Source organism: Desulfatiglans sp. (genome assembly GCA_012513605.1).
Taxonomy (GTDB): Bacteria; Desulfobacterota; DSM-4660; order Desulfatiglandales; family HGW-15; genus JAAZBV01.
Map to the genome: position 1 here is coordinate 1 of JAAZBV010000101.1, position 57,671 is coordinate 57,671.

Genomic DNA, 57,671 nt, shown 5'->3' on the forward strand with positions numbered 1-57,671 from the left:
CATAAATCTTATAGGAGGTTCCATTTTTATAAAAAACTTCAAAAATAGGTTGCTCGCTCATGTTTATACCTCGATTAAAAGTTTAACCATTCAGTTTGAGTTGACTTCGCAACTCAACTTCTCGTTAGGCCAGTACTTAAATATGATTCAAAATATTTTGAAATTAAGAAAATGTCCCATTGAATATGCCCTCTACCTTGGAGACGATCATTATTACCCCATATCTGGTGTGGTTCCATATATTACTATTGGTAACATGATGCATCTTTCAAATGGCGAAAATTTACCAGATGAGGCTCTTACACCCCTTAATGAAAGGTTCTCATCATATTTCGGTAAAAACATACTTTTTGGTGGAGGTACAGGTTGGGAGGGCGATGGATTCTTGGCTTTTGCAAACAAAGTTAAAACTGAGTTACTTTGGCTATTTCATTTTCCTCAGAGTGAAGCCTTTGTAAGTGCTAAAATTGAAAATGATAAAGTAATTGCAATTTCTGAGGAATATCCAAACCGTTTTATTTTTTATATTGCAATAGAAGATCCAAAAATAATTGATATCAAGGTGCAGGAGGCCTAACCCGCCCTTCAACTATGACCGGGCGATAAAACGCCGCCCGTCATGTTAAGGGCAACGTTAAATGGTAAAAATGAAATTAATAAACATATTACTTATAACACTATTAATTGTGATCAATGGAGTATCTATGGCTGAATCTCTGAAAGAAATCAATTATCGCGGTGGTGTAGTAAAGTTTAATATTCCTTCAAATTGGGTTGAGGAATATGAAGAAACGGGTGGAGGTACATTTTATGAAGATGCCCCGAACACAGGTACACTTCGCTTAAATATTATCACAATGCAAGCACCATCAGGTGCCAAAGGTAATTTACCCTTTTCAGCTTTGTCATCAATACCCGTTATAGAGAATAAAAATATTGAAATGTTGGCTAATGGCAATGCATTTGCTTACAGTGTTAGTAGATCGGAAGAAGATGGCGAAAAAATTACATTATATTGGTGGTATCTCGCAAATCAAGTAGGCTCAAGTCATATAAGACTAGCAAACTTTTCTTATACAATATTAACTTCAAAAGAAGATGATCAAAAAACAAAGGAAGAAATTAAGTTACTCGAAGTACAAATTAGAAAGACAATATTTCATCCAGGGTTGGGCAAATAAAAAACATTTAACCAGACGCTAAAGCCGATCGCCGCGCCAGGGGCGCGGCTCCGGCTTAGCTTTTCGTTAAGGGTGAATAAAATGGAAAACAATAAAGAACTAAAATCCAGATACGTTAATTTTTTAAATACCATAGATGAAAAACAGGCTGCATTTCTTATACAGAGTTGTTCTGATGAATTTTGCATGACTACATCCAACACGCTATACCTTTCTATATCATCTACCGGTGGTTTCATTGATCCCGCTATTACTATTTATAATTTTTTACGTTCCTTGCCTTGTAATATTGTCACGCATAACATCGGTACAGTTGATTCAACTGCTATTATTCCATTTTTAGCGGGTAGCATAAGGAATGCATCCCCTTTTTCTAAATTCCTCATTCATGGTATTTTCTGGTGTCCCCCTGGTGGGCAGTTTTATCCTCTCGCCCAAGTAGATGAGTTCCACACCAGGCTTAATCATGATGCTGCTAGGCTTAGGAGTATTTTGCACGAGCGCACTAGCTTGCCTGACGAGGCTATCGACCGGATGTTTCTGTCTGGCGAGACCATGAATCCCGGTACAGCTAAAAAGTTCGACATTATTTCTGATATCGCCGAGTTTGTTATTGAGCCCGGTAGCACCGTTTTCACAAGTGGGCTTAGGGGACGTTGTTGACTAACGTGACAAAAAGTGATATTGGCTCGCATAGTGTTAAATTCATCTGATCAGAGGATAAGAATATGCCCAGACAAGCGAGATTGGACTCTCCCGGAACCCTGCATCATGTTATTATTCGTGGAATAGAGAAGAAGGATATAGTCCAGGATAAATATGATCGAAAAAATATGGTTACGCGACTTGGAGATCTTGCTGTAGAAACAAAGACAAATATTTATGCATGGGCCTTGATGTCTAATCACATGCATATCCTTCTTAAGAGCGGCCCGGAGGGATTATCCCTGTTCATGAGAAGGCTTCTAACCGGATATGCAATAACCTACAATATCCGCTATAAGCGGAATGGGCATGTTTTCCAGAATAGATATAAGTCTATTGTCTGTGATGAAGATGCCTACTTTCAAGAACTGGTCAGATACATACACTTGAATCCATTAAGAGCAAAAATGGTAAAAAATCTATCTGCCCTTGATCAATACCCATGGTGCGGTCACAGTGCTGTAATGGGAAAGAGAAAGTTGGCATGGCAGGATGTTGATTATGTTTTATCCTGGTTTGGTCAGGGTAAATCTGCCGCAAGGAAATTTTATCGTCGCTATATACAGGATGGGGTTGATAAAGGGCGAAGGGATGATCTGGTAGGGGGTGGACTTGTCCGTACCCTGGGCGGGTGGTCTCAGGTTTTATCCCTGCGTAAAGGCAAAGAGAAAGTACTTTGCGATGAACGCATTTTAGGGCAGGATGAATTTGTTGAAGGAATACTTGCAGAAGCCGAGGGGAAGGTCTCTGGACAGATATCAATAAACAAGAGGATAATAGATACCGAGAAAAGAATCCTCGCAGCATGCGAGAAAGAAGGAGTTTCTGTTGAAGCGTTAAAAGGAGGAAGTCGGAGAGGTCTGCTTCCCGCATTGAGGTCGAAATTATCCAAAGAACTTGTTGAGAAATATGGCCTTACCATGGCCGAAGCGGCACGACAGTTAGGCGTAACGACTTCAGCAATATCGAGAATATTTGAAAGAAATAAATGACTTTCAGGTGTTTTGTCACGTTAGTCAACAACGTCCCTTAATGCATGAAGAGTGTCCGATTTTTCATTCCTTTTCAACAACGGTTTCAGGTTTAATAATAGGTTAAAGTATGGTCGATTTATTTTAATTATGTATTATTTTTACTGGCCTGATCTTTGCAGTTATTTTAGTGACATCCATACTTAAATAATTGCAGAATATTAATAACGTAATATTAACTAAATCTTGTACGAGTTATCTATTACGGTTTGATGCTCCATGTATTTAAAGCGTACAACAATTTTTACATCACATCACTATTATTAGAAAGGATTATAAAATGAAAAAATTATTCGTGCTGGTTTTGACAATTGTATTTCTGTCTATTTCAAGTTTTGCTACAGCAGGCAATGAAAGCGGCCCATATATCGGTGGGTCTCTGGGTTATTCATCTCTGGATGTCGCTATTAACGCGATTGAGGAAGAAGATGTGAATTTTGATGATGATGACATGGGTTTCAAGGTGTTTGCCGGTTATAATTTCGGGCAGATTCCAATGTTTGATTTTGCCATTGAAGGCTCGTATGTTGATTTTGGTGGCGCTGCTACAGATGATATTCCCGATTTGGATGTAGATATTACAGCATATGATATATTCGGGGTAGCCTGCTACAATATCGGGCCTGTTGGAATATTTGGCAAGGTTGGTCATGTCTGGTGGAAAATGGATTCCAGCCTTTCGGATGTATTGAATGAATCCGCCGGTGACATGGCATATGGCTTGGGTCTTAAGTTTCAGTTCAGCTCTGTGGCAGTCCGAGCTGAATATGAGAGGTTTAAATTTGATATAGATAATGTTGGTTCAGATATTAACCTTGATTTTATTTCCGTAGGGTTATCCTGGACCTTTTAAATGGTGCTGCAGGTTTTTTAATAAATTCTGGTTAAAAGTTTTTTAACCTTAAAATTGACCATGTTATGCTCAGGTGCTATATTGGCCCATCCTATTAACAATAAAGCACATGAGCTGACAGCGGTTTATATAAATGATACCTGTTACAGAATTACTGAATCAGAACAATTTTTTAAAGAATCTTTTTGATTCCATGCCCTGCGGTGTCATGGTCCTCGATAAAGAAAGAAGGGTTCAGGCAATCAATAACATTATGGAGCGCACATTCGGGATATCTCTATCTGATGTTATAAAACAGAGAGGTGGAGAGGCGCTCAAATGCATACATGCCCTTGAAAGCATCAGGGGATGCGGCTTCTCTGATGAATGCAGCCAGTGCATGATCAGGAGGACAGCCATTGATGCCCTGGGCGGAAGCAGGATAGAAAAAAACAGGGCAACAGCACAATTTTACATTAATGGCATTGAGAGGGACATTGACCTGCTCATAAGCGCTGCACCACTCGACCATGAGGGTGAAAGGCTCGCCATAATCATACTTGAAGACATAACAGAGCTGAATGAATTAAAGAGGCGTCTAAAGGCAGAAACAAGTTTTGCGGGCATCATTGGCAGCAGCGCTGTTATGAATGAGCTTTTCCGTACTGTAAGGGATTTAGCGGACATAAATGTTCCTGTACTCATACAGGGTGAAAGCGGCACGGGCAAGGAGCTTGTTGCCTCTGCCATACATAATGAAGGAAACAGGGCGGATAAGCCCTTTGTGCCGGTCAACTGTGCGGCTCTTCCTGAGGGTATCCTTGAAAGCGAACTCTTCGGACATGAAAAGGGGGCATTCACAGGGGCAATAAGGGATAAAAAGGGTCGTTTTGAGCTGGCAGACAGCGGCACTCTCTTTCTGGATGAGGTAGGGGAGCTGCCAAAGACCGTTCAGGCAAAGCTATTAAGGGTACTGCAGGAGGGCTGTTTTGAAAGGGTCGGGTCTGAAAAATCAAAAAGGGTGGATGTCAGGATAATAAGTGCTACAAACCGAGACCTTAGGTCAGAGGTGAAAAAAGGTACATTCAGGCAGGATCTCTTCTACCGCCTTGCTGTTGTCCCGGTCATAATCCCTCCCTTAAAAAACCGAAGGGATGATATTCCTGCTTTGGTGGAACACTTTCTTGAGGAGTTCACTGACCATGGAAGTGACAAACGGGGCGGAGGCATTTCTAAAAGCGCCCTGAATATGATGATGGATTATCCCTGGCCAGGCAACATACGGGAGCTTCAAAGCGCCATAAGATTTGCTCTTGTAAAATCAGGTGGAAAAACAATAGGCATCCACCATCTCCCCCTTGAGATCCTTGAATGGCAGGGCAGCCGCCCATCAAGGGGACCTGTAAAAAAACTGGAAACAGCTTCTGTGGATGATGCCTTAAAAAGATCAGGGGGCAACAAGGCAAAGGCAGCCAGACTGTTGGGCGTGGGGAGGGCAACTCTATACAGATTCCTTGTGGATTTCAATAATGTTTCATGATACAATCCTGTCTCAAAAAAAGGCATGAGACATAATCTTTTTAAAAGGTAAACCATTTTAGAATTATTTTTTTATTAAAAGGTTGTAAGCTTACTCAGGCCAGCAGGTAACATGCTGTAATTTAAGCAGATTAATAATTACCTGATTTTTTATGACATCTCAGGCAAGGTCATTCAAATTCACGCAGCATCCGGGCATGCTAAGGTTTTAAACCCCGGATATAAAAAGTGTCTCATGTTTATTGTCTTTAAAAAAACCCTTATTTTTTTATCAGGCTTAAGGGTCTGTAATTATTTATAAATTAAACTTGGTTCATTATCGCAATGCCTGGCACAGATATTGATATAAGTATATTCAAATAAAAGCAGAGGGTGCAGTATATGAAACCATGTGATGAAAATCTTATAAAGGTAATTGCCTTAACAGAAGAGATGATTCTGCTTTCGGATGAAGGTGATGCCCTGAGAGATGATTCAGGATGCGGCGTGCTGTACGGTGTGTTAAGGGATTCTGCATACAGGATCAAAAAGATGGCAGAAATGGAGCGGGATTCCCATATAAACAAGGGGTTGTTTTAAAGACAGTGTTATTTGACACTGATTATTATATGACTATTATTATCGTCTAAAACACAGCTTGACAATATACTTACAATTACCAATTAAATTAATAAAAACAGGAGGATAATATGGGAAGTTTAAAGGGAACCAGGACAGAAAAAAATCTACTTACAGCATTTGCAGGGGAGTCACAGGCCAGAAACCGTTATAATTTTTTTGCCAGCCAGGCCAAGAAAGATGGTTATGAACAGATGGCCTTTATCTTTGAAGAGACAGCCAATCAGGAAAAGGAGCACGCAAAAAGGCTGTTTAAGTTTCTTGAGGGAGGAGATGTTGAAATAACCGCTGCCTTTCCCGCTGGTATTATAGGGAGCACCCTTGAGAACCTGATTGCCTCAGCAGCAGGAGAACATCATGAGCATACAGAGATGTATCCATCCTTTGCAAAGATAGCTGACGAGGAGGGGTTTACTGATATAGCCAAGGTATTCAGGAATATTGCTGTTGCTGAAAAGCAGCATGAGAAGAGATATAATGCCCTTGCAGCAAATATCAAAAACAAGAAGGTCTTTGAAAAAGATAAAGACACTGTATGGCGTTGCAGGAATTGCGGTTTTATCTGGTCAGGGGCACAGGCGCCGGAAGAATGCCCGGCATGCGCACACCCAAGGGCCCATTTTGAGATCCTGGGAGAAAATTATTAATTTCATACCTCCTGCTGCCTCCTGAACCCTGTTTAGAGGCAGCAGTAAAAAAGAGAAAATTAAGCTCTTTTGAAAGGGATATAAAATGGCAGAAAGATCAGGGATTATTACAATGCATGGAAACCCGCTGACCCTTTTAGGAAGCGAGGTTAAGGTTGGTGACAAGGCCCCGGAGGCAACCCTTATTGATAACAGCCTTACCCCGGTAAAGCTCTCATCTTACATGGGAAAGGTTCTGGTAATTTCCGCCGTTCCCTCCATTGACACATCTGTATGCGATATAGAGACAAGGAGGTTCAATAAAGAGGCAGAGGGGCTTGGTAAAGATGTTGTTATCCTCACGATAAGCATGGATCTACCATTTGCCCAGAAGAGATGGTGCGGGGCAGCGGGTATAGAGAGTGTTATCACACTCTCCGACCACAGGGATGCATCCTTTGGGATCGCTTACGGGATGCTGATCAAGGAGCTTCGCCTCCTGGCAAGAACTGTATTTGTCATAGACAGGCAGGGTGTGGTGAGATACATCCAGGCAGTAAAAGAGCTGTCAAAAGAGCCTGACTATGAAGAGATCATTAAAGAGGTAAAAAACCTGGTTTAGTTTGTAAACATTATAGAAGGAGGAAAGATGATGGTAAAAAAACTGGAGATATACAAGTGTGAGGTGTGCGGAAATATTGTTGAGGTTGTTACTGCCGGCGGCGGTGAGCTGGTATGCTGCGGAAAACCCATGAAGCTTATTACAGAAAATACGGTTGATGCCGCAAAGGAGAAACATGTACCTGTGATAGAAAAGATCAGTGGCGGTTATAAGGTTAGCGTAGGGAGTGTAGCTCATCCCATGGAAGAAAAGCATTACATCGAGTGGATAGAGATCATAGCTGGCGGCAAGGCATACAGGCAGTTCCTCAACCCTGGAGATACACCGGAGGCAACATTTATGACAGAAGCCAAAGAGATTACTGCCAGGGAATACTGTAACCTGCACGGCCTGTGGAAGGCATGATTGAAAAATATTGAACTTAAACCGGTTTAAACATAATATGTTTTAAACACTTAATACAAGGAGGAACAATTAAATGGATAAATATGAATGTACTGTATGCGGCTATGTGTATGATCCCAAAGAGGGTGACCCTGATAACGGCATTAAAGCAGGGACATCGTTCGATGACCTGCCTGATGATTGGACCTGCCCTGTATGCGGTGCGTCAAAAGATCAGTTTGAAAAGCTCTAAAAGCCTTTTGTTGTAATCATCCACAGCCATAGAGGATTAAAGGCTGTGGATGATATCCCCATAAAAAGGATTTTCCATGAAGCCTGTCGAAGTAGCAAAGGATATAGACCGGGCAGGGGCCTCTGGTTCCTATGGGTGGAGAGGAGAGGCGGTAAAAAAGAGATGCCCTGATTGCAATTTTTGTCAGATGTGCAGCGAGACAAAGTGCAGGCTGTGCAGAAACGCAAATATCGCCGGCTTAAACACCTTACCCCGGGCAGGGTTTACCTTATTCGAGTATGAGGAGTGGCAGAAAAAAAGGGGACTGAAAAATCTACCGGTTATTGATATCAAAGGTGAGGATGACTGATTCAGTACCTGCGGCTATAAATACAAACCCAATATCAAGAAGTCACAACTCAAGGAGTTAAACTATGAAAAATTGGAAGAGACTGTCATCATCTGTTTTTCTTTTCATTCCTTTTTTATGCTGTACCTGCATTTTTTCACAGGAGATAAAGATCAGCGATGAGACCCAGACCTGCCTTGACTGTCATACGGGTCTTCACCCCGGCATCGTTGAGGAGTGGGGAAAAAGCAGTCATGCCCTCACATCCCCCTCTGCTGCCCTTAAAAAACAGGGTGTGGATAAGCTTGTTTCATCAGAGAAAATTCCTGAAACACTCCTTAACAATACAGTAGGATGCGCTGAGTGTCACACGATAAACCCCGAAACACATAAAGACAGTTTTGACCATGCGGATTTCAGCGTACACCCGGTTGTTACCCCAAAGGACTGTTCTGTATGCCACAGCACCGAGGCAATGCAGTATGAGAAAAATATTATGTCCCATGCCTATGGAAACCTCATGAATAACCCGGTATACAGAGACCTGGCAAGCTCCATAAACGGGATTCAGACCTTTGACAAGATGTCATTATCAATAGAGCCTCCTGATGACCTGACAAATGCCGATTCATGTCTTTCATGTCACGGCACCATGCTCAAGGTATCAGGAACAAAAACGAGGGAGACAGATCTTGGGGAAATGGATTTTCCAGCTATTGAGGGGTGGCCTAACCAGGGTGTAGGGAGGATAAACCCTGACGGTTCAAAGGGTTCATGCGCATCATGCCATGGAAGACACGCCTTCAGCATAGAGACCGCCAGAAAGCCGGATACCTGCTCCCGCTGCCATAAAGGGCCTGACGTGCCGGCCTATCCTGTGTACAAGGTAAGCAAGCACGGCAATATCTATAGCTCAAAAGAAAAGAGCTGGGACTTCAAGGCTGTGCCCTGGACAATAGGAAAGGACTTCTCTGCCCCGACATGCGCAACCTGCCATGCAAGTCTTCTGACCGACACTGAGGGTAATGTGGTTGCAGAAAGGAGCCATCAGATGAATGACAGGCTCTATAAAAGGATTTTCGGGCTCATATATGCCCACCCTCACCCCGTTTCACCTGATACAACCCTTATCAAAAACAAAGCGGGCCTGCCATTACCAACAGAACTGACAGGTGAACCTGCAGAAGGTTTTCTTATAGATCAGGCTGAACAGGATAAAAGAAAAAGGACAATGCAGAAGATATGCCTTTCATGTCACTCAACAGGTTGGGTAGATGGGCATTTTGACAGGCTTGAAAACACCATACAAACCACTAACCGTATGACCCTCACTGCAACAGAGGTGCTTTTAGAGGCGTGGGCAAAAGGTGCTGCAAATGGCCTTGATAAAAAAGACAGCATATTTAATGAGGGTATAGAGAAGAAATGGATAGAGCAGTGGCTTTTTTATGCCAACTCGACAAGGTTTGCATCGGCCATGTCAGGGGCTGATTATGGGGCGTTTGATAATGGCAGATATTATCTATCAAAAAATATTCAGGATATGATAGAGTGGTTCAAATTAAGGGTTAAAGACAAAGATAAAAAATAAATACTTACAACGCGTGGAGGAATAAGATGGCGGATCAGAAGGATGTGAAAATCTACACACTCAGCACATGCAGTCACTGCAGGGCAACCAAAGAGTTTTTAAATGAATGCAAGATCAGATATGATTTTACCGATGTGGACATATTGCAGGGCGAAGAGAGAAAGGCTGTTCTTGATGATATCAGGAAGATTAACCCTAAATGTTCTTTTCCGACAATTATCATAGGAGAAAAGGTTATTATCGGTTTCAAAGAGGATGAGATAAAGGAGGCACTTGGCTTATGACAAAAGAAGAGCTTTATGAGATGCTGAAAAAGTCACAGGGGTCAAAGGGCTATTTTTTCAGCAGCAATAAAGAGAGGGTCATGGATCTTATGGAGGCACTGCTCGTTAACAAAGAGCGGTATGGCTACATGTGCTGCCCTTGCAGGCTCTCATCCGGTGACCGGAAACAGGATTCAGATATAATCTGTCCCTGCGTATACAGGGAAGAAGACCTCACGGAGTTCGGAAGCTGCTACTGCAACCTCTATGTGACAAAAGATTGGGATGAAGGTAAGGTGCCCCATATATATGTCCCGGAAAGAAGGCCGCCCGAAAAGATGGGGTTCTAGTTTTTTTAAAAGGGGCATTCGCTTTGTTCAGCTTTATGAAAGGTATTGATCATTTCTACTTTTTATATCTGAAACAGCGATAAAAGGGTTATATTGGTTAGTCATAAATATAAAAAAATCTGGTTTTTCTCCCTTTGCCTATTTTTGAACGCATGCGGGGCCACACACCAGAAAAGGGAGTATTTTGAAAATGTCACACTCCTCGGCAGGCAGCACCTTGAAACCGCGCTCCTTGGGGATAATGAGATACAGATAAGGTACAGACAAGGGGAGGTGAACAGCTATCTTTATGCCTCATGGCAAGATCTGAAATTTGACATGGCTACCCATAATCATGGCCTCTCTGAAATCCTTTTTTCAAAAAAACCTGTAAAGATACTGAAAAACCCCAGGCAGATACATGTTAGAAAAGGAGATGAATGGCAGGCCCTGCTTAAAAGGGCCATATCGGTTATTGCGCCTTCGGGGCAGGGCATGGGTGTTTCTGCGGTATTGAATTATCAGGAGATGGTCCTTTACCGTGATACAGACAGCACGATCCATCTCGCAAAATTCAGCGATACACCGCACCATATCAGGGTTACAGGGCTGTTAAGGGAGAATGAGATTGCCGCAGAGATAGCAAGGCAACTTGACATTGCAGGTAACAATGAAGAGAACAGGAAATTCCTTTTTCGTACAGAGAGCATTGACCACGGCGGTATTGCCTTTGTGTTTATTGATCCCAGCCTTAGGCAGACAGTTTTTTTAACAACGCCCTATAACCCTGAATATTCCCACAGTTCAGGTTCAAACCCGGCCATGTATATGGCTCGATGGTTCTACAGGTCCGGGCTTTTAACTATACTGAAAAATCCTGCAACTACCATGTACAGGCTCTATTGCAGGCTAAGACACACTACAGCAGTGTTGCTTACCGGGAGTAACAGTTCTGGAAAGAATCGAAATCTCCCTTACAGTGAAACAGAAGGAATGGATATTGCCGGGTTTGAAGCCATGCTTGACAGCATGTTTCCGCAGAATAAACCCTTTAAGGGAAATGTAAAATTCCTGATAGACGGGGAGAGTTTTTTCACGAGGCTCACACAATCCCTGAATGATGCAAAAAAATCCATCTGGCTCAGGACATATATATTTGATAATGACGATTATGCTGTAAAGATAGCCGATTTCCTGAAAAGAAAATCTCATGAAATTAAAGTTAAGGTGCTGGCTGACCATATGGGGTGCATGAGCGCGGCAACATCACTGCCCTCTTCGCCTGTACCTGCTGATTTTAAGTTCCCTGATGACATCTTTGATTACCTCAGGAATGATTCTGAAGTTATGGTACGGGCCACAACCAATCCATGGTTTACAGCGGATCACACAAAGACGATTATTATAGACAGCAATACTGCCTTTATAGGGGGGATGAATATCGGGAGGGAGTACAGGTATGAGTGGCATGACCTCATGATGGAGGTGAAGGGGCCGGTTGTGGGCAGGCTTAAAAAGGATTTCAGAAAGGCATGGTCACATGCAGGCCCTTTTGGCGATATAGCGTATCTTTTTTCAGGTGCATCCACATCAAATTATGACCCTGAAAACGAGCCCTCTGAGCTGTATGATATAAGAACCCTGTACACAAAGGCGGGCGCCACGCAGATATTTGATGCACAGCTTGCTGCAATAAAAAACGCTAAAAGATATATATACATACAGAACCCCTACTTTACCGAAAACAGGATACTTAACGAACTTATCCTTGCCAGGGCAAGGGGTGTGGATGTGCGGGTTATTCTGCCCTCAACAAGCGATTATGGCTTTATGGACAGCAGTAATATAGTAAAGACAAATATCATGCTTAAAAACGGCATAAGGGTTTATCAATACCCGCGTATATCACACATCAAGGCCGCCATTTACGATGGCTGGGCATGCCTTGGAAGCGCAAACTTTGATGCCCTGAGCTTGAGGATCAACCTTGAAACTAATCTTGCGTTTTCAGACCCGGGTGCAGTTCAAAGATTAAAGGAAGATCTGTTTGAAAGTGATTTTGCGGTATCAAGGGAAGTAACAGTCCCGATCAAGGTTACCTTTATGGATTACATGGGCGAGATGATCTCAAACCAGCTTTGATCATTTATATTATAAAATTGCCTTAATAGCCTTTACCGCCTCTGAATCCAGAACACCATTTACCCTGTCACCCCGGCACACTGCGCCTCTGAAGCCTATTATATCAGGATTAAGCTTTTTAAGCAGGGGGAGATGCTCGGTTTTCAGAGACCCAGCAAGGGCGGAAAGAAGATTATTTCTTCTGCATTCTTTTAAAAAATTATTTATATTGCCTACTGAAAGACTGGAAAAGAGGTCTCCCTCTTCCTTGATAATTGTATCCATCATGCATCCATCTATGCCTGTCTCTGCGGCAGTTTGCAGGGCGTCTAAAGGTGAAAGGGCATTTATTTTGTAGGCATCACCATATGCTACAGCAATGATCTTGATATCCCTGTCATATCCCCTTACTGCCTTTTTTATCTCCATTAGCATTTTTGTTGCGCTTTCTGATGTCCTCACCCCATATAGACCAACCTTGATATACTGTACATTGCATGAAGCAGCACCAAGGGCAGCAAGTGACATTAATCCGGGCAGATCAGGTGCATCCCCAATCGCTGCGCTTACAGGTATATTCACGAGTGTAACATCTCTGATGCCCTTTATTATTCCAGGGAAGTTTGCACCGAGCGCACCCTCAAGGGGATTTTTTACATCAATAATATCTGCCCCGCCCTTTATTGCGGCCATTGCCTCCTGTTCGTTTACCACACTGATTAAAAGCTGCATGGGAATTCCTTAATTATTTTATTATTACATCGATTACTGTAACTTAGAGCTTATCCTTCTTACCCGAATCGGCACACGGCGCAAGGCACAAGATTATATCATATAGTAAAAATTTTGTTTACCATGCCCGTTGGGTTTGGTATTAGTGTATAGCTTATGGGTTACGTGGATGGAAGTTAATAATTCAGTTACAGGAGAAATAATGGCAACACTACCAGACTTCGGATTTAAAAAAGGCTGGACATATGAGGCTATTATTTCATGTTTTAATATTGATACACCCCATGCCGCTCCCTTTGGGATAAAACTTATAGACATAAATAGAGTTCAACTGGAAATCTACAAGGGTTCAAATACACTGGGTGGTTTATTGAGTACAGGCGAATTTATAATAAACTTCATTAATAGCCCGATATATTTTTATGAATCCATATATGAAGGGGAAAAACTCTCATTTACCCGGGCCAAAAATGTTAAGGCTCCTGTAATCAAGGATTGCACTGCATATATAGAAGCCAGAGTTTCTGGTAATGAAGAAAAAAAAGAGAGCTATATTATCGATGCTGAAATCATCAGCACCACTATGAAGAATGCCCCTGTGCTATTTAATCGAGCAGAGGGTCTTGTTATTGAGAGCCTTATTACCGCTACACGGGTAAAATATCTGCCCGAGGGTGAGGCAGAAAAAATATTAAAGGAAAATTACAGGGTAATAAAAAAGGTGGCCCCTGATTCAGCCTGTGTTAAAACAATGGAGAAGCTGTTAAGCAAATGCGGAACATTTTAATACCCTGTTTACCCGTCATGGTTTTTGACCGTAGACCGCAAACCTTAGACCTTATACCGCGAATTTATGTCATACCCGGATTATAACAAATGCATCCTGCTCCTTGAATCTGAAGGGGTAACCTCACGTGTAATTAACCATGTGAAGGCCGTTCATGGTTTTTGCTTGATCATTGGAAAGAGGTTGATTGAAAAGGGTTACATGATAAACATGCCCCTTATCGAGGCCGGCGCTCTTTTGCATGATATAGGCAGATCAAAAACCCACGGGCTTGAACACGCCCTTGCCGGATGTAAAACAGCAAAAAGGCTGGGTCTCCCCGATGATCTCATCGCCATAATAAGAAACCATATCGGGGCCGGTATTACAAAGGAAGAGGCACTGAAAAACGGTCTGCCGGGCGAGGATTATTTCCCTGTTACACTGGAGGAAAAGATAGTTGCGGCAGCAGATAACCTTGCAGCAGGAGAGAGGCTCCAGACCATAAGGCAGCATGAAGAAAATCTACTCAAGAAGTGTATAGCCGAAGGGGCTAAAAGGTGTGTTGACCTTCACAGGGAGCTTTCCAGAATGTGTGGCATGGATCTGGATAAGCTTTTAGCCGAGTAGATTTTTAACCGATCAGGTGCTTTTTTTATGTTAACCCTGACTATTTTTCAGCAATATCTTACTGGTTTTACTATCAAAACAACCAATTTACCCTTGTTATTTCAAGAGGTTAAAATATTCTTCCATTTACTTGACATGAAAAAACCATGAGGCTACAATGCAAACTCTTTTCGGTTAAGGGGGATATCCCTTTAACTATTTATGCCTCATATAAAAAGGTTTGCGGGTTAAACAGACAGATATTTCTGTTTAGGTATTAGGGTTTTACTGTGTTTTAAAAACAGGTCACATCAACAATTTTAAGGAGGATTTAACATGGCAAGCGCAAAGAAAATTAATAAAGTAATGGTTGGCGAATCTCTGGTTGGCGAAGGAAACGAGGTAGCTCATATCGACCTTATATTAGGGCCACGCGGCAGCGCGGCTGAAACCGCATTCTGTAACTGTCTGACCAACAACAAAGATGGTTTCACATCCCTTCTCGCTGTTGTAGCACCTAACCTTGCTACAAAACCCAGCACAGTAATGTTCAACAAGGTTACCATAAAGGGCGCCACCCAGGCAGTTCAGATGTTCGGGCCAGCCCAGCGTGCAGTTGCTATGGCTGTTGAGGATTGCGTAGCAGATGGTACAATCCCTGTTGCCGAAGCTGACAATGTCTTTATATGCGTTGGCGTATTTATTCACTGGCAAGCAAAGGATGATAAAAAGATCCAGGATTACAATTATCAGGCAACAAAAGAGGCTATAAAACGCGCTGTTGCCGGCGAACCAAAGGCCAAAGAGGTTGTAAAACAGAAAGATAAGGTAAATCATCCGTTCCAGGCAAAATAATTTTCAATTGTAGGGACGGGGTCAAAACCCGTCTCTACAACCTATATGATTCAATAACCGGTCAAAAATATAATCTAACCCCAAAAAATAAATCAAATCTATAATTTTCTCGCCTATCTTGAAAACATCATCTATTGTTCTTATCTTCAACCAAAAATATACGGAGACCATATGTCTGATAAAATATTAAAAATAATCGGTGTCTCAGGCAGCCCGCGTATTGCTTCAACAGATTATGCTGTGAAACTTGCCCTTCAGTATGCAGAGGAAAGGCATGGCGCTGAAACAGCATATTTTTCTGTTCATAAAAAACAGATCAATTTCTGTATACACTGTGATTACTGTGTAAGAAAAAAAGAGGGGTGCATACACAAAGACGATATGATGGAACTCTACCCCAAGCTTGAATGGGCAGATGCCTGGATACTGGGGAGCCCTGTGTATCAGGGGGCCATATCCGGCCAGCTCAAGACCGTGCTTGACCGGCTGCGCGCATCTGTTGCAAAAAAAAAGAGCATCTTTGTGGGTAAGCTCGGGGCAGGGCTTGCGTCAGGCGGAGACAGGGTTGGGGGCCAGGAGCCTGTTATAAAAACCATTCACGACTTTTTTATAATAAACGGGATGATACCGGTGGGCGGGGGTGCCTTTGGCGCAAACCTGGGTATGACCTTCTGGTCAAAGGATAAAAAGGCAGAGGGTGCAGCAGAGGATGAAGAGGGTATAAAGTCCATCCACAGGACAATAGATCACATGACAAAGCTTGCTGCCAGATTAAAGGACTAGATACAGGTAACATATGACAGTCAATATAGCATGGGGTATAACCGGCGCGGGTGATCTGCTTAATGAGGTTTTTGACGTCATGGAGGGGTTATCAGGGCATGATGATATAAAGATTACCGCTATTGTATCAAAGGCCGGAGAGTCAGTATTAAAATGGTATAAGCTGACTGAAAGGCTTAACTCCATTACAGAAAAGGTGTTGATAGAAAAGGATGCCAACACGCCCTTTATAGCTGGGCCGTTGCAGACAGGAAAATACCAGTGCCTTGTTGTAGCCCCTGCTACCGCAAACACAGTAGCAAAGCTTGTTCACGGGATAGCAGATACCCTGCTTACAAACTGTGTATCCATGACAAACAAGGCAGGGAGAGAGGTTTTTATATTACCTGTTGATAAAGAAAGAGGAACAATAACAACAACCCTGCCAGACGGAAAACCCTTTCAGCTTACAATGCGCGATATTGATGTTGATAATACAGAAAAACTAAGGCATATGAAGGGGATAACCGTGGTTGACAGGCCTGAGGAGATAAAAAGGGTTGTAAAAGGTTAGGGGTAATGGGTAATAGGTAATAGGTTAGAGAAGAGAAGGAAATTCTAAATTTATTTTAAAAAGGAAAAGATCATCATGAAAAAGTTTTTTGTTCTTATACTGATGTTTATCTCTGCTGTTGCCTGCGGACAAAATGCCCAGGCAGATAAAAATGCGGTGTTTAACCCTGATAATGTAGTTATTGATGTAAGGTCTCCTGAAGAATACAAGGCCGGTCATATTAAAAATGCCAAAAATATACCTGTTGATAAAATTATAAAGGATATCAAAACTGCTGTTCCGGATAAGGAAGAAACCATTGTGCTTTACTGCCGAAGCGGCAGGCGATCTGAGATCGCTGAAAAGACCTTGAAAGAGATGGGTTATAAAAATGTTATCAATGCAGGAAGATATGAGGCCCTGAAGGCGCAGGAGGATAAGGGTAACTGAGCCCTGACCCGATTCGTAGTAGAGACAAGGCATGCCCTGTCTCTACGAATATTTTTATGCCAGGTTGATATATTTATTTCCTCTTTAATTTTCCTGTCTCCTCTTTCAACTGCCCTACCCTCTTTTTAAAATGTTCTATCGCCTTTTTGACTGGTTCAGGAGACCTCATATCCACACCCGCATCCTTGAGCTCATCAAGGGGAAACTTGCTTCCGCCAAGTTTCAGAAAATCCAGGTATGATGCCCTTGCCTTTTCATCCCCATTTAACACCAAATCCGCAAGGGCGGTTGCTGCTGATATACCGGTCGCATACTTGTACACATAAAATGCGGAATAAAAATGGGGTATGCGCAGGCACTCAAGCTCAAGCTCCGGGTCAATTACAAGTGTATCACCAAAATATAAATCGAGCAGCTTCCTGTACTCCCCTTTTATATTCTCAAGGGTAAGGGGCTGGTTCTGCTCAAGGATAGAGTGGCATATCTTTTCAAACTCCGCAAACATGGTCTGCCTGTAGAGTGTTGCTCTGAAGTTGTCTATCTCGCGGTTGAGTATATAGGCCTTCATGGCCGGGTCACCGCTGTAATAATCAAGGAGGTAATTACTTAAAAGCGCCTCATTAAGTGTGGAGGCCACCTCTGCCACAAATATGGTATACTGATGATCCACATAGGGCTGGTTCTTGATGGACAGATACGAATGCATGGAATGGCCTGCCTCATGGGCGAGGGTGTAGAGGCTGTTTATATTTTTGTCCTGAAAATTCATGAGTATGTATGGTGGAGAATCATAACAGCCTGATGAGTATGCCCCGCTCCTCTTCCCCCTGTTTTCGTACCTGTCTACCCATCCACCTGTGAGCCCCTTTTTCAGGATGGAGACATACTCCTCACCAAGGGGCTTAAGTGCTTTTATACATACCTCCACCGCCTCATCATAGCTCATGGTGAATTTTATATCAGGCACTATGGGCACATAGGTGTCATAGAAATGGAGCGCATCAAGACCAAGGCTCTTTTTGCGGAACCTGAAATAGTCAAACAGGGGGCTCAGGTTTTCTCTCACTGTTGAAACCAGGTTATCATAGACCGCCTCCGGTACATCATCACTGAACAGGGCAGATGACCTTGCAGACTCAAAATTCCTTACCCGTGAATAGAAGATATTCTTCTTGTTGCTGTATGAAAGGGTTGTTGCAATGGTGTTTTCATGGTCTTTATACTCACGATAATACTGGTGAAATGCCCTTTTCCTGATCTCACGGTCAGGGTTGATTAGAAAGGTCGAAAAATTACCATGACTGAGCTCAATGGCGGTACCTGTTTCATCTGTAACATCACCAAACTTAAGGTCAACATTATCGAGCTGGCCAAACACCTGGGATGAGGCAAGGGAAAAATCCTGGCTCATGGCAAGTATCCTCTCTATCTTTTCATCATGGGTATGGGGTTTGTACCTCAGTATCTTTTCAAGATAAAACCTGTACTCCTTTAAAATATCCTCCTTTAAAAACTGGTTCATTTGGTCTTCATCTATTGCCTGTATCTCCGGTGTAATAAAACTGGCCAATTCAGATGCATGCGTGTACAGGGTAATTGCCCTCTGATACATAGCCAGATACTGCTGGTTTGATTTATCCTCATCACTTTTGAGGTGGGCATATGTATAGAGTTTTTCTATGTTTCGATCTGTATTGAGCGAAAAGGTGACTGCCTCTTTAAGGGTCTGCGCCGACTCTCCTAGCCTTCCGCGGTATTTCTCATAGCCCGGAAGCTCTTTTTCAAGCTCAGTATACAGGTTTTCCCACTCCTCAGTTGAACCGAACAGGGGGGAAAGGTCCCACCTGTATATTTCAGGGATATCTTTTCTTTCAGGTATGGCATTCTGGGTCATAAACAAGGTTCCTCTCTTTTAGTATTTATTTTTTAGTTGGATAATATACATTCATTAAAGCATAATGCAACATTGATGAAGGCGGATGATCTTCTTTACAAAAGCAAGGAGTCGGGCAGAAACTGTCTTACATTCGGGTAATTTTTAAAAAGTTCTACAGATAAAAAAATGCATTATATTTTTTTTAACAAATGTACATAATTAATTAAAGGTGTATCATATGCAGAACTAATTATATGTAAACCTAATACAAGGAGAATACCTATGGTTGATTCTGAAAAACCCAGAGAAAACGAAAAAAAAATAGACCGCCGTGAGTTTCTGGTGGGAAGCGGTGCCGCTATTGCTGCCGGAGCTTTGGTTGCAGGCATTCCGGGTGTTGCGGGCGCTGCTGCCAGTAACCAGACCTATCCAAAATCAGAGGGATACATCGTGTATGACAGCAGGCTCTGCCTCGGTTGCCAGAGCTGCATGTTTGCATGCTCACTGACGCATGAAGGTGTTGTTAACCCTTCATTGTCCAGGATACAGATCATCCGTGACGCACCGTCATTTGCCAAATACCCGTATGATATAGTAATGTCTGTTTGCAGGCAGTGTGTTTCACCCCTGTGTGTTCAGGTCTGTCCGACCGGGGCCTGCCATGTGGATGAGGCAAACGGAAACATCAGGAGGATCGATCAGAAAAAATGCATAGGATGTAAAAAATGCATCCAGGCATGTCCACAGGACCCTCACAAGACCATCTGGAACCCTGTAATAAAAAAAACCGCCAAATGTGACCTTTGTGAGAGCGCTCCATACTGGAATGAAAAGGGCGGGCCAAAGGGGAAACAGGCATGTATTGAAACATGCCCGGTCAAGGCCCTCAAGCTTGTAACAGATGCCCCGTCACAGAAAGACATCAACGGGTATGATATTAACCTTGCGCCACCACCGCCCAAGGCAAAACCGCAGGGTTTTGTATTACCGAAACAAGAGCCCGGTAAAGCGGCTGAGAAGGGAGGTAATTAAAAATGGCAAACGGATACGCAGGAAAAATACTTAAAATCAATCTCACAAAAAAAGAAATAAGCATAATTGACACCGCAAAATATGCGGAATACGCAGGTGGAGCGGGCATAGGCGCTGCGATATTCTGGGACACTGCCGTTGTTCCGGGAGACTGGGATATGCAGGACGCGTTTGATCCGCGCAATGTGATATCATTAATGAGCGGCCCACTTGCAGCCACAGGTGTGCCGGGTGCAGGCAGAACCAGCGTTAGCGGTATTGCCTCAGAGACCTATCCAACCCCCCTGTTTCACAGGACAAATTTTGGAGGCAGGTTTGGCACTATGCTAAAACTTGCCGGGTGGGACGGGGTAGTTGTGCATGGAAAGGCAGATGCCCCTGTATGGATTAATATTATTAATGACAAGGTAGTTATAGAAGATGGCTCAAAATTATGGGGCATGGACACCTATGAAACACAGGATCAGATAACCTCTGCGGTATCAGGCAGAACCAGATTCGGGCAGCAGTGGCAGGAGATAGGGAATGAATACACAACCCTGTTACCTCAGATCGTGTGCATAGGCCCTGTTGGTGAATCCATGACCAAGGTTGCAGCGCTTATACACGGAAGCGGGGTAAGCGCCCGCACCGGCGGCTTTGGCGGCGTTTTCGGGTCAAAAAACCTCAAGGCCATCAGCGTAATAGGGACAGGGAGCATCCAGGTGGCAGACCCTGCCGGTCTTGTTGATACAAGGCTCTGGCACACAAGAAATTTCCCGAAAATTACCCTGGCACAGCCAGGGGCGTCAGCATGCATGACCTGCCTCAATAATGACCGCAGGCGTAACTCCTATTATGGCGGCGAGGCCATGTGCGCCGATGAATACTGGTACATGGGAAAACAGGATCCCGGCTCATTTTCGAGCCGTGATCCCGAGGCACTTATGCGCGGGGCAAGCATTGCCATGAAATGGGGCATATGCTCATGGGCAACAAAGTTCGGAGGGGCAATAACACTGCCAGTTCCTGATGCCCCTCCTGCATACAAGGGCATGGTGCCTATGGAGCCGGGAATAGGCTGGTACATAAAGTATCTTTATGAGATCGGCGAGCTTGGCCCCGGTAAAAAGATAGAATCATATCCCCTGCCCATGGATCAGTGGGACACGCTTAAATTCCGTGAAATCTTCTGCGATGCCATAGCGCGGCGCATTGGTATCGGCGCTGATCTTGCCAATGGGTACCTTGAGGCGGCGGAAAGATGGGGAAGGCTTGAGGAGGACATGAATAATGGCACAATCAGGCTTCCTGCATGGGGCGCAAGCTGGCATCATACACTCCCCGGTGTTGACTGGGCCTACAGCTATATTTTCATGTCAGGTGACCCGGTATGGCACGGTTTCTTTGGCCTGAGCGGGGGCGGCGGATTTGGCGGACCGGCAACATACACAGCCGAAGAGCTTGTTGACATGATGACGAAAAAGGCTGTCCCCTTTGACAATGACCCTATAATGTTCAGCAATTCATGGAAGGGTGATGAGGCATTTAAGACCGGTATCTATTCACCCCACAAGGCAAAGATGGTTGCATGGGCAAGGCGCTTTGCCGGTTTCTATAATGAATCCATGTCTATCTGTGAAATGCTTCTTCCGGTGTTTATGGGCAGTGGTCCGGGAAACCTGGCTGGCCCCAGCCCTGAACTGGAATACAGGTATTACAAGGCGGTAACAGGGAGTAAAGAGACCTTTGCAGATACCATGGAGACAGGCCGGAAGATATGGAACATGGAGAGGGCCATCCGCGTTATGGCAGGCAGGCACCGTGACCAGGAGAAGTTTGCACCCTTTATGCATATGCCTGGCGCAACCTTCCCCATTAGCGGGCCCAAGCCTGTTTACCTTAATGGAAAATGGAGCTTCGAAAGCCATAATGACCTTTACCTGGATAAAAAAGGTGTGGAACAGTTCAAGACTCACTTTTATAAACTTGAAGGCTGGGACACCAAAACCGGTTGGCCTACCAAAAAGACACTGGAAAAACTGGGCATGAAAAATGTTGCAGATGTGATGAAAAGCAAAGGCAAACTGGGAGCCTGATAAGACAATTTGCCATAGAAGGTTGGGTTAAAACCCAACCTTCTATGGCTTCTTTCGTACTCTTTTATAATAATGGTCATAAAGATACATGGTGATCAGGCGAGTTTTATTATCCTTTCAAGCTCATCCTGTCTGTTTACATTCAGAAATGTCTTAAGCTCAGGGTCAAATTGTTTTATCTCTTCTTCCCCTACAAATCTAACACTGATACTGTTAAAGGCCTTGATTGTCTGGAATTCCTTTTTAATTATCAGATCCTTCATGGCCTGGAGACATCTTTTACTGTACAGGGCATGAAGGGGCTCTATTTTCCAGTCCACCTTTGGCACAACCGCATCATACCCCTCTTTTAAACCTGCAATATATCTCACAAGGTCTTCGTTGATAAATGGCATGTCGCAGGCGCAGAAAAAGGCCCAGTCATCATCAAGGGCATCAAGCCCTGTATAAAGCCCTCCGACAGGGCCCATACCCTTTATTATATCCTGGTAAAGCGGTATCTTCAGATATGAATATTCAAGGGGAGTGTTTGTAATGATCATGAGGTTTTTAAAGACCCTGCCAAGGGCAAAGGTCGCCCGCTCAATAAGGGGCATACCGTTGAACAGGGCAAGGGCCTTGTTGCTGCCAAAGCGGCTGCTCTTTCCTCCGGCAAGGACTATTCCGGTGATACCCTCTAAAAAATTTCCTTTAATGCTGTTTTCTGTCATTGTTATATGATTATTTTACTTTCAGTTAAAAAGATACCCTTGCCATATGAATGCTGAGATATTATATTTATTATGTTTTTTAACTCAATTAACATATTGATCATTTGAAATCCAGAGGTTTTAAACATGCAGCAGAATCCTTATACCTACACGAAACAGAGGAGACCCAGGGCAGGAGCACCCCGGCAGGAGGCGGATTTCAATGAACTTGAGGCACTGGAACTCTATTGCGGCCAATGCCGCAAGGCAGTGCCTGTAAGGAAGCATCTCCTCCTGGTTCTACCCGAGGGGGATAAATATGAATACAGGTGCCAGTACTGCGGCTCAAAGGTAGGGGATAAAATTGACAAGGGCCCCAGGATAAAGGGGTTTTATTAAAAATAATTTATTAAAGGAGCACACATTGGAAGAAAAAGAGATAGTCATTATAGGTTCCGGTCCTGCCGGCCTGACAGCAGCTATATATGCCTCAAGGGCTGGTTATTCTCCCCTTGTTATTGAAGGGGTTCCAAGTGGAGGACAGCTCCTTGTTACTACAGATGTGGAAAACTTCCCCGGTTTTCCTGATGGCATTTCAGGGCCTGAGCTGATAGAAAACATGCGAAAACAGGCTGAAAGATTTGGAACACAGTTTGTTATGAAGGATGCAACAGCAGTGGATCTTGGTGTATACCCCTTCAAGGTAACAGCAGAGGATACTGAATACATGGCCAAAAGCCTTATTATAGCAACAGGCGCAAAGGCAAAATGGCTTGATCTTCCATCTGTCGAGGAATTTAAGGGAAGGGGTATTTCCGGTTGCGCTACATGCGATGGATTCTTTTTCAGGGATCGCAAGGTCTTTGTAATAGGAGGGGGTGACACTGCCGCTGAAGAGGCGCTTTTTCTTGCCAGGTTTGCAAAGGAGGTTATCATTGTCCATAGAAGGGATAAACTCCGGACTGAGAAATATGTGCAGGAAAAGCTCTTTAATAATCCAAAGATCAGTATTGTATGGGACTCAACTGTAGAGGAAATCAAGGGATCAAAGGAGGCCGGTGTTGAAAAGATCATATTAAAAAATATCAAGACCGGCGCAGTTACAGAACAGAGCGCAGATGGAATATTTATGGGTATAGGCTATTCTCCTGCAACAGAACTGTTCCGTGGTCAGCTCACGCTTGATGAAGGGGGTTATATTGTCTGCCATGACGGCGCAAAGACCAGCGTAAAGGGGGTATTTGCTGCAGGGGATGTAAGGGACCCCATGTTCAGGCAGGCAGTAGCAGCTGCCGGAACCGGCTGTAAGGCCTCATTAGAAGCCGAACATTTTCTGGAAAACATGGTGGCATAACCTGACATACCCTGTTATTTCAATATGTTACACTGATTAATGCAGGATGTAAACACAGTTCTTTATGTTGACAAAATATAAGGCGCGTGCTAATTCAACTTTAATAATTATAAAGAAAGGAGATAGAGATGGGTAATATTCTTGAGGTTACTGATGCCAATTTCGATGCGGAGATTGTAAATGCTGAGACACCTTCGATGATTGACTTCTGGGCAGAGTGGTGCGGTCCGTGCAAAAAGGTGGGGCCTGTTGTTGAGGAGCTGGCAGCAGAATACAAGGGTAAAATAAAGATTGCCAAGATGGATGTAGACAACAATAGAGAGACCCCTGCAAAATATGGCATCCGAAATATCCCGACACTTATCTTTTTCAAGGGTGGAAATGTGGTTCAGACCATCGTAGGCGCCCAGTCAAAGAGTTCAATAGACGGAGAGCTTAAAAAACTTTTATAATTTTATTTATATAATAACAACGGGCGTGGCCCGTGACATATGTGAGCCATGCCGATTTTTAAAAGAGTAAAAAAATGATGCCCAGATCCATTCCCTTTTTGAAATACTGTATTTTAATATTATCCCTGTTTTTGATCTCCTCCGGGTGCGCAACCAAAAAGGCCCGGAAAATTGATGAAATGGGTCATGCTGAACTGCTTGAAAAGGGGTTAAATCATCTGAAAAAAAGTGATTATGTCAATGCCCTTACAACCCTTCAGATGGTAAAAAACAGGTACCCATATACAGACTCAGCCATTGTTGCATCGCTTAAACTGGCTGACACCTATTATGAGCTTGGCGAGTATGAATCAGCATATGCTCTGTATTACGAATTCGACAGGTATCACCCAAAGGATGAGAATGTCCCCTATGTAAAATACCGCAAGGGTATGTGCTACTTTATCAAAATAAAAGGCTTTGACCGCGAACAGAACCATGCACAGATGGCAAGGATAGAATTTGAAAGACTCATTGCCCAGCACCCTGACAATGAATACTCAAAAAAGGCAAGAAGGCATCTAAGGGAGTGCATGATAAATCTTGCTAATTTTGAGATTTATACAGGGGACTTTTATTACAGGCAGAAAAACTACAGGTCAGCCCTCCTGAGGTACACATATGCCCTGAAAAACTTCCCTGATGTGGGCCACTACTATGATGCCATTAACAAGATCAGCCTCTGCAACATGAAGATTGCTGAACTGGAAAAAGAATCGGCTGATTAGAAAAACCCAATCAACCGGTAATCATTTTATCGATTGATCCCAGGGCCTGGGCAAGTTTTTGAGGGTCGCTGCCCCCGCCCTGGGCCATATCAGGCCTGCCCCCGCCCTTTCCGCCAACGATCTCTGACATCTCCCTAATTATTTTCCCGGCATTATATCTCTTTGTAAGGTCATCTGTGACGGCACATATAAGCATAACCTTGCCTTCACTCTTTGAGCCTAAGACTATGATCCCGGATGCAAGTTTTTCCCTTATCCTGTCCACATAATCGCGAAGCTCTTTGGGTGAGAGTTCATCAAGCTCTTTAGCCAGCACCTTTATACCGCCAATCTCTTTCAGGCCTGAAAGGATATCCCCTGATTCCTTTGAGATGATCTTTGCCTTAAGGGCCTCTATATCCGCATCTTTCTGTTTTAAGTCCCTTAACACCTGGTTTATCTTTTCTATAAGCTGGTCAGGAGTAGTCTTTAATAATGCGGCAGCCTCTTTTATCTCATTATCCTTTGCCTGGGAATAGAGAACAGCAGCCTTACCGGTTACAGCCTCGATCCTCCTGACATTTGCAGCCACTGCCCCTTCTGATACTATCTTAAAAAATCCTATATCGCCTGTGCTGTGTGTATGGGTGCCCCCGCAGAGCTCCATGCTGACGCCCTGGCCTACGCTTACCACCCTTACATTGGCGCCATACCTCTCTTCAAATATTGCCATAGCCCCTGTCTTTGATGCATCTTCCCTTGTCATCACCTCTGTTGATACAGGGTGATTGTCCCTGATATGCATGTTTACAAGGGCCTCCACCTCCATGAGCTTTTCCTTTTCTACCTGCGCAAAATGGCTGAAATCAAAACGCAGCCGCTCAGCAGATACCTGTGACCCCGCCTGCTTGACATGGTCTCCTAAGATTTCCCTGAGGGCGCTGTGCAATAGATGTGTGGCAGTATGGTTTGCCTGTATGGCCCTTCTTCTTTCATAATCCACGTGTGCGGTTATCTCATCGCCTGTTTTTACACTCCCGCTTTCTACTGTGCCTTTATGTATAATAAGGTCACTGCCTGCCTTTATGGTGTCTGTGATCATGATCTTTACGCTGCTGTTACCAAGCACCCCCTGATCACCCACCTGCCCCCCGCTTTCACCATAAAAGGGGGTGGATACAAGGAGTATCTCCACAGCATCATTAGCCTTTGCCTCAGAGGCATCTTTGCCATTTACAAGAATGGCTGCTACCTTTGATTTAAAATCCTGCTCCTGATCACGCATAAAATTGCACCTGATGCCGCAGGAGGCAAGCTTTTTGTAAACCTCCGGGATCTTCTCCTCACCGCTCCCCTTCCATGATTCCCTTGACTGGTTTCTCTGGGTTGACATGGACTTTTCATATGACTCCATGTCTATAGTCAGCCCTTCGTCCCTGGCAACATCCTGCACTATATCCAGGGAAAGCCCATAGGTGTCATAGAGTTTAAAGGCCAGCTCACCGGGGATTACAGTACCCCTGCCTGATTTGATCTTTTCTATCTCATCACTTAATATCTTCATGCTGTAAAAGAGGGTGTCGGCAAACCTCTTTTCTTCATTTACCAGAACCCCTTTGATAAATGACCTTGAACCCTCAAGGTCTGTATAATGGCCGCCCATTGCGTCTATCACACTCTCTGCAACACTGTAAAAGAAGGGCTGTTTGAACCCCAGTACCTGGCCGTACCTTATGGCCCTGCGGATGATGCGCCTTAAGACATAGCCGCGCCCCTCATTTGATGGCATAATACCATCGCCTATAAGAAATGCGGCTGCCCTTGCATGGTCAGATATCACCCTGAAGGAGAGATCGCTTTTTTCACGCTCGCCATATTTAATAGATGAAAGCTCCTGGATGCGGTTTATGGGAACAGTGAATATATCTGTATCATAGTTGCTCTTTACACCCTGGATAACAGCGGTTACCCTTTCAAGACCCATGCCGGTATCTATATTGGGTTTGGGAAGCGGGGTGAGTTTACCTGACGGGCTTCTATCAAACTGTGTGAATACAAGGTTCCATATCTCAAGAAAACGGTCACAGTCACATGCAGGGCCGCAGTCAGGCCTGCCGCAGCCTACTGTTGCACCCTGGTCAAAGTGTATCTCAGAACATGGGCCACATGGGCCTGTGTCACCCATTGCCCAGAAATTATCCTTTTCACCGAGCCTCGTAATGCGTGAGGAAGGTATGCCTATCTTTTTTTCCCATATATCATGTGCCTCATCGTCATCCTTATATATGGTGATATGGAGCCTATCCTTATCAAGCCTATAGCCCTCCATAAGCAGTTCCCATGCCCAGGTAATGGCCTCCTCCTTGAAATAATCACCAAATGAGAAATTGCCGAGCATCTCAAAAAAGGTGTGATGCCTTGCGGTATAACCCACATTTTCAAGGTCATTGTGCTTTCCGCCTGCCCTCACACACTTCTGCGAGGTGGCAGCACGGGTGTAGCCCCTTCTTTCTTCCCCTAAAAAAAGCCCTTTGAACTGCACCATCCCGGCGTTTGTAAAAAGAAGAGTCGGGTCATCCCTTGGGATAAGGGATGAACTTGCTACAACCTCATGGCCTTTACCCTTGAAAAAATCCAGGTATTTTGCTCTGATTTCCTTGTGATCCATTTATCTTATAATCCTTTGTTATTCCTGATTTTCAGATTCGATAGTGGGTTTTGTCTTCCAGACACCTGCCTTTTCCATTACAAGCTCGGAAATCCGGTTCAGTATATCCACATTTTCTGCGAGGAATTTTTTAACATTCTCCCTGCCCTGGCCTATCCTCTCACCTTCAAAGGAGTACCATGCGCCGCTCTTTTCAACGATACCCATCTCAGCGCCAAGGTCAAGCACATCCCCCTCCTTTGATATGCCGTGGCCATAGATGATATCAAACTCCGCCTCCTTAAAGGGCGGGGCCACCTTGTTCTTAACCACCTTTACCTTGGTCCTGGAGCCTATTACGTCATTCCCCTCTTTTATTGCGCCTGTGCGGCGTATATCAAGCCTCTGGGTAGCATAGAATTTAAGGGCATTACCGCCAGTGGTGGTTTCAGGGCTCCCGAACATAACACCTATCTTCATCCTGATCTGGTTGATAAATATGACGCATGTCTTTGATTTGCTTATGGTAGCGGTAAGTTTCCTTAATGCCTGTGACATAAGCCTTGCCTGAAGGCCCATGTGCTGGTCCCCCATGTCGCCCTCTATCTCTGCCCGTGGCACAAGTGCCGCAACAGAGTCTATTACAAGCACATCAATGGCGCCGCTCCTTACCAGAATTTCTGCTATGTCAAGCCCCTGCTCGCCTGTATCCGGCTGTGAAACAAGGAGGCTGTCAACATCAACGCCGAGCTTTCTGGCATAGGCCATATCAAGAGCATGCTCCGCATCTATAAAGGCAACCATACCTTCAAGCTTCTGCGCCTCTGCGGATATATGAAGGGCAAGGGTGGTCTTTCCGGAGGACTCAGGGCCGTAGATCTCAATAACCCTTCCTCTGGGCACACCGCCCACACCGAGGGCAATGTCAAGGGCAAGGGAGCCTGTAGGAATGGCAGGCACAACGATGATATTATCATCGCTCATCTTCATTATAGCCCCCCGGCCAAACTGCTTTTCTATCTGAGAAATGGCCTGTTCAACCGCCTTGTTTCTTTCTAAAGTATCCGCCATAAATTACCCCCTTATTATCTACATGTTTATGTGTAAAACAGTTAAATCGTCTTTATTATTAAACAAAGATAAGATGACCTGTTACTGCAAGCCCATTCTTATACTACAGATAAAAGTATAAAATCAATAATGAATGATGAATGATGAATGGTGAGTTGAGAATTGTGAAGGGTGAATTATTTTTTGCAATATTTTCTTTCTTACCATTAACCATTTACCATTCAAAATTCACCATTAATTCCTTTTTATACCAGCCAGCTTCTAAACCCGTTGAATTCGACGGGTTTAAAATAAAGCACTAAAAAACTAACCGCTAATTCCCCCGAATTCGAGGGAATATAACCTTATATATCGTCATCCATTTCCCATTTACCTCCTTTATGAACTATCCGGGATTTCCGGATAGTTGCTTTAAGGGTTTTAATCCGGTTTCCATTTTTTGAAATGCTTAATATCTGTCCAGCTATAGCCTATTAAATCAATACTTCCAGTCCACATGACTAGCGGGCAGTTTATTGAGTTCTTTTTCATCTGCTTCCAGTTAGGCAGGTATTTTTCATATTCGATAGCGACCTCTTTCCTAAGTCTGATGAATTCCTTTTTTACCTGCGTTTCTACCGGCGTTTCTACCGGCGTTTCTACCGGCGTTTTTCATGAACCCTGTCTATTTTATTCTTTTGGGAAATTTTTAATACTTATGCACTTTTTACGGCCCATTTTGCCATCTTAAACATCTCAACTCCAGAAATCACGTTTGAGCACATACTGTGTAATAATTGCCCTAAGATATACCCATCTCAATTGTCGTATCAATGATACGACAATTTTTTCATCCGGGAAAACAGAAGCAGCCTGCATCATTCTTCTAATTTAGAAATAAAAAGATAACGCATTTGAATTATTTAACCTTTATATTCCCTGAAGGTTTTCATGAGATCATTGAAATTCTTTGGTCTGTATCTTTGGAAACCCGCTTCATCCACATAAGCATAATCAAAATGGAATTCACTCTGGGCAATATTGATATCTTCACACCACTGCTTTAATCGGCCCATCTTTTCAGGGACATCCATATCTTCAAGTCCTTTGGTTTCAACAATAACAATTTCTTTTTCTGATACCTTCACTAGAAAATCAGGGTAATAATTGGATGGAAACCCATCTTTATTGATATAGTCGATCGTAAAATGGACTGCTAAAAAATTCTTAGCGTAAGAAATGATATCGTCGCAATCTTCCAAAAAAGCTGTAAATTCCAACTCAAGCCCACTGTCACCAATTATCTTATTAAAAACAGATTTCCGGGGGATGATATAACCCTGATCTTTTACGACAAAAGGCCTTGTTTTTCTCAGCTTGATATAGTCGCGGATTTCTGTCTCGCCTTTATCCTTTACAGTCAATTCATTGATATACTTTTTAAAGCTTTCAATGATTGCCTTCGTTGCATTTAATTCCGAAAGATTCCTTAACGTATTCAAGTCATCTATTTCAATATGCTTTGTGAAGAGGTGGTCAGTAATAAATTCCTTCATCTTGCCATACAGAATGTCATACCCGCTAACAAGCCTTAAATCCTTCATTATTGTTTTAGTAAAATATCCTATAACACTCCTGTAGTCGGCAACTGCTGTTGTATCAAGCAGGGTGATATGGTTTATATCGTTGGTGGTTATATCTTTAAATATTATCTCCCGCTTCTGTTCTTCTGAAAATTGCCGATATTCTAATTTTTGGTGCCCGAAGCATGCCGGATCGAGTTCTGATATATTTTTATATTCCCTGTATATTCTGGGTGAAAGAACAGGGATTTTAATATCAAGCTTATCAATATCCTTTTTTGTATTTTCGAGATCGACCTCAACAATTAATGGCGATTTAGGCCCAGTACCTTCACCCATTGGTTTGCGCTCAAGCTCAACACCTTCGCTTTTTATAGATTCAACAAACTCCATGAAGGCATCTGTCCCAACAACGCTTACAAATTCTTCTATGCCAGTACCGAAATACATGCGACGCAGGCCACGCCCAAGGGTCTGTTCAGGGAGTATATTACTTTTTGATGCGTATGCCCTTAATCCTACAATAGTAGTGACATTCCTTACATCCCAGCCTTCCTTGAGCATAAGAACCGACACAATAACTTTGAATGGGCTATCCCAGCTGTCTATTTTATTCGCCTGTTCTCTGAGCCTGTCCAGTTCATCCTTGCTTTTTCCTGTTACTATCTCAGAGATTTCACCGCTCTGATTCGTATGAATTGTCATTACTGCATCTTTAAATTCAGGAAAGGTAGATTCCAGGTATTCGGCTACCTCATCACAGTTTTTGGTATCATCGGTCATGATAAAAAGGATGGCCTTTTTACCCACCTTTTCATGCTCAGGGTAAACCTTGCGCCATTCTTCAACCCCCAGATTAATGTAATCGGCATATCTTTCTGTAAAGATGGCACTCTGCTTTTCGACAAGTTTTGAACGGCTTGCACTGTCAGGAAGAACCGGATGCTTTACAACATTCTGAGAGATTGCCTCAACCAGGGGATAGTCAGATATAGTCTGAACAAATATTGCTCCATTGTTATGCTTTGGTGTTGCTGTCACATCTACCTGCAATGAAAGGAATTTATCTTTCTGAAGCAGTTTATTGTGGATATCCTGAATAGATTTAAACCAGGCTAGCTTCGGGTTATGTATATGGTGCGCCTCATCGTTTAGGATAACAAGTTCATCAATGTCTCGGACAATTTCACCAAGATCGACCTTTGAATCATTTGTTTTTCCAACTGGCCGTTTGCCCAAGAAATAATCCATGGTGTTTTCATCTGTGAAGCTGGCCTCTAAGGTATCTGAAGAATAAACCCTGTGTATATTTGTCAGAAAAATATTACCGGTCTTTCTTCCTATCCTAACCTCATCCTGGATATGCAGGGTAAGTTGAAAATCATCCTGCCAGTTCTGCCCATCATAGCCATTTTCAGGAAGTACAGGGTCTTGAAAAAATATCCGCAGGCCGTCAAAGTCATTTCGAATACGGTCAAGAACAATAATATTTGGGGCAATAACCAGAAAGTTTCTGGCAAGATCAGAGTCTTCCTCATATGTTTTATGGAAAAAGGACCAGGCAAGTAAAAGACTCATTACCTTTGTCTTGCCGCTTCCTGTTGCCATCTTCACAACCAGTCTGCGCCAGTTTTCATCAAACATTCCGGCAGAAACCGCCTGAGATGAATCATATCGTAAAAGGTCATATTTATCCCTGAACTTTACAACATCATAAAGATAGACGATGGTTTCAACAGCTTCCCTCTGAGCATAATAATATCTGAAGGGGGTTACAGAACCATCTGACTGTGAGATAAGGTGCTCAGTTTTGAACCACCAGTTTAATAATGAGATGCTTGTGTTTGTGGCTCCTTCATAACCCTTTTTTCGCCATTCATGTATTTCCTCACGGAGGAGGTGCACGAGGGGAGGAAGCAGTTTTTCATAGCTTGATTCACGTAGCACCTCGTCAGCCGGAAACCAGCGGATATCAGGGTTTAGGATCTCATAGGGTGAAGATGGAAAATCAGGATGTATTGCCATTACTTTTTACCTCCCACTGTTACTTCCACAATCTTCATCGTGTCATTTCCAAAGATATCAACTACCTTTACTGCTATTTTATAACGTCCAGGGGCACATTCATGAAACACACTTTTCAATTCAAGGGTGCGGTCTTTTTTGGTTCGGAAAGATTGCCATTCGTTTTCAAAGATAAAATCCCCTGTCCAGCGCTCTTCTGCTTTAACTGTTTCCTCATCAGTAACCCGGATGAGCTCTCTTTTGCTTTCAAAGTCAAAATCGACTGACCAGTAATCTATCCAGTCAGTCCATTTTTTTGTGAGGACCTCCTTTGTAACAACCCCATTCTTGTCTTTTATAACCTTTACTATCTTGCCATTATCAACTGTGATCTTGTTCTTTCCTTCTTTTAAGCCTTCGGCCACGCTGTCTATGGTTTCCTGGGTATAGTAGACAGAGAAATCAATGAGTTCAACAGCAACACTTTTCCCCTGTACATGGGGTTTAACCTCTATATAGCTTACATCATGAAACACCACCTGATTCTTTTCAACTGCCCTGCGGTCAAAGACCTCACGGGGTATGTATTTTGGTGCGATATCTATGCCCTTGTTTCTTGCTTCATCAAGGATATTCGGGAAAAGCCCCATCTCAAATTCAAAGGCAAGTATATCCACACGGGTGACATTGTTTTTACGACACTCAAGTATGATCTCTTCCACAAAAAGGCGTGTTACCGGGAGGTTGATAGGCCCCACAGCAACTAAGCGTCCGGCCTTTTTACCCTGAAATGCAGGGAATCCTTCAACAGATTGGGCTTTGTATGCATGAAGAATAAGTTCTGTAAATTTTCGCTCTTTCTCTTCAATCTGCCGCTGCTTTTCCTCTTCCCTCAAATTCTCATTGATCCCGATATAATGCTGGCGTTCATATTTGCCAAGATTCAGCACCTCGAAAGCCCTAAAATCTTTCCCCTCTCCCTTGAGTTGTCTCTGGACTTGAATAATTCTCTTTCTAGTTGTGTGAATGGCGAATTTGCCCAGGTCGGACACTATCCATTTGCGGTTGAGCTTTTCAGCAACGGCTGCTGTAGTTCCAGAACCACAAAAGAAATCTGCGACAATAGCGTTTTCATTGGAACTGGCTTTTATTATGCGTTCGAGTAAAGCCTCAGGTTTTTGAGTTGGGTAATCGTTTCTTTCATTAGCGACTTGATTTACGATATCAATTCTCCAATAATCTGGCGGAGCAAATCCTTTACCCAAATAATCTCTTACTACTAATTCTGGATTGGAAATTTCCCATTTTGGCTCAACATCTTTTGCTGATTTTATTGGACTTCCTGTTATTCCACGGCCACACAATCTATAATAACCATTTTCATCATGCAATTTATATTTTTTGATAGTATTTTCTGAATACTGTTCAAGAACACCCTCTGCATCCCAATTAAAAATATGTTTGTCAGGAATTTTTGAAAATACAATAATGTCATCATGCTTGCGATTCCAGTATCTTTTAGAAAATTGCCGTGTTTGATAACACCAAACAATTTGATTTAAAAAATTCTCCCGACCAAATATTTCTTGCATAACCAACCGTAATACTGAGTTTAATCTCCAATCTACATGCACATAAATACTCCCATCCTCAGCCAATAGATCCCGCATGAGAACCAGCCGTTCATAAATCATGGATATAAATGAATCTGCCCCCTTACCCCAGGTATCCCTATATGCTATTTCTTCCAGTATCCCCGGCTCCTTATGAAGGGTCTCGTCTCCTATCTCGATATCCATGGAAAAATCAGCGCCCACATCAAAGGGAGGGTCAATGTATATGAGCTTTATGCCGCCATTTCTCTCTATCTCATCACGAAGCGGACCATTCTTAAGGGATGAGAGGATCAGCTTGTTATCGCCCCAGATAAGCTTGTTTGTCCATCCGGCCTTCTGGCGGCCACGTGAATCGAATATACTAAGCTGGCGTGCAGTGTCTTCAGGCTTTTCAGCCCGTGGTTCATCAACCTGCTCAATCACCTGAAATGGGAGAACAATATTACAGACCTCATTGGTCTTGCCGTTCCATACAAGTTCCACCTCTCGCTTGTCATCAAACAATAAAAAGCGGTATTTGTCCGGCAAAGGCTTACCAGCTTCTACATATTTAATTATATCCCTTTTCTCGTTATCGGTGAGATTCATCTGTTATTTCCTCCTCTTACAGGTGCCCTGTCATTCTCATGCTGCGGCACATAATGCCAGAAATTTACAGGATTTTTAGGATCATACGTATATAAACACTGTTTCCTATCGAGAGAAACACCAATTTTTTCTGCTTTACATTTATTATTAAACAGATCAAGAAGTTTAAACCTATAACTTTCTCGATTACTAAGCGAGATATTTTCTTCTGCAAATAGTGAGAGATTTGGATTTTGTTTCCGTTTCCATTTTACATATTTTGTATATGAGTCTTTTGAAAAAACTGCCATCCCTGAGAAAAGATCAGCTACCTGTATCAATGGTTGGGCTTTTGAACATCCTTCTTCAAAGGATAAAACTGTGAAGTGAGGATCGGTAAAAAAACATCCAAACAATGTATTATGAAAATCCTGTTGTCGACCTTTTGCAGATAAGCAATCATGAACAGTATTCCAATTAATTCCAGAACGCTGATCTGGTTGGATAACCCATTTTGCAGCTTTTGGCCTTTTTTTCATTGAACAGTTCAACAGGTGATAGAACATTCTTTCATAATTTGCCATATCATCACGGCCTTGTATTTTATGCCTTGCATCATGGGTATCCCAGATAATGGTGTCAATTCTTATTTTATACTTGTACAGATTGTTAAAAAGGAAATTTATGATTTTTTCAGCGCAAAAATTATATTTTGCATCTTTTACCTTTTTCCATTTAAATTCCGCTATCTCAGAATCTTTTAATATCTCTTTTATCTCCTCAGTTGCTTCTTCACATTTTGATTTATGAAGGGAAAAAGCTGAAAGGCTCTGAAAACGTGATGCAGTAATCTGACTTTCATCTGTAAACACGACATATTCCATAATATTTACCTGAAATTAACAATACCATATACCCATTTCACAAAGGACAGGACGTTCTATCCAATAATCTATTTAACTATTTGGAAAAAGAGGCCTAAATATGTTGTTAGTTTGAATAAATAACAAAAGTCCCAGCTTAAAACAAGAAAAGCTTTACAATATGAACGTGAGAATATTAGAGATAATTTTAGGATATTATAGAGTGTTTATTACAAGTTTCCGGTTGCTTATGCTGTAAATTTTCTACAGTCGTTTCATATCAACGCTTACATCATTCCAAATATTCAATAAATCCTTTTTTGTAGGAGGGCAGTTTGCAATAAATGGACTATTAAAGATTAATGGTTAAAATGCCGATATGATGGTATTATTATTTTAATTAGTTTTGCAGCAACTTAATTGTAGTAAAAATATTTTAAAAAAGTTAAAAAATGCTTGCTGCTCAATAAATATTTTGTTAAAAAGTGTAAAAAAGTGGGATACAAGCATAAAAACCTTATAAACATCAATAACTTATTAAAAACTAAAAGGAGGATAACATGAATGATAATACATCTACGCCTATCAATGTATATGACGAGATGGTTAAAAATCTTATAAAAGTTGATTCTCCATTGATATTTGGAAATATTAGTCCTGAGCACGCAAAGTTTATTATTACTTCATTTATAAATTCAGCAAAACAGAGCATTGAAATTTTATCAGGGTCATTGTGTGAACCATTTTATAATGGAATCGATTTTTATAAATACCTAAAAGAATCATCACAAAAAATAAAATCTCCTAATAAAATAAGGATTATTACTCTGAGTGACGTAGACTATAAGGCTATACAAGAAAACTTTGACACTATAAATAAGGAAATAGGCTGCAATGTTATATCGTATCATCCATGTAAATATGTTGGAGATAATCCGATTCAACATTTCATGGTAGTTGATGGAAAACGATACCGCGAAGAAGAGCCTCATCAAGACTTTGAGTCAAATATGCCTAATAATATAAAAGCCTCAGTTTGTTGTAATGGCCCAGAAAAAGCGGGGGAACTTCTTACTAGATTTAATATTGTCTGGAATAGCTTAAATGGGATATCCCCAGTAAATGCGTAGCCTAGACTCCGTATTCATCCTTTACTATACTCAAATGTTTTTTGCTTATGAGGCTATATTTATAACATTTGTTGCGCCTAAATCTACTGCAGGCTTAGTAAAAATATCTGAAAGAATTAAAGAAGCACTTCATGACGCAGAATCGAATTCTGCAAAAACTAATAGTGCTTCAGTCAAAATAAAAGCATTAAAAAGTGCAAACCGTTGCGCTAAATACTTTCCAATTATTAATAATTTATTGAGAAAAATAACAATCATATCACTTATTCTGGGTATCCCACTTTCCCTTCTTGTATATTATTTTTACCATATGAATTTGATTAAAGTTAATAACAATTTTTTGGTATGGGTTACATTTATTTTTTTTACATATATGTTTATGAAATTATTTTATTACACTTTTCAATTTTTAAAAAATAAAAAAGTTATTGAAAAGATTAATTTACTTTTCGAAAATACAGGTAAAAATGAAGCCATAGCAAAAGAGATTTTAGATAACTGTAATCGTCCAGAGGAAACATAAAAAGATATTATAAATAGATTGCTCAATTAACTTTACGATATACTCAATATCCTACAAACTATTTGTGACTTTTTCTTCCATTGCACCAGTGATCTTTAAAGACTTATAAATTCTACAAATATATTATTATTCATAAAGTGTAGCAAAACTGCATGGATATAATTGTCATTGGATACAATCTTTCAACATTTCCCAACTGTTCGAACTATTCGGAATTATCGAATAGTTGCTTCACCACCATTCACCATTCACCCTCCACCATCCACCATTCACCATTCACCATTCACAATTCACCCTTCACCCTTCACAATTCACCCTTTCTTTTAATGCATCCAACCCATAAGCCTTTATCTTTTTATGGAGGTTGCTTCTTTCTACCCCTATGGCATCTGCGGTCTGGGTTATATTCCCTTTGAATTTTTTTAGTTTGGCCTCTATATATGCCTTTTCAAAGAGGGTTCTTGCTTCCCTGAAGCTATCTATATTGAGAAATGATCCCAGTCCATCATTTGTAGCCTGTGACCGGTTATAGGGGGCAGGGATGTCACCAATAGATATGACTTCATCCTTTGACATGATAATCAGATTTTCAACCAGGTTCTTTAACTCCCTCACATTGCCGGGCCACCTGTAATGCATTAACAGCTCAATGGCCTCATCGGTAAAACGCTTTTTACCCTTTTCCCCTTTAAGATGGCTCTGATCCAAAAAGGTGGAAATGAATTCAGGGATATCTTCAGCCCTTTCCCTTAATGGAGGCAAATGGATGGGAACAACGTTGAGCCTGTAATAAAGGTCTTCCCTGAATCTTCCTGCCTCTATCTCAGCCATAAGATTCTTGTTCGTTGCAGATATGATCCTGACATTTACATGGATGGTTCGTGAGCCGCCCACGCGCTCGAACTTCTGTTCCTGGAGTATACGTAATGTCTTTGACTGGGCCTTTAAACTCATGTCGCCCACCTCATCCAGAAACAGTGTCCCTTCATGGGCAATATCAAACTTACCCTTCTTTTTTACACCGGCACCCGTGAAGGCACCCTTTTCATAGCCGAACAGCTCGCTCTCTATGAGCTCTTCAGGGATAGCTGCGCAGTTTACCTCTATCATAGGCTTAAGACTTCTTTTACTCAGCCTGTGAATCGTATGGGCTACAAGTTCCTTGCCTGTGCCGTTTTCACCCATTATGAGGATGCTGGCATTGGTGGGGGCTGCCTTCTCTATGCTCTCTTTAAGCCTTTTAACCTGCTCACTCTTTCCAGTAATATGGTATCTGTACTGATCCCGCTCCCTGAGTATGCCCATCTCCTCTTCAAGCTGGTAAAAATTGAGGGCATTGTTGATAGCTAAAAGGAGTTCCTCCATGGAAAGGGGTTTTTCAATAAAGTCATAGGCACCGAGCCTTGTGGCCTTAACCGCTGTTTCTACATCAGCGTGGCCTGACATCATTATTACCTGGATATAGGGGTACTCCTGCTTGAGCCTCATAAGGGCATCAATGCCGTTCATGACAGGCATCCAGATGTCAAGGATAACAAGGTCCGGCATCATTTCATCTATCTTTTTAAGGGCAGTAACTGCGCTCAGCTCACAGTGCACCTCAAAGCCTTCATCGGTCAAAATTCCCTCAAGGGTCTGAAGTATGCTCTGCTCATCATCTATTATCAAAATCGATCTGGCCATATCCTAATCCTTAAAAGGCAGGTTTTATAGGGTGCTGAGTCCCCCCTTCATCATCTCAAAGGCAAGCTGGGCTGTTCTTTTTGAGGCGCCCGGCCCTCCGAGGCTCTCAGTGACCCTGGCAAGTTTATCCTTGATCTCCCTCTTTCTGTTCTCATCACAGAGTATGGCAAGGGCGCTCTCTGCGATGACATCAGGGCGCACATCCTCCTGCAGAAGCTCCGGAGCCACCTCTTCTTCTGCCACCAGGTTGACAAGTCCCACATATGGGACCTTGACCACCCGTTTGGCAATACTGTATGAGATTGGGGACATGCGGTAGGTAACAATCATAGGCACACCCATGATAGCTGTTTCAAGGGTAGCGGTCCCTGATGCAACAAGCGCGAGATCACTAACTTTAAGCGCCCGGTAAACCCCCTTTCCGGTTGTGACAATATCAAGGCGTGAACCCTGAATCATCCTCTTAATATGATCCTGTGATATGGTGGGGGCAACAGGTATAATACATTTAAGGTTTGGCACACGTGAGGATATTATCCCTGCGGCCTCAAGCAAAACAGGCAGAAGTTTTGATACCTCTTCATCCCTGCTTCCCGGCATAAGGGCAATAACAGTATCCTCTTTTTTAAAACCGAATTCCCTCTCCATGGCCACCCTGTTCATGAATAAAGGCACCTGATCCATTAAAGGGTGCCCCACATACTCCACAGGCAAATCAGCGCCTGTTTTGGCATAAAATTCCTTTTCAAAGGGGAGGATCACTGCCATTTTACCTACCCTTTTAGCGAGCTTATGCACCCTGCCGCTTCTCCAGGCCCAGAGCTGCGGGCTTATATAGTAGAGCACAGGCACTCCGAATTTTTTAGCAGCACCTGCAAGGCTAATATTAAAACCGGGGTAATCAATAAGAATTAAAAGATCAGGTTGTTCCTTTTTCAGGATAGAGCGCAAACTGAAATAGGAGCTTAGAATAGCCCCTGATCTTGAAAAGACCTCTGTTAAACCTACAGCTGCCATCTGGGATGCGTGGGTGACAATATCCACACCGGCAAGCACCATCTTATCGCCGCCAATACCCCTGAACATGATATCACGGTCAATATCCTTCATGGCCTTGACAAGATTTGCCCCATGCAGGTCGCCAGAGGCCTCACCTGCCACTATAAGCACATATCTGGAACCAAAGATGTTCATTTCACTCTTTTGTCAGCGGAAACAGGTTTACTTTGCAGGCATAAATGTCCTGCACCCTTTATGTATCTGTTCAATAATCTGTAGTGCTATATTAAGCGCCTTTCTTTCATCCCTGTTGGCAGTATCAGACCTTTTGCCCTTTCGTACAGATACCAGGAAATGGTTGATCTGATCTGCCAGAGGGTCACTGTTCTCGAACATCACATTTTCTGTCTTGAGGTTTGCCAGGTTTACCCTGTCATGAGCCCCCTCGTTCAGGCGTGTAATACTGAATTCCTTCTTATAGCAGTTTGCATGGATATATGCATCAGGCTGGAATACGCGTATCTTTCTAAGGGTCTTTTCAGCAATCCTGCTTGCCGTGAGGTTAGCGACAGTGCCGTTTTCAAATATAAGCCTTACATTTGCAATATCGGTCTTATCTGTAATCACGCACATGCCGATGGCATGTATCTCCTTTACCTCGCTGGGGACCAGATTAAGTACAATATCCAGGTCATGTATCATAAGGTCAAGCACCACATCCACATCTGTTCCCCTTTCGGTAAACTTGTTCATTCTGTGGGTCTCTATAAAGAGGGGATTGTTTAAATAATCAGAGATCCTTACAATCGCAGGGTTGAATCGTTCAACCAGCCCCACATGCATGATAAGGTTTTTTTCATGGGCAAGATTAAGAAGGATATCTGCGCTTTCAAGATCATATGTAATGGGTTTTTCAATTAGGAGATGCACCCCCGAATTCAATATATCCTTTGCCACATCAAAATGTTTTTCAGTGGTAACCGCAAGGCTTGCTGCATCGACAAGTTTTAAGAGATCCATATGATTTTCAAATACCTTTACCCTGTATTTATCACCGATCTCCCTTGCCCTTTTGATATTTACATCCGATACACCGACAAGCTCAACACCTGCGTTACCGGAATATTTTGTCACATGTTTTTCACCCATCTGGCCCACGCCGATTACGCAGACCCTGATTTTTTTATTTTCTTTAATCATTTTATTAACCCGGTTTTAATATGTTATTCATCCTGCAGTTTGCAGGAGATAATAGATATTTTATTTCTGTCAGCAAGGTCAACCATTTTTTCACGGTCAAAAACAAGGGTTTTCCCCGCCTCTATGGCAAGCACGCTCGCCTTTACCTCAATCATGGACCTTATTGTTTCAAGGCCGACTGAGGGGATATCAAACCTGAGGTCTTGCTCAGGTTTACTTACCTTTACAATAACCGCCTTTTCTTTTGCCAATTTACCGCCCCTTATTATAGTGGCGTTTGTCCCATCTATTGCCTCAAGGGCGAGTACCGTCCTGTCCCTGATTATGACACACTGACCTATATCAAGCCTGCCCAGTTCCTTGGCGATCCGCCACCCGATTTGTATATCCCTCTCCTCATCACGGGAGGGTTTCCGCTTTGTGAAACAGAGTTCAGGGGCTAAGAGTTCAGGCAGATATATGGTTGAACTGACTATCTCAATGCCTTCGTCAAGAAGCTCATTTGCAAGCGCCCTTAATATATTATCATCATGAAATATGGCAAACTTGGATAAAAAGGTAAGCCCTTTAAGGTCTGGCTTGATATTGGTGAACATCTTACCCTTGCTGATGGTGCCTGCCATCAGGGCCTTATCTACATCTCTTTTTTTAAATGCCTTGATTAACTTTCCCAGTTGTCCGAGGCCTATCCATTCCGTGTGATGCGCCATTTCACCGATTGCAGGGTCTGCCTCTCCCTCAAAGGCTACTGCCGTGACAATAAGCCCCCTTTTTCTGGCAGCCTCTGCGGCCAGAAGGGGGAACTGCCCTCCACCCGCAATAATACCGATAGTGCCGGTCTTATCTGCCATCAGTTACTCTTCTTCATCCTTTTCTGCTGCCCCGCGTGTAATACCCCTCTTTGAACCTGATGAGATGAAATCCAGAAGGGTATCCAGTTCAGGGAAAGGGGCCATCTCATCTTTTACCCTTTTTATACCTTGATTCAATGTAGTGGATTCACGCCATATGATCCTGTATGCCTTTCTTAAGCCTGTGATGGCCTCCCGCGTAAAACCCCTGCGTCTTAACCCGACCAGATTAAGGCCATAAAGAGATGCCCTTAAACCGGATGCCATCATATATGGGGGGATATCCCTTGGTAGCCCGCCAAGGGCGCTTATCATGGTATATGCGCCGATCCTAACAAACTGGTGAGAGGCAATAAAGGCGCTCAGGGTGGCATAATCCCCTACTGTTGTATGCCCGCCAAGGGTAGCGCTATTTGCCATTATGATATTACTGCCAAGAACACAGTCATGGGCTATATGGGTATAGGACATGAGGTAGTTATTATTTCCTATTACAGTAACCCAGTCCTGCTTGGTTGTAGCCCTATGGATAGTGGCATATTCCCTTATTATATTGTTGTCCCCTATCACTACACGGGTGTCTTCGCCTTTGTAACCTATGTCTTGTGGAGGGGTACCTATTGTAACAAGGTGAGAGATGTTATTATTTTCACCGATATCTGTATTACCCTCAATCACAGTATGGGCGCCGACCTTTGTATTTCTTCCGATCTTTACCTGTTTACCGACAATGGTATATGGGCCTATCTCGCAACCTTCACCTATAATGGCCCCTGAATCTATTACTGCTGTTGAATGTATCTTAGTCATTTATTTCATCTTTAATAAATTAGAACAACTGTGCGGTCATTTCCGCTTCTGCTGCAAGCTCTTCATCCACAAATGCCTTTCCTGCCAGCTTCCATATCTTTGAGCCTGTCCTCAGGGTCTCGATAACAAACTTCAGCTGATCGCCCGGCACCACCTGCCTCCTGAACTTTACATTATCCATGCTTAAAAATATCATGAGCCTCGGCTCATTCTGGCCGCTTTCACCCTCCATCATGGAAAGGCGGGATAATATGCCGCCTGTCTGGGCCATTGCTTCTATAATAAGTACACCGGGCATAATGGGGTTTCCCGGGAAATGGCCCTGAAAGAACGCCTCATTTGCCGTTACATTCTTGTACCCTACTATCCTCTTCAAAGGCTCATACTCCGTTACCCTGTCCACAAGCAGAAAAGGGTACCTGTGTGGAAGCAGCTTAACAATATCCTGGTATTTTATTGGCAATTCCATATTTTATCTCTCTATACCTGTTTAATAACCTGTTACTTTTCTTCGAGTTCCTTAAGTCTTTTTTCAAGATCCCTTACCTTTTTATTAAGCTCAGGGAGTCTTCTGATAAGGGCCCGGGTCTCCATCCAGAGCCTTGGCGGCATCTCAGGGTTGCCAAGAACCGCTTCGCCCTCTGCTATGGGTTTATGCACACCTGCGGCAGAACCTACAATGGCCCTGTCGCCTATTGAAATATGATCTTTTATCCCGACCTGACCGCCTATAATAACATTTTTACCAACCTTTACACTCCCGGAGATGCCTGAAAGGGCTACAACAATGCTGTGCTCACCAATAACCACATTATGGGCCACCTGCACAAGGTTATCTATCTTTACACCTCTTTTTATATGGGTTGTGCCGCTTGCCGCGCGGTCTATGGTGCTGTTTGCTCCTATCTCAACATCATCATCTATCATGACATTGCCAAGCTGAGGCACCTTGACATTCCCTTCATCACTCTGGACATATCCGAAGCCATCGCTCCCGATCACACACCCTGCATGGATGATCACATTTGCGCCTATAATGCAATTCTCATACAGGGCAACATTGGAGTGGAGCACGCTGTTACTGCCCACCTTTGCATTATTGCCGATAAAGACCCCTGGAAAAAGTATTGCATTATCACCAATAACAGCATTTTTACCGACATACACAAAAGGGTAGATTGACACACCACTGCCGACCACTGCCGTTTCATCTATGCATACATCACTGCTGATGCCTTCGTAACGAGGTGCCTTAGGCGCAAACATGGCCGCAAGCCTTGCATAGGCAAGCTTCGGGTTTGCTGCTAGTATCTGATCACCTGTGTAGCCCTCCAGTTTTTCTGTAACAATCAGTGCAGATGCCTTTGTTGAAATGGCCTGATCCCTGTATCTTGCATCATAAAAAAAGGCTATATCCCCCTCTTTTGCATTTTCAAGGGAATTCATACCGGAGATAATGCGCCCCCTATTTCCGGCTACTGTGCCCTTTATGAGCCTGGCTATCTTTTCGAGTGTAAGTTCCAAATCATGCCCCATTAAGCGCCTGCCCTTGAAAACAGACTGCGTATTACCCTGATTATGGTTTTACCCTGTTAAGCTCAGCCAAAACCTGATCTGTAATATCAAGTTCCTTGGCAAAATAGAGGATACCGCCATTCGACCTTTCGGCTATCAGGTCAAGCTTTTGCTGCTTGGCAATTGCTTCAACCACCCCTGACAGGATATTAAGTATGCTGATGCGGGCATCTGTCTCTGCCTTTTTCATCTCTTCAGTCATGTCCTGAACAAGATAATTGAGGTCACGTCTCTTTTTCTCAAACTCCTTTTCCCTTTCTGTCTTTGCATCCATGCTCAGCATCAGGCTCTGTTTTTCCATATCCTTCTGCATGTCAATCAATGCCTGCTGCTTTTTATCAAGGTCTTTCTGCATCTCAGCCTGTTTATTCTTGAGTGATTCAGCTATCCTTTTGCCCTCATTTGATTCCTGTATGCACCTCTGGAGGTCAAGCACCCCTATTTTAAGAGGTTCCGCAGCTGACACACCAAGTTGAATAAAAAGAAAAGCGACTGCTACTGTTAATATTTTGGTTAAATGTTTCATTATCATATCCCCCTTCATTTATATGTTTAACGTTGTTTTTAACTATTATTCAAACCTGACGCTAAAAAGAACCGCCAATCTTGAATTCAAACTTGCCGGAATCAGGATCATTCTCCCGCTCTTTAAGTTTGATGCCATACTCAAGCCTCATTGGCCCCATTGGCGAATACCACCTGATGCCAAACCCTACAGATGCCCCTGCGCCTTTTTTCCAGCTCTCACTCTTTACTATATCATTGCCAAAGGCATTGCCCGCATCAAAGAATACAAGCCCGGTAATCCCTTTACCCTTTGCAAAGGGTACTCGGTACTCTATCTTATAGAGCCACATCTTGTCGCCGCCTATTTCAATATATGTACCGGGGTAAAGTGGTGATATGGTTCCCCATTCATACCCCCTGACAGTGTCAATACCCCCGATCCTGAATTTTTCATAAATTGGAAGGTAAGCACCCGACCGGCCCTCCACATAACCAAGCTGCGCGCTTGCAACCAGCACTGTGCCCTTGAACAGGGGGAGATACCAGGTTGAATTGAGGGTATATTTATTAAAGGCCACATCCCCGCCAAGAGGACCTCCGGCATACTCAAAGGTAAAGGAATTCAGAGACCCTTTTGTGGTATCCCACCATTTATCCTTGGTATTACGTTCAATGCCAAAAACCATGCTGCTTGTGAGGTATTTATTATCGGCAATATCCTGGATGGGATCAACTATACTTGTGTAGACATCAGTTATTTGTGTCCTGTCATAGGTGTAGAATACGCTCCCCCTGGTATAGTCATCCAGCCCCAGCAGGAAGGAGAGGCCTGCATTTCCGCCCATCTGCTCCCTTGTGTAGTCATCATAGTCTCTATCCCAGTTGTAGGCCGATATGGTACCCCTCACAGGCCTGTCAAACATCCAGGGCTCTGTGAATGTTGCATTGAACCTGGTTGTCCGGCTGCCGGCCATAGCCTCAATACTGAAATTCTGCCCCCTGCCGAACAGGTTGTTGTTGTCAAACTGGAGCTGAAACATAAATTTTTCATAACCGCCATACCCCGCAGAAAAGGATATTGACCTCTGGAGCTTTTCTACACCCTCTATATCTATTACCATCAGGTCATCACTGGTCCCCCTCCTGGTTTTTACCTCATGTTTTTCAAAGATCTCAAGCCGGTCAAGATTCTCCCTGCTTTTTGCCAGTTGTTGGCTGTCAAAATATTCCCCCTCTTTAATTTTAAGTTCCCTTCTTAAGACCATGTCCTTTGTAATCTCATTACCGGAAATGTTGATCCTCTCTATGCGAACCTTCTTCTTTTTATCAATTGTCAAGGGTATATCCATAAAGTTCGTACCCTCAATTACCCTTTGTGAAGGATTCACTTCCGCATATGCATAACCAAGGCTGCCATAAAGCTCCTTGATTTTCTGGGTCTCAGTATGAACGGCCTGCCTGCTGAAGGGGTCTCCCTTTTTTATATCTATGAGCCTCCTCAGTTCATCCGCGGGCCGCAGGAGGTCACCCTCAAAAACAATATCATTTACAAAGTACTGCTCTCCTTCAACAATATTTATTACCAGACTGAGTTTCTCTTTATCATATACAACCTCAGGTTCGCCAACACGCGCCTTTACATATCCGTGGCTGTCATAAAAGGCTGCCAGTTTATTTACATCATACTCCAGCTTCTTTTTATCAAGCACCCCGGAATCAGTGAACCATGAGAGCCACCCCTTTTCCTTGGTAAGCATCTCCTTTTTTAATTTCTTGTTCTTAAACACCTTGTTGCCCCTGAACTCTATCTTTGAGATAAGCACCTTTTCCCCTTCATTGATCACATAGGTCAGCGTTACCTCATTATCCGGGAGCTCCTTGATCTTTTCCTGTATATCAACATTATAATACCCGGCATTCTTGTAGAATTCTGTCAGCCTGTTAATGCTCTGCCTGACATCATTGAGGTTAAGGACCGAATATGCCTTTAGGCCGAGCTCCTCTTTCAGTTTATCATCCTTTTTCTTTTCATTTCCCTGAAAGCTGATCTTGATGATGGTGGGCTTTTCTACCAGATTAAAGGTAATCACCTTACCATCAGGGCTGTCTGATGTTATCAGATTTACATCATCAAAAAAGCCCATTTTATAGATAGTTCTAAGGTCTCTGTCGAGTTTCACCTGATCAAACGGCTCGCCCTTCTGACTCTCCATGATCATAAGTATGGCATCATCGCCTACCCTTTTATTCCCTTCAATTATAATATCTGAGACCACGCTCTTTTTATCCATCTGGGAGTTCAGGCTCTCAGCAATCTTTTTTAAAGAGGCAGGAATGTTGTTCTTATTATTTTCCACCATCATCACTGTAAATGGGGATTTGCCGGTATCAGGGTCAAGCACCCTGGCACTAAGCTGGATATCATCTTCTCTATGATTATACTCGCCAATGATAACCCACTTTGCAGCATTAGCCCTGGCTAGAGGGATTATCTGCTTTTCAGGCTCTGAGTAGGAGATATTTTCACCAAGGGCATTATTAACAAGTTCCGGATTAGATACCTCATAACCAAGCGCGGACATCTCGGTTGAAAACCATTTCTGAAGAGTAATATTTAGATTTTCCTCAGACTCGGTGGATTTAACCATAAAGGGTATCACAACGACCTTGTCCATGGCTGAGGCAAATGCCGGGATTAAAAACAGGCCGAAAAAGAGCAGCAACATAAAAATGGGGATATGAGTTATCCTTTTAACAGGTTTAGTTCGGGCCGATCTGTTCAGGAAAAATCCCTGCTCTGTTCTATTGTAATTTACCATCGACAATCTCCATTACCTTTGTCATGTTATCTGCCAGTTGCTGATTATGGGTAACAATAACCATGCTCAGATTCTCTTCCTCTCTGATGCGAAGAAGATGATCAACTACCTCTTTGCCTGTATTTCTGTCAAGATTTCCTGTGGGTTCGTCAGCAAGAAGAATCTTTGGCCTCATCATAAGGGCCCTTGCTATGGCCACCCTCTGCTGCTCGCCGCCTGAAAGCTCACCGATCCTGTGATTCAGGCGGTTTTCAAGCCCGACCTTATTAAGCATGTTTCTCGCCATATCCATTGCTTCCTTTTTCCCCATTCTGGATATCAGGGCTGGCATCAATGTGTTTTCTATTGCATTAAATTCAGGAAGAAGGTGATGAAACTGGAAAACAAACCCTATCTCCCTGTTCCTCATGCGGCAGAGGGCTGTTTCATCTAGGCCAACAATGTCTCTGCCCTGGATTTTCATATGACCTGAAGAGGGCCGTTCAAGACCGCCCATGATATTCAGGAGTGTGGATTTGCCCGCCCCTGATGCCCCGATTATGGCCAGGGTATCTCCCTGATTTATGGTGATACTGATCCCCTTGAGCACCTCAATGGTATTGCCATTATGCCTGTATGACTTGTAGATATCTGTTAATTCAAGCATATATCATATCCAGGAATCATCTATTCATACCTCAGGGTCTCAACCGGGTTCAGCCGCGATGCATGCCATGAGGGGTATATAGTTGTTAAAAATGATAAGAGGAAACCTGCTATTGTCACAACCATCACATCAGCGTAATCAATCAGTACAGGGAGGGTGGAGACAGGGTAGACATCCGAGGGTATCTCAATAAATATGTAATTTGAGATCAGGTAACATATACCCAGGCCGGAAATCACCCCTGCAAGGGTGCCGGTTATGCCTACAATAAGCCCCTGTATCATGAATATACTCATGATGCTCTTTTTTGTGGTACCCATTGTCCGCAAGATTGCAATATCCTTTGCCTTTTCTAGCACCGTCATAACAAGGACGCTGATGATATTAAGCGCCCCAACCATAACTATCATGATCTGTATGATGAACATGGCTGTTTTTTCCAGCTTGAGCGCCCCAAGCAGGCTGCGGTTATACTCCTTCCAGTCAATTACCGAATAACCGCTCCCGAGTATTTCCCTGATTTTTCTGGCTGTAATATCAGATTGCTCAGTATTATCCACCTTAACCTCCAGGTGCGTTGCCTTGCCTTCCATAGCAAAGAGCCTCTGGGCTTCCTCAAAAGATATAAATATCAGGCGCTGGTCATACTCTATCAACCCTGAAGAAAAGATACCAGAGACCCTGAAGTTTTGTTTTTTTGGGGTCCTGCCAAGTGGGGTAAGCCTTCCGCTCGGAGAATTGAGTTTTATTATATCCCCCTCACCGATCCTGAGACTTTTTGCAAGTTCAATCCCGATAATCACATTAGGGATATCATCGCCGGTATTTTTAAGGGATGAGATATCCCCGCTCTGCATCATATTCTTAATACCGGTTATTGCTGTTATGCCTTCAGGATCAACCCCCCGAACGTATGCTCCTGTGGTGTAGGAGGATTGGAGGAGCAACTCTTTCATAATGGATGGAGATATATCTGTCACCCCTTGAACAGATTTAAGTCTCTCTTTTGTACTCTCATATTCGGTTATACTCCCTTCATCGCTGCTTACCCATATGTGGGGCATTATCCCTAAAGACCTTGACATGAGCTCTGACCTGAACCCGTTCATTACAGAAAGTACAACAATAAGGGACATCACACCAACCATTACACCTAAAATGGAGATGACCGATATTATGGAGATAAAGGCCTGTTTTCGTTTTGCCTTCAGGTATCTCAGGCTTAAAAAGAGTTCAAGTACCATTAAAAAATGAAACCCCCGTGAAAATATGCGGGGGTATTCCTTTCATATCATGATTGTTTATGTCTCATATGAGGGAATAGTATTACATCCCTGATTGATGGCGAATCAGTCAGAAGCATTACCACCCTGTCTATTCCGATACCCTCTCCTGCTGTTGGTGGCAGGCCATATTCAAGGGCAGCAACAAAGTCTTCATCCATGTACTGTGCCTCATCGTCTCCGGCCTCCCTTAACGCCACCTGTTTTTCAAACCTGCCGCGCTGATCATCCGGGTCATTCAACTCTGTAAATGCGTTAGCGATCTCCTTGCCTGTAATATAGAGCTCAAACCTGTCAACAATATCAGGGTTTTGATCATTCTTCCTTGATAAGGGCGATATCTCTGTTGGGTACCCGGTAACAAATGTGGGGTTAATTAACTTGTGCTCAACAAGCTCGTCAAATATCTTTTCAAGCACCCTTACATGGCTGTCGGTCTTAAGGATGGGTATCTTTTTTGACTCGGCAAATTTGACTGCCGCTTCAAAATCCTTTATTACCTCATCGCCTGTGCCGCCTATATCCCTGATGGCGTCATAGAGTGAAATCCTTTTCCATGGGGGTGTAAAATCTATCTTTTGCCCCTGGTACTCTATCACAAGGCTCCCCTTTATCTCTGTGAGAAGTCGGCTGAAAAGCTCTTCAGTAAGAAGCATAAGCTCTTCATAGGTTGCATAGGCCATGTAGAATTCTATCATGGTAAACTCGGGGTTGTGTTTTACTGATATACCCTCATTCCTGAAATTCCTGTTTATCTCATAGACCCTGTCAAGGCCGCCCACAACAAGCCTCTTTAAAAAGAGCTCCGGCGCTATCCTCAGATAAAGGTCCATACCCAGGGCATTGTGATAGGTCTTAAATGGCCTTGCTGTTGCGCCGCCGGGGATGGTCTGCATCATGGGTGTTTCCACCTCAAGAAAGCCCTGTGAGTTGAAGTAGTTCCTGAAAAAACTTATTATTTTGCTTCTTGTTATAAAGACATCCCTCACATCATCATTAACAATAAGGTCTACATAACGCTGCCTGTATCGTGTTTCTACATCTGTAAGTCCGTGCCACTTTTCAGGGAGGGGCCTCAACGATTTGGTAAGGAGCTTTATCTCTGTAGCAAGTATTGTCAGCTCATCGGTCTTTGTCTTGAAAAATGAGCCTGTTATGCCTATATAGTCACCTATATCCATAAGCTTGAAAAGCTCATAACCCGCATCGCCGACTTTGTCCTTTCTGATATATGCCTGTATCTTTCCGGCGTTGTCTTTTATGTGGATAAATGCGGCCTTGCCGAATACCCTCATGGCCATTATCCTGCCGGCAAAGGTGTATGGGGTGGTATCTTTTTCGAGCTCTTCACCCGAAATCCCCCCGAACCTTTCTATGGCCTTTTTTGAATCAAAGTTGAATTTGAAACCTGCCGGAAAGGGGTTAATACCTAATTCTTTTAATCGATCAATTTTTTTTCTGCGATCTTCAGTTACTGTGCTTGTTTTTTCCATAATCAATAAACCGCTATAAGTATTTAAAATAATAGTAAATGATTAATTTTTTTAGTTAAATTAATAATTTGAAACGTACTTTTTTAATCCATATACCTTTCTTAGTCAAGGTAAAAGATGGTAGAAAAAGGCCCCATAAGAGCGTTTAGACATGATATCCGGGGTTTTGTTCCTGCTTATTTTTACAGAGGAGAAAAAGAGTAAAAATAGAGCAGGGCACAAACTATCGCCAGATGAAGATAATTTAACGATGGGCTTAATATGGTCTTATTTGACCTGTCTATTTATCCTGAGACATTAGAGTTAAAAACTGTTTCTCTTAATAAATATTCCGGAACAACCACTCATCCGGAAAATATATCTATTATTTAAATGCCTTACGACGATAGCAGACAGCTTTTTAATTAACAGGCCCCTGGGGCTGAGCAGATATACGTTCAACCGTAATCTTTTGTGTGTTAGGCATAGTTGACGGGCCGGCTCCGCCCATACCGCCGCTCATGCCCATACCACCGCCCCGTCTGCCTCCAAAACCTGGATTACGGTTTTTAAATTCCATTTTTATTATTTCGCCCTTGATTTTTCCTTGATAATCAGATGTCATTTTCATCTGGCCGAATGTCGAGTTAACAGAAAAAAATATTTTATTCCCTTGAATTTTACCATCCTCAATAGGTGTCCATTGCCCAGGGGCTCCACTTATGCTTCCTTTGAGAAGATCACCTTCCCTTTTAAAGTTAAAAGTCATCTGTATTTTCTGGGCAGGCTGCATAGCCCCTCCTCCAACCTGCATACCATACATCCCCATCATGGCAGGTTGCTTGCGTTCAAACTCTCCTCTCCATGTACCGTCAATATTAATTGGTGTCTTATTTGAAGACATACCTGCACAACCGGCAACCAGTAAAAACAAAAAAATAATTGCGATTTTTTTCATGACAGATTTACCCCTTTTGTTTTATTAATAAAATAGTGCGTTAATCATCAGGGGGGAAATTCATATCAATAAGGGTCTCATGGATGGTCTTGAGTGCATCAGGTGTCTCATATTCGACGGTTATCACCTTTTTTTCCGGGTCACCATCCACCCTGGACACCCCGCTAACCTCTTCAAGCTCACTTTTTATGCTCTTTACACAGTGACCGCATGATATATTTGGGATATGAAAGGTTTTTACTGTCATACATGCTCCTTGGAATGCATTATGTTCAAAGGCGTTTTACCCTGATTCCAGACCTTGACAGGCTACATCCGCCTGAATGTCTCTTATTCAGGCGGATGATAAAAATCTACATTACAGATGCGCCTGATACATGCAGTACCTGCCCGCTTATATCTATGGATACATCAGAGGCAAAAAAGAGTGTTGCATTTGCTATATCCTGGGCAGATGTGGCCCTTCCAAGGGGTAGCTCTTTTTTAAGAAAATCTATTACCGCCTGTTTGTCAGGGGCCTTGATAAAATTTGTTGGCGCAGGGCCGGGTGCAACGCAGTTTACCCTTATCCTGTTTTTTGCCTCGGCGGTTGCAAGCTGTTTGGTAAACACATCAAGGGCGCCCTTTGCCTGTGCATAAACGCCCACACCATGAATGTACATATGTGAGCTGCCTGAACCGATATTGACAATGGCCCCCTTTCCCTTTTTTCTCATGCACGGGAGTACCGCTGCTGATACAAACATGGGGGAAAAGAGGTTGAGTGATACCTCCTTTGTCCATACGGCCGGGTCCTGCTCTTCAAATGGTCCTGTGGACATGATAGCTCCTGCCACATTACAGAGTATGTCTATGTCACCCAGCTCCTTTATCATCTCCTTAACCATAGCATCAACTTCAGCCTTGTTTGTAACATCGGCCTTAAGGGCTATGCTCTTTACGCCAAGCGCCTTTACCGCCTCGCAGGTGAGCTTTGCATCATCAAGATTGATATCTGTTACACCCACTGCCGCACAGCCTTCCCTTGCAAGTGAGAGGGCGATCTCTTTCCCAAAGCCTATCTGGCTGCCTGCCCCAGTCACCAGCGCCACCTGTCCTTTAAACCCAAGATCCATTTGCTCCTCCTTACCTTCTGTTGTAAAAACGTTATATGTGTGATTAATCCAATATATTGATTTTTTAAGCGAAACAGTGAGCTACCACAAGTCTTTTTATTTATCAAGCCTCCATTTTTTGATACGTGAAAATACCTCTCAGTCACCCGAGTATTTAATATATAGATAGTTTATCGCCTCTTTTATAAGCACATCAGCCGGGATACCGGTTTTTTTGGAGAGCTCTCTAAAGGGTTTAAGAGTACTGTCACATACATTTTCTCCCTGGGGCGCGGATTCCGGTGCATCAGGGGTTCTATTTTTACGGGAAAAAGACCTGTCACAATCTGATTTGCCATCTCCATAGCCGGTCTGTTTGATCTCCTTTAACACACTACCCTTGAATGAAAGGATATAACTGAAATTGCGGGAACCACAGTTATAATACCACTCCTCCACCTTTACTGTTTTGGTTTGGTATGAGCCACCCTTATACCTTTCTTCAGAAAAAAGGGGCATCTCCTCTTTTTCAGAATAATAGCCCTCTTCATCTGTGCCAATAACCTCTTTTGATGTTGGCTCACCACATATGGTCATCACCTCATGTTTTTTATCTCCCAGCTTTACAACCCTGTTTCCGCACCTGAATGACCTGACGCTTGGCCCTGCATATACAGACATGGACATGAAAAAAAGCAGACAAACACAGATGAACAATCTGGTAACAGGTATTTTAAGCATAATATCCTCTTCTTCAATTACAATTTCACCACTGCCAGTCAGTGCCTATCCCTGCCTCATTTATAACCTCTGTAACACCCTTAACCCCCCTTGTCACCTCATCAATCGCCATGAGAGTCTTTTTCGAACTGGTGTTTCCTGATATGGTAACCTTTCCATTATCACTAACCACCTGGAGGTTTGAGCTGTTTGTTCTTTTATCCTTTGTAAGGGCAGCCCATACCAGACTGCTAAGCACCTGGTTATCAAGTGCACGTATAGAATTTTCATCTGGCTTAAATTCATCCATACAGGCCATCTGTGCAATAATATCCACAGCGCTCTCCACGCTGATACGGTCAAGATTGATGACAATATCGTATAGAGCAGGGTCATTCCAGTCCACACCGTATAAAAACCTTGTCCAATTGAGTCCCTGTTTATCAAGTTTTTTTATAAAGTTAATTGCCTCTTTGCGTGTCAGCTTTTTATCTTCTATTGCCACCTTGATGCGGTATTCCATGTCTGCAATTACCCTTACACAGATCACATGGGAAATATTACCAAGGAGCAGGTGACCTGCATAACCGTGATAGACAAGATCATTTGCTTTTGCCCGTTTGAGCAGGGCATATCTGACATAATTAAGATGTGCAATCTTTTTTGCCGGGGTCTCTATCCATGCCTTTGGAGGCTCCTCCATTGCAGCGGTGAGCTTACTCTCCGGCACACCAAACTCTTCGGCGGCATCAAGTATTATCTCCTTGCTGATGCACGGATATTTTAGTTTACTGCCCAACGCCTCTGCTACTGCCCTGCCACCACTGTAAGTGCCTCTTGAAATCGTGATAATAGCCATAAAACCTCCTTATATTATAGGTTTGGATTATAAGAAAACTTACAAATTCAACCCTGCATACAAACAAAGCCATGACTAATTGACAAAGCCATCATGACCCTTACCTGTCAGATGGCGGCCCTATTACCCTGCTTAAAATGGCAATAGCTGCTGAAACAATAAGCATTGATATCATGATTATATATGAATGATCCGGTTTTCCAGCAATATCTTTAATGAGTCCATTTATCCAGGGCATAACAAGGCCTGCTGCACCAAAGGCCATAAAAAGCCACCCATAATTGAGCCCAAAATTTTTTATACCGAAATAATCCTTGCAGGCCGCCGGAAAAAGGGTGAGGTTTGCCCCGTAATTCATGCCTATAATAAATACTATAATCAGGATTAATGTGGTACCACCAGCCGCCCCGTTACCTGTAATCCGGTAAAGAAGCCATATTATAAACCCTTGGCATATGAATTCAAAAAACAGGGTGATCTGCCTGCCAATTTTGTCCGAAACAATGCCTGCCACTATACGGCCAAATGTATTCCCGAGCGCAAGGATAACCACTGTTATAAAGGCCCATTCGCCAAGACCCTTTTTGCCAAGGTCTGAGGCGACACTCATAAATACAAGCCCGGCAGAAGCCCCTGAAAAATACATGAAAAAGAGAAGCCAGAACTGGGCTGTAAACATCATCCGCTTCCAGTCGAACTCATTTGAAATACTTTTTACAGTGATTACTCCCCTTGGTTGCAGGTGAAATTCCGCTGGCGGGTTTGAGATAAACCAGGTGAGGGAACCCATAACAATCAATATAAAGATTCCTAAAGATATCATGGTTTCAGGTACACCCTTTTCAATAATGCCCGTGCTTGAGACCTTTTCAAATATGTTTAAAAACCATGAGGCAAGTGGGGCAAGTATTACAGGAGCCAGGCCGAAACCTGCAACAACGATCCCTGCTACAAGGCCTGTCCGCTCAGCAGGAAACCATTTTATTGCAGCGGGTGTGAGTGCTGAGTAACCGAAACCCACACCGGCACCAGTAACTATACCGAAACCAGCTATATATGCCGCGATAGATGACCCGCCCAACCCGCAGATAATACAACCCAGGGCAGCAAGAATACCCCCGAGCATAACAACAGGGCGGGGGCCGAATTTATCCTGAAGCTTTCCGGCTGGGATCATAATAATGGAGAAAGAAATGGTCATGATGGAAAATGGCAGGGCCTTGTCAGCATTGCTCCAGCCCCATGAATCAGGGATACCCCCTTTTATTACACTCCAGGCATAGAGTATACCCAGCACCAGTCCCATGCCTGTAGAGGCGATCACCACAAGCCATCCCCTGTAAAGTGTTATATTTATATGGGTTGAACTGCTAGGGTTCATTAATTTTTCCTTTTAAATGGCCGTGCAGAATTTGGCTACATTGTATATCAGCAGCAGCGCCTTTGCAAACGATGAGTTCATAATTTAAAAATAAAATCAGCTTTAAAAAATCTTTCTTTTTAATGCATTTATGTCTATAACGCTGTTAAAAACAAGCTATTCTACGCGGAGGATATAATGATAAGGATAAACGAGAACTACAAAAAGCTTCAGTCATCTTACCTGTTTTCTGATATTGCAAAGAGGGTTGCTGCTTACCAGAAGGAGAATCCCGAAAAGAAGATAATAAAGCTGGGGATAGGCGATGTTACAAGGCCATTACCTCAGGCATGTATTGATGCCATGCACAGAGCAGCGGATGAAATGTCCGATATTAAAACCTTCAGGGGATACGGCCCTGAACAGGGTTATGATTTTTTAAGGGAGGCCATTGCAAAAAACGATTACCAGCTTAATGGTGTTGATGTTGCCCCTGATGAGGTATTTGTGAGCGATGGCGCAAAGTGTGACTGCGGTAATATCCAGGAGATATTTGCATCAGATATTACCGTTGCCATACCTGACCCTGTTTACCCGGTATACCTTGATACAAACGTAATGGCAGGCCGCACCGGTTTTTATCAAGAGGGGCGATATGAGGGTATTGTTTATCTTGAGGGCACCGCTGAAAACGGTTTTGTACCTGAACTCCCAAATAAAAAGGTAGACCTTATATACCTATGTTTCCCGAATAACCCGACAGGCGCTACCATTACAAAGGAAGAGCTGAAAAAATGGGTGGATTATGCAAGAGAAAACAAAGCTGTTATCCTCTATGATGCTGCCTATGAGGCATTTATACGTGATGATGCCCTGCCAAGATCCATATTTGAGATCGAGGGTGCAAGGGATGTTGCTATAGAGTTCAGGAGCTTTTCAAAGACCGCAGGCTTTACTGGCATAAGGTGCGCCTTTACTGTTGTTCCAAAAACCTGCTGTGCCTATACAACAGACGGCGAAAAGGTGGCATTGAATGGCCTCTGGAACCGCAGGCACACCACCAAGTTTAACAGTGTGTCATACCCAGTTCAGAGGGCTGCTGAGGCGGTATACTCCAGTGAGGGCAAGGTGCAGGTAAAGGAGCTATCTGATTATTACCTTAAAAATGCCGCACTGATAAGGAAAGAGATGACATCCCTTGGCTTTGACTGTATTGGCGGCGAGAACTCACCATATATCTGGGTCAATGGAAAAAGCGATTCATGGGTATTTTTTGATAAGCTTCTAAAGGAGGCAGGGGTTGTTGTTACACCTGGCGCAGGCTTTGGCAAATGCGGACAGGGGTATATAAGGATAAGCGCCTTCAACAACTATGAAGATGTGCAGACAGCAATAAATCGTATAAAAGAAGCACTCAAATAATACATCATGGATGAGTCAACCATTTATGAGACGCTTTTTTATTGAGGAGATAA

58 protein-coding genes (1 of these 58 running past the window's edge) are annotated in these 57,671 nt (G+C 43.1%); 32 read left to right on the forward strand and 26 right to left on the reverse strand.

What is annotated here, in order from left to right; genetic code table 11:
* Positions 1 to 157: 157 nt before the first annotated feature.
* The 16 genes from GX654_13435 to GX654_13510 all read left to right on the forward strand — a co-directional run bounded on the left by GX654_13435 (position 158) and on the right by GX654_13510 (position 12,444).
* A complete protein-coding gene (locus GX654_13435; protein ID NLD37864.1) occupies positions 158 to 577 on the forward strand; it encodes a hypothetical protein in 420 nt (139 codons plus the stop codon).
* A 127-nt stretch (positions 578 to 704) separates the two neighbouring features.
* Complete coding sequence (locus GX654_13440) at positions 705 to 1,181, forward strand: hypothetical protein (protein NLD37865.1); 477 nt, start codon at positions 705 to 707, stop codon at positions 1,179 to 1,181.
* Between the two features lie 81 nt (positions 1,182 to 1,262).
* Positions 1,263 to 1,844: a hypothetical protein gene (locus GX654_13445; GenBank protein ID NLD37866.1), complete on the forward strand. Its 582-nt coding sequence runs from the start codon at positions 1,263 to 1,265 to the stop codon at positions 1,842 to 1,844.
* A 65-nt stretch (positions 1,845 to 1,909) separates the two neighbouring features.
* Positions 1,910 to 2,878, forward strand: coding sequence for a hypothetical protein (locus GX654_13450; protein NLD37867.1), 969 nt, complete (start codon positions 1,910 to 1,912; stop codon positions 2,876 to 2,878).
* Positions 2,879 to 3,197: 319 nt separating this feature from the next.
* On the forward strand, positions 3,198 to 3,770 hold the full coding sequence (locus tag GX654_13455; protein ID NLD37868.1) for a porin family protein: 573 nt from the start codon (positions 3,198 to 3,200) through the stop codon (positions 3,768 to 3,770).
* 133 nt (positions 3,771 to 3,903) lie between these two features.
* A complete protein-coding gene (locus tag GX654_13460; GenBank protein NLD37869.1) occupies positions 3,904 to 5,289 on the forward strand; it encodes a sigma 54-interacting transcriptional regulator in 1,386 nt (461 codons plus the stop codon).
* 380 nt (positions 5,290 to 5,669) lie between these two features.
* On the forward strand, positions 5,670 to 5,867 hold the full coding sequence (locus tag GX654_13465) for a hypothetical protein (protein NLD37870.1): 198 nt from the start codon (positions 5,670 to 5,672) through the stop codon (positions 5,865 to 5,867).
* 110 nt (positions 5,868 to 5,977) lie between these two features.
* A complete protein-coding gene (locus tag GX654_13470; protein ID NLD37871.1) occupies positions 5,978 to 6,553 on the forward strand; it encodes a rubrerythrin family protein in 576 nt (191 codons plus the stop codon).
* An 85-nt stretch (positions 6,554 to 6,638) separates the two neighbouring features.
* The gene (gene tpx / locus GX654_13475) at positions 6,639 to 7,154 is read left to right on the forward strand and encodes a thiol peroxidase (GenBank protein NLD37872.1); all 516 of its coding nucleotides are present in this window, start codon (positions 6,639 to 6,641) and stop codon (positions 7,152 to 7,154) included.
* A 30-nt stretch (positions 7,155 to 7,184) separates the two neighbouring features.
* Positions 7,185 to 7,559, forward strand: a complete 375-nt coding sequence (locus GX654_13480) for a desulfoferrodoxin (protein NLD37873.1) — start codon at positions 7,185 to 7,187, stop codon at positions 7,557 to 7,559.
* Positions 7,560 to 7,632: 73 nt separating this feature from the next.
* Entirely contained in the window at positions 7,633 to 7,791 is a 159-nt protein-coding gene (locus GX654_13485; protein ID NLD37874.1) for a rubredoxin, read from the forward strand.
* Positions 7,792 to 7,867: 76 nt separating this feature from the next.
* Complete coding sequence (locus GX654_13490; protein NLD37875.1) at positions 7,868 to 8,140, forward strand: hypothetical protein; 273 nt, start codon at positions 7,868 to 7,870, stop codon at positions 8,138 to 8,140.
* A gap of 64 nt (positions 8,141 to 8,204) precedes the next feature.
* Entirely contained in the window at positions 8,205 to 9,710 is a 1,506-nt protein-coding gene (locus tag GX654_13495) for a hydroxylamine oxidase (protein NLD37876.1), read from the forward strand.
* A 26-nt stretch (positions 9,711 to 9,736) separates the two neighbouring features.
* Positions 9,737 to 9,994, forward strand: coding sequence for a glutaredoxin family protein (locus GX654_13500; protein ID NLD37877.1), 258 nt, complete (start codon positions 9,737 to 9,739; stop codon positions 9,992 to 9,994).
* Positions 9,991 to 10,323 (forward strand): ferredoxin:thioredoxin reductase, encoded by a 333-nt coding sequence (locus GX654_13505; GenBank protein ID NLD37878.1) that lies wholly within the window; start codon positions 9,991 to 9,993, stop codon positions 10,321 to 10,323. The genes GX654_13500 and GX654_13505 overlap by 4 nt, the downstream gene beginning before the upstream one ends.
* Positions 10,324 to 10,416: 93 nt before the next feature.
* Positions 10,417 to 12,444, forward strand: coding sequence for a phosphatidylserine/phosphatidylglycerophosphate/cardiolipin synthase family protein (locus tag GX654_13510; protein NLD37879.1), 2,028 nt, complete (start codon positions 10,417 to 10,419; stop codon positions 12,442 to 12,444).
* Between the two features lie 9 nt (positions 12,445 to 12,453).
* On the opposite strand, the gene GX654_13515 is transcribed toward GX654_13510, so the two are convergent.
* Entirely contained in the window at positions 12,454 to 13,155 is a 702-nt protein-coding gene (locus GX654_13515) for a hypothetical protein (GenBank protein ID NLD37880.1), read from the reverse strand.
* Between the two features lie 202 nt (positions 13,156 to 13,357).
* On the opposite strand from GX654_13515, the gene GX654_13520 reads away from it, so the two are divergent.
* The 6 genes from GX654_13520 to GX654_13545 all read left to right on the forward strand — a co-directional run bounded on the left by GX654_13520 (position 13,358) and on the right by GX654_13545 (position 17,150).
* Positions 13,358 to 13,942, forward strand: a complete 585-nt coding sequence (locus GX654_13520) for a DUF447 family protein (GenBank protein NLD37881.1) — start codon at positions 13,358 to 13,360, stop codon at positions 13,940 to 13,942.
* A gap of 66 nt (positions 13,943 to 14,008) precedes the next feature.
* A complete protein-coding gene (locus GX654_13525) occupies positions 14,009 to 14,551 on the forward strand; it encodes an HDIG domain-containing protein (GenBank protein ID NLD37882.1) in 543 nt (180 codons plus the stop codon).
* A 315-nt stretch (positions 14,552 to 14,866) separates the two neighbouring features.
* Complete coding sequence (gene fae, locus GX654_13530; GenBank protein ID NLD37883.1) at positions 14,867 to 15,385, forward strand: formaldehyde-activating enzyme; 519 nt, start codon at positions 14,867 to 14,869, stop codon at positions 15,383 to 15,385.
* A gap of 171 nt (positions 15,386 to 15,556) precedes the next feature.
* Positions 15,557 to 16,168, forward strand: coding sequence for a flavodoxin family protein (locus GX654_13535; protein NLD37884.1), 612 nt, complete (start codon positions 15,557 to 15,559; stop codon positions 16,166 to 16,168).
* 13 nt (positions 16,169 to 16,181) lie between these two features.
* Positions 16,182 to 16,721 (forward strand): archaeoflavoprotein AfpA, encoded by a 540-nt coding sequence (gene afpA, locus GX654_13540; GenBank protein ID NLD37885.1) that lies wholly within the window; start codon positions 16,182 to 16,184, stop codon positions 16,719 to 16,721.
* Positions 16,722 to 16,793: 72 nt separating this feature from the next.
* Positions 16,794 to 17,150 (forward strand): rhodanese-like domain-containing protein, encoded by a 357-nt coding sequence (locus GX654_13545; GenBank protein ID NLD37886.1) that lies wholly within the window; start codon positions 16,794 to 16,796, stop codon positions 17,148 to 17,150.
* 73 nt (positions 17,151 to 17,223) lie between these two features.
* Here GX654_13545 and pepF read toward each other — a convergent pair whose 3' ends face one another.
* Complete coding sequence (pepF, locus tag GX654_13550) at positions 17,224 to 19,044, reverse strand: oligoendopeptidase F (protein ID NLD37887.1); 1,821 nt, start codon at positions 19,042 to 19,044, stop codon at positions 17,224 to 17,226.
* Between the two features lie 264 nt (positions 19,045 to 19,308).
* Here pepF and GX654_13555 point away from each other — a divergent pair, with 264 nt between their 5' ends.
* Together GX654_13555 and GX654_13560 are read left to right on the forward strand one after the other, a co-directional pair.
* Positions 19,309 to 20,058 carry a 4Fe-4S dicluster domain-containing protein gene (locus GX654_13555; GenBank protein NLD37888.1) on the forward strand — a complete coding sequence of 250 codons (750 nt, stop codon included), beginning with the start codon at positions 19,309 to 19,311 and terminating at the stop codon, positions 20,056 to 20,058.
* Positions 20,059 to 20,060: 2 nt separating this feature from the next.
* The gene (locus GX654_13560) at positions 20,061 to 22,136 is read left to right on the forward strand and encodes a hypothetical protein (protein NLD37889.1); all 2,076 of its coding nucleotides are present in this window, start codon (positions 20,061 to 20,063) and stop codon (positions 22,134 to 22,136) included.
* 95 nt (positions 22,137 to 22,231) lie between these two features.
* Here the strand turns inward: GX654_13560 and GX654_13565 are convergent, their stop codons facing one another.
* Positions 22,232 to 22,846, reverse strand: a complete 615-nt coding sequence (locus GX654_13565) for a molybdenum cofactor guanylyltransferase (GenBank protein ID NLD37890.1) — start codon at positions 22,844 to 22,846, stop codon at positions 22,232 to 22,234.
* A 126-nt stretch (positions 22,847 to 22,972) separates the two neighbouring features.
* On the opposite strand from GX654_13565, the gene GX654_13570 reads away from it, so the two are divergent.
* The 4 genes from GX654_13570 to bamD all read left to right on the forward strand — a co-directional run bounded on the left by GX654_13570 (position 22,973) and on the right by bamD (position 25,398).
* Positions 22,973 to 23,224, forward strand: coding sequence for a cytoplasmic protein (locus tag GX654_13570; GenBank protein NLD37891.1), 252 nt, complete (start codon positions 22,973 to 22,975; stop codon positions 23,222 to 23,224).
* Positions 23,225 to 23,249: 25 nt separating this feature from the next.
* Positions 23,250 to 24,179: a thioredoxin-disulfide reductase gene (gene trxB, locus GX654_13575; protein ID NLD37892.1), complete on the forward strand. Its 930-nt coding sequence runs from the start codon at positions 23,250 to 23,252 to the stop codon at positions 24,177 to 24,179.
* 128 nt (positions 24,180 to 24,307) lie between these two features.
* Entirely contained in the window at positions 24,308 to 24,631 is a 324-nt protein-coding gene (trxA, locus tag GX654_13580; protein ID NLD37893.1) for a thioredoxin, read from the forward strand.
* A gap of 74 nt (positions 24,632 to 24,705) precedes the next feature.
* Positions 24,706 to 25,398 (forward strand): outer membrane protein assembly factor BamD, encoded by a 693-nt coding sequence (bamD, locus tag GX654_13585; protein ID NLD37894.1) that lies wholly within the window; start codon positions 24,706 to 24,708, stop codon positions 25,396 to 25,398.
* Positions 25,399 to 25,408: 10 nt separating this feature from the next.
* On the opposite strand, the gene alaS is transcribed toward bamD, so the two are convergent.
* The 5 genes from alaS to GX654_13610 form a co-directional block, all read right to left on the reverse strand.
* The gene (gene alaS, locus GX654_13590; protein ID NLD37895.1) at positions 25,409 to 28,045 is read right to left on the reverse strand and encodes an alanine--tRNA ligase; all 2,637 of its coding nucleotides are present in this window, start codon (positions 28,043 to 28,045) and stop codon (positions 25,409 to 25,411) included.
* An 18-nt stretch (positions 28,046 to 28,063) separates the two neighbouring features.
* Positions 28,064 to 29,095, reverse strand: a complete 1,032-nt coding sequence (gene recA / locus GX654_13595) for a recombinase RecA (protein ID NLD37896.1) — start codon at positions 29,093 to 29,095, stop codon at positions 28,064 to 28,066.
* A gap of 902 nt (positions 29,096 to 29,997) precedes the next feature.
* On the reverse strand, positions 29,998 to 32,682 hold the full coding sequence (locus GX654_13600) for a DEAD/DEAH box helicase family protein (GenBank protein NLD37897.1): 2,685 nt from the start codon (positions 32,680 to 32,682) through the stop codon (positions 29,998 to 30,000).
* Entirely contained in the window at positions 32,682 to 34,865 is a 2,184-nt protein-coding gene (locus GX654_13605) for a site-specific DNA-methyltransferase (GenBank protein ID NLD37898.1), read from the reverse strand. The genes GX654_13600 and GX654_13605 overlap by 1 nt, the downstream gene beginning before the upstream one ends.
* The gene (locus GX654_13610) at positions 34,862 to 35,716 is read right to left on the reverse strand and encodes a DUF3800 domain-containing protein (protein NLD37899.1); all 855 of its coding nucleotides are present in this window, start codon (positions 35,714 to 35,716) and stop codon (positions 34,862 to 34,864) included. Before GX654_13610 ends, GX654_13605 begins: the two co-directional genes overlap by 4 nt.
* A 551-nt stretch (positions 35,717 to 36,267) precedes the next feature.
* On the opposite strand from GX654_13610, the gene GX654_13615 reads away from it, so the two are divergent.
* Together GX654_13615 and GX654_13620 are read left to right on the forward strand one after the other, a co-directional pair.
* Positions 36,268 to 36,837, forward strand: a complete 570-nt coding sequence (locus GX654_13615) for a hypothetical protein (GenBank protein NLD37900.1) — start codon at positions 36,268 to 36,270, stop codon at positions 36,835 to 36,837.
* Positions 36,830 to 37,360, forward strand: coding sequence for a hypothetical protein (locus GX654_13620; protein NLD37901.1), 531 nt, complete (start codon positions 36,830 to 36,832; stop codon positions 37,358 to 37,360). Before GX654_13615 ends, GX654_13620 begins: the two co-directional genes overlap by 8 nt.
* 297 nt (positions 37,361 to 37,657) lie before the next feature.
* Here the strand turns inward: GX654_13620 and GX654_13625 are convergent, their stop codons facing one another.
* The 18 genes from GX654_13625 to GX654_13710 all read right to left on the reverse strand — a co-directional run bounded on the left by GX654_13625 (position 37,658) and on the right by GX654_13710 (position 56,217).
* Entirely contained in the window at positions 37,658 to 39,043 is a 1,386-nt protein-coding gene (locus GX654_13625) for a sigma-54-dependent Fis family transcriptional regulator (protein ID NLD37902.1), read from the reverse strand.
* Positions 39,044 to 39,067: 24 nt separating this feature from the next.
* On the reverse strand, positions 39,068 to 40,237 hold the full coding sequence (gene lpxB, locus GX654_13630) for a lipid-A-disaccharide synthase (GenBank protein NLD37903.1): 1,170 nt from the start codon (positions 40,235 to 40,237) through the stop codon (positions 39,068 to 39,070).
* Between the two features lie 27 nt (positions 40,238 to 40,264).
* Positions 40,265 to 41,242 carry a Gfo/Idh/MocA family oxidoreductase gene (locus GX654_13635; protein ID NLD37904.1) on the reverse strand — a complete coding sequence of 326 codons (978 nt, stop codon included), beginning with the start codon at positions 41,240 to 41,242 and terminating at the stop codon, positions 40,265 to 40,267.
* A gap of 23 nt (positions 41,243 to 41,265) precedes the next feature.
* Positions 41,266 to 42,093, reverse strand: coding sequence for an LpxI family protein (locus GX654_13640; protein ID NLD37905.1), 828 nt, complete (start codon positions 42,091 to 42,093; stop codon positions 41,266 to 41,268).
* Between the two features lie 3 nt (positions 42,094 to 42,096).
* Entirely contained in the window at positions 42,097 to 42,903 is an 807-nt protein-coding gene (gene lpxA / locus GX654_13645) for an acyl-ACP--UDP-N-acetylglucosamine O-acyltransferase (protein NLD37906.1), read from the reverse strand.
* Between the two features lie 19 nt (positions 42,904 to 42,922).
* A complete protein-coding gene (gene fabZ, locus GX654_13650) occupies positions 42,923 to 43,372 on the reverse strand; it encodes a 3-hydroxyacyl-ACP dehydratase FabZ (protein NLD37907.1) in 450 nt (149 codons plus the stop codon).
* A gap of 32 nt (positions 43,373 to 43,404) precedes the next feature.
* Entirely contained in the window at positions 43,405 to 44,427 is a 1,023-nt protein-coding gene (gene lpxD / locus GX654_13655) for a UDP-3-O-(3-hydroxymyristoyl)glucosamine N-acyltransferase (GenBank protein ID NLD37908.1), read from the reverse strand.
* 52 nt (positions 44,428 to 44,479) lie between these two features.
* The gene (locus GX654_13660) at positions 44,480 to 45,004 is read right to left on the reverse strand and encodes an OmpH family outer membrane protein (GenBank protein NLD37909.1); all 525 of its coding nucleotides are present in this window, start codon (positions 45,002 to 45,004) and stop codon (positions 44,480 to 44,482) included.
* A gap of 61 nt (positions 45,005 to 45,065) precedes the next feature.
* Entirely contained in the window at positions 45,066 to 47,804 is a 2,739-nt protein-coding gene (gene bamA / locus GX654_13665) for an outer membrane protein assembly factor BamA (GenBank protein NLD37910.1), read from the reverse strand.
* Positions 47,788 to 48,450 (reverse strand): ABC transporter ATP-binding protein, encoded by a 663-nt coding sequence (locus tag GX654_13670; GenBank protein NLD37911.1) that lies wholly within the window; start codon positions 48,448 to 48,450, stop codon positions 47,788 to 47,790. The genes bamA and GX654_13670 overlap by 17 nt, the downstream gene beginning before the upstream one ends.
* Before the next feature lie 20 nt (positions 48,451 to 48,470).
* Positions 48,471 to 49,694 carry a lipoprotein-releasing ABC transporter permease subunit gene (locus GX654_13675; GenBank protein NLD37912.1) on the reverse strand — a complete coding sequence of 408 codons (1,224 nt, stop codon included), beginning with the start codon at positions 49,692 to 49,694 and terminating at the stop codon, positions 48,471 to 48,473.
* A gap of 47 nt (positions 49,695 to 49,741) precedes the next feature.
* Entirely contained in the window at positions 49,742 to 51,226 is a 1,485-nt protein-coding gene (gene lysS / locus GX654_13680; protein ID NLD37913.1) for a lysine--tRNA ligase, read from the reverse strand.
* Positions 51,227 to 51,626: 400 nt separating this feature from the next.
* On the reverse strand, positions 51,627 to 52,163 hold the full coding sequence (locus GX654_13685; GenBank protein NLD37914.1) for a hypothetical protein: 537 nt from the start codon (positions 52,161 to 52,163) through the stop codon (positions 51,627 to 51,629).
* Positions 52,164 to 52,203: 40 nt separating this feature from the next.
* Positions 52,204 to 52,410, reverse strand: a complete 207-nt coding sequence (locus tag GX654_13690) for a heavy-metal-associated domain-containing protein (GenBank protein ID NLD37915.1) — start codon at positions 52,408 to 52,410, stop codon at positions 52,204 to 52,206.
* 106 nt (positions 52,411 to 52,516) lie between these two features.
* A complete protein-coding gene (locus GX654_13695; GenBank protein NLD37916.1) occupies positions 52,517 to 53,278 on the reverse strand; it encodes an SDR family oxidoreductase in 762 nt (253 codons plus the stop codon).
* A 138-nt stretch (positions 53,279 to 53,416) separates the two neighbouring features.
* Positions 53,417 to 53,998, reverse strand: coding sequence for a DUF2845 domain-containing protein (locus tag GX654_13700; GenBank protein ID NLD37917.1), 582 nt, complete (start codon positions 53,996 to 53,998; stop codon positions 53,417 to 53,419).
* Between the two features lie 25 nt (positions 53,999 to 54,023).
* Positions 54,024 to 54,836, reverse strand: coding sequence for a BON domain-containing protein (locus GX654_13705; GenBank protein NLD37918.1), 813 nt, complete (start codon positions 54,834 to 54,836; stop codon positions 54,024 to 54,026).
* Positions 54,837 to 54,936: 100 nt separating this feature from the next.
* Entirely contained in the window at positions 54,937 to 56,217 is a 1,281-nt protein-coding gene (locus GX654_13710; GenBank protein ID NLD37919.1) for an OFA family MFS transporter, read from the reverse strand.
* Between the two features lie 177 nt (positions 56,218 to 56,394).
* On the opposite strand from GX654_13710, the gene GX654_13715 reads away from it, so the two are divergent.
* Both GX654_13715 and GX654_13720 read left to right on the forward strand, forming a co-directional pair.
* Positions 56,395 to 57,618, forward strand: coding sequence for an LL-diaminopimelate aminotransferase (locus GX654_13715; GenBank protein NLD37920.1), 1,224 nt, complete (start codon positions 56,395 to 56,397; stop codon positions 57,616 to 57,618).
* Positions 57,619 to 57,643: 25 nt separating this feature from the next.
* Positions 57,644 to 57,671, forward strand: partial view of a 16S rRNA (uracil(1498)-N(3))-methyltransferase gene (locus GX654_13720; GenBank protein ID NLD37921.1) — the 5' portion only. The gene runs 719 nt beyond the window's last position; 28 of the gene's 747 nt are visible here — the first part of the coding sequence; it begins with the start codon at positions 57,644 to 57,646; the stop codon falls past the right edge of the window.

Bases quoted from the DNA above. Each gene is read 5' to 3' on its own strand.
- GX654_13485 (NLD37874.1), top strand. From the start codon at position 7,633: ATGGATAAATATGAATGTACTGTATGCGGCTATGTGTATGATCCCAAA.
- GX654_13690 (NLD37915.1), bottom strand. From the start codon at position 52,410: ATGACAGTAAAAACCTTTCATATCCCAAATATATCATGCGGTCACTGT.
- bamA (NLD37910.1), bottom strand. From the start codon at position 47,804: ATGGTAAATTACAATAGAACAGAGCAGGGATTTTTCCTGAACAGATCG.
- GX654_13505 (NLD37878.1), top strand. From the start codon at position 9,991: ATGACAAAAGAAGAGCTTTATGAGATGCTGAAAAAGTCACAGGGGTCA.
- GX654_13560 (NLD37889.1), top strand. From the start codon at position 20,061: ATGGCAAACGGATACGCAGGAAAAATACTTAAAATCAATCTCACAAAA.
- GX654_13490 (NLD37875.1), top strand. From the start codon at position 7,868: ATGAAGCCTGTCGAAGTAGCAAAGGATATAGACCGGGCAGGGGCCTCT.
- GX654_13600 (NLD37897.1), bottom strand. From the start codon at position 32,682: ATGGCAATACATCCTGATTTTCCATCTTCACCCTATGAGATCCTAAAC.
- GX654_13695 (NLD37916.1), bottom strand. From the start codon at position 53,278: ATGGATCTTGGGTTTAAAGGACAGGTGGCGCTGGTGACTGGGGCAGGC.
- GX654_13570 (NLD37891.1), top strand. From the start codon at position 22,973: ATGCAGCAGAATCCTTATACCTACACGAAACAGAGGAGACCCAGGGCA.
- alaS (NLD37895.1), bottom strand. From the start codon at position 28,045: ATGGATCACAAGGAAATCAGAGCAAAATACCTGGATTTTTTCAAGGGT.
- GX654_13605 (NLD37898.1), bottom strand. From the start codon at position 34,865: ATGAATCTCACCGATAACGAGAAAAGGGATATAATTAAATATGTAGAA.
- GX654_13440 (NLD37865.1), top strand. From the start codon at position 705: ATGGCTGAATCTCTGAAAGAAATCAATTATCGCGGTGGTGTAGTAAAG.
- GX654_13700 (NLD37917.1), bottom strand. From the start codon at position 53,998: ATGCTTAAAATACCTGTTACCAGATTGTTCATCTGTGTTTGTCTGCTT.
- GX654_13535 (NLD37884.1), top strand. From the start codon at position 15,557: ATGTCTGATAAAATATTAAAAATAATCGGTGTCTCAGGCAGCCCGCGT.
- GX654_13635 (NLD37904.1), bottom strand. From the start codon at position 41,242: ATGATTAAAGAAAATAAAAAAATCAGGGTCTGCGTAATCGGCGTGGGC.
- GX654_13470 (NLD37871.1), top strand. From the start codon at position 5,978: ATGGGAAGTTTAAAGGGAACCAGGACAGAAAAAAATCTACTTACAGCA.
- GX654_13515 (NLD37880.1), bottom strand. From the start codon at position 13,155: ATGCAGCTTTTAATCAGTGTGGTAAACGAACAGGAGGCAATGGCCGCA.
- trxA (NLD37893.1), top strand. From the start codon at position 24,308: ATGGGTAATATTCTTGAGGTTACTGATGCCAATTTCGATGCGGAGATT.
- GX654_13705 (NLD37918.1), bottom strand. From the start codon at position 54,836: ATGGCTATTATCACGATTTCAAGAGGCACTTACAGTGGTGGCAGGGCA.
- GX654_13710 (NLD37919.1), bottom strand. From the start codon at position 56,217: ATGAACCCTAGCAGTTCAACCCATATAAATATAACACTTTACAGGGGA.
- lysS (NLD37913.1), bottom strand. From the start codon at position 51,226: ATGGAAAAAACAAGCACAGTAACTGAAGATCGCAGAAAAAAAATTGAT.
- GX654_13615 (NLD37900.1), top strand. From the start codon at position 36,268: ATGAATGATAATACATCTACGCCTATCAATGTATATGACGAGATGGTT.
- GX654_13640 (NLD37905.1), bottom strand. From the start codon at position 42,093: ATGGCAGATAAGACCGGCACTATCGGTATTATTGCGGGTGGAGGGCAG.
- GX654_13480 (NLD37873.1), top strand. From the start codon at position 7,185: ATGGTAAAAAAACTGGAGATATACAAGTGTGAGGTGTGCGGAAATATT.
- GX654_13460 (NLD37869.1), top strand. From the start codon at position 3,904: ATGATACCTGTTACAGAATTACTGAATCAGAACAATTTTTTAAAGAAT.
- GX654_13465 (NLD37870.1), top strand. From the start codon at position 5,670: ATGAAACCATGTGATGAAAATCTTATAAAGGTAATTGCCTTAACAGAA.
- GX654_13500 (NLD37877.1), top strand. From the start codon at position 9,737: ATGGCGGATCAGAAGGATGTGAAAATCTACACACTCAGCACATGCAGT.
- GX654_13620 (NLD37901.1), top strand. From the start codon at position 36,830: ATGCGTAGCCTAGACTCCGTATTCATCCTTTACTATACTCAAATGTTT.
- GX654_13625 (NLD37902.1), bottom strand. From the start codon at position 39,043: ATGGCCAGATCGATTTTGATAATAGATGATGAGCAGAGCATACTTCAG.
- fabZ (NLD37907.1), bottom strand. From the start codon at position 43,372: ATGGAATTGCCAATAAAATACCAGGATATTGTTAAGCTGCTTCCACAC.
- lpxA (NLD37906.1), bottom strand. From the start codon at position 42,903: ATGACTAAGATACATTCAACAGCAGTAATAGATTCAGGGGCCATTATA.
- GX654_13660 (NLD37909.1), bottom strand. From the start codon at position 45,004: ATGAAACATTTAACCAAAATATTAACAGTAGCAGTCGCTTTTCTTTTT.
- GX654_13495 (NLD37876.1), top strand. From the start codon at position 8,205: ATGAAAAATTGGAAGAGACTGTCATCATCTGTTTTTCTTTTCATTCCT.
- lpxB (NLD37903.1), bottom strand. From the start codon at position 40,237: ATGAACATCTTTGGTTCCAGATATGTGCTTATAGTGGCAGGTGAGGCC.
- GX654_13455 (NLD37868.1), top strand. From the start codon at position 3,198: ATGAAAAAATTATTCGTGCTGGTTTTGACAATTGTATTTCTGTCTATT.
- GX654_13555 (NLD37888.1), top strand. From the start codon at position 19,309: ATGGTTGATTCTGAAAAACCCAGAGAAAACGAAAAAAAAATAGACCGC.
- bamD (NLD37894.1), top strand. From the start codon at position 24,706: ATGATGCCCAGATCCATTCCCTTTTTGAAATACTGTATTTTAATATTA.
- GX654_13525 (NLD37882.1), top strand. From the start codon at position 14,009: ATGTCATACCCGGATTATAACAAATGCATCCTGCTCCTTGAATCTGAA.
- recA (NLD37896.1), bottom strand. From the start codon at position 29,095: ATGGCGGATACTTTAGAAAGAAACAAGGCGGTTGAACAGGCCATTTCT.
- GX654_13685 (NLD37914.1), bottom strand. From the start codon at position 52,163: ATGAAAAAAATCGCAATTATTTTTTTGTTTTTACTGGTTGCCGGTTGT.
- GX654_13450 (NLD37867.1), top strand. From the start codon at position 1,910: ATGCCCAGACAAGCGAGATTGGACTCTCCCGGAACCCTGCATCATGTT.
- GX654_13715 (NLD37920.1), top strand. From the start codon at position 56,395: ATGATAAGGATAAACGAGAACTACAAAAAGCTTCAGTCATCTTACCTG.
- afpA (NLD37885.1), top strand. From the start codon at position 16,182: ATGACAGTCAATATAGCATGGGGTATAACCGGCGCGGGTGATCTGCTT.
- GX654_13675 (NLD37912.1), bottom strand. From the start codon at position 49,694: ATGGTACTTGAACTCTTTTTAAGCCTGAGATACCTGAAGGCAAAACGA.
- GX654_13670 (NLD37911.1), bottom strand. From the start codon at position 48,450: ATGCTTGAATTAACAGATATCTACAAGTCATACAGGCATAATGGCAAT.
- tpx (NLD37872.1), top strand. From the start codon at position 6,639: ATGGCAGAAAGATCAGGGATTATTACAATGCATGGAAACCCGCTGACC.
- GX654_13565 (NLD37890.1), bottom strand. From the start codon at position 22,846: ATGACAGAAAACAGCATTAAAGGAAATTTTTTAGAGGGTATCACCGGA.
- GX654_13445 (NLD37866.1), top strand. From the start codon at position 1,263: ATGGAAAACAATAAAGAACTAAAATCCAGATACGTTAATTTTTTAAAT.
- GX654_13520 (NLD37881.1), top strand. From the start codon at position 13,358: ATGGCAACACTACCAGACTTCGGATTTAAAAAAGGCTGGACATATGAG.
- fae (NLD37883.1), top strand. From the start codon at position 14,867: ATGGCAAGCGCAAAGAAAATTAATAAAGTAATGGTTGGCGAATCTCTG.
- pepF (NLD37887.1), bottom strand. From the start codon at position 19,044: ATGACCCAGAATGCCATACCTGAAAGAAAAGATATCCCTGAAATATAC.